Source organism: Rheinheimera riviphila (assembly GCF_004005945.1).
GTDB lineage: Bacteria > Pseudomonadota > Gammaproteobacteria > Enterobacterales > Alteromonadaceae > Pararheinheimera > Pararheinheimera riviphila.
The window spans coordinates 230,686-288,356 of sequence record NZ_SACS01000003.1; the positions used below are offsets into that span (position 1 = coordinate 230,686).

At 49.7% G+C, this 57,671-nt stretch carries 53 protein-coding genes (2 of these 53 only partly in view); 13 read left to right on the forward strand and 40 right to left on the reverse strand.

Translation table 11 applies throughout. From position 1 onward, the window contains the following. From EOE67_RS04775 to yceD, 25 genes are all read right to left on the reverse strand, one after another. Nucleotides 1-1,373, reverse strand: the 5' portion of a protein-coding gene (locus EOE67_RS04775; RefSeq protein WP_206099432.1) for a TonB-dependent receptor. It extends 958 nt beyond the left edge of the window; the window shows 1,373 of its 2,331 coding nt (coding positions 1-1,373); its start codon is at nt 1,371-1,373; its stop codon lies beyond the left edge, outside the window. 311 nt (nt 1,374-1,684) lie between these two features. Beyond that, nucleotides 1,685-4,810: an efflux RND transporter permease subunit gene (locus EOE67_RS04780; RefSeq protein ID WP_127697900.1), complete on the reverse strand. Its 3,126-nt coding sequence runs from the start codon at nt 4,808-4,810 to the stop codon at nt 1,685-1,687. A 3-nt stretch (nt 4,811-4,813) separates the two neighbouring features. After that, nucleotides 4,814-5,971, reverse strand: coding sequence for an efflux RND transporter periplasmic adaptor subunit (locus EOE67_RS04785; protein WP_127697901.1), 1,158 nt, complete (start codon nt 5,969-5,971; stop codon nt 4,814-4,816). A 164-nt stretch (nt 5,972-6,135) separates the two neighbouring features. Continuing rightward, complete coding sequence (locus EOE67_RS04790; RefSeq protein ID WP_127697902.1) at nt 6,136-7,335, reverse strand: glycerophosphodiester phosphodiesterase family protein; 1,200 nt, start codon at nt 7,333-7,335, stop codon at nt 6,136-6,138. An 85-nt stretch (nt 7,336-7,420) separates the two neighbouring features. Then, the gene (locus EOE67_RS04795; RefSeq protein WP_127697903.1) at nt 7,421-7,921 is read right to left on the reverse strand and encodes a GNAT family N-acetyltransferase; all 501 of its coding nucleotides are present in this window, start codon (nt 7,919-7,921) and stop codon (nt 7,421-7,423) included. A 41-nt stretch (nt 7,922-7,962) separates the two neighbouring features. Beyond that, complete coding sequence (locus tag EOE67_RS04800; protein WP_127697904.1) at nt 7,963-8,349, reverse strand: hypothetical protein; 387 nt, start codon at nt 8,347-8,349, stop codon at nt 7,963-7,965. Nucleotides 8,350-8,438: 89 nt separating this feature from the next. Further along, a complete protein-coding gene (prpF, locus tag EOE67_RS04805) occupies nt 8,439-9,629 on the reverse strand; it encodes a 2-methylaconitate cis-trans isomerase PrpF (RefSeq protein ID WP_127697905.1) in 1,191 nt (396 codons plus the stop codon). A gap of 57 nt (nt 9,630-9,686) precedes the next feature. Continuing rightward, nucleotides 9,687-12,287, reverse strand: coding sequence for a Fe/S-dependent 2-methylisocitrate dehydratase AcnD (gene acnD, locus EOE67_RS04810; RefSeq protein ID WP_127697906.1), 2,601 nt, complete (start codon nt 12,285-12,287; stop codon nt 9,687-9,689). 80 nt (nt 12,288-12,367) lie between these two features. After that, the gene (prpC, locus tag EOE67_RS04815; protein ID WP_127697907.1) at nt 12,368-13,498 is read right to left on the reverse strand and encodes a bifunctional 2-methylcitrate synthase/citrate synthase; all 1,131 of its coding nucleotides are present in this window, start codon (nt 13,496-13,498) and stop codon (nt 12,368-12,370) included. A 101-nt stretch (nt 13,499-13,599) separates the two neighbouring features. Next, nucleotides 13,600-14,487 carry a methylisocitrate lyase gene (prpB, locus tag EOE67_RS04820; protein ID WP_127697908.1) on the reverse strand — a complete coding sequence of 296 codons (888 nt, stop codon included), beginning with the start codon at nt 14,485-14,487 and terminating at the stop codon, nt 13,600-13,602. Between the two features lie 13 nt (nt 14,488-14,500). After that, entirely contained in the window at nt 14,501-15,229 is a 729-nt protein-coding gene (locus EOE67_RS04825; protein ID WP_420849757.1) for a GntR family transcriptional regulator, read from the reverse strand. Between the two features lie 606 nt (nt 15,230-15,835). Beyond that, nucleotides 15,836-16,615, reverse strand: coding sequence for a TatD family hydrolase (locus EOE67_RS04830; RefSeq protein ID WP_127697909.1), 780 nt, complete (start codon nt 16,613-16,615; stop codon nt 15,836-15,838). Nucleotides 16,616-16,731: 116 nt separating this feature from the next. Next, the gene (locus tag EOE67_RS04835) at nt 16,732-17,058 is read right to left on the reverse strand and encodes a PilZ domain-containing protein (protein WP_068063350.1); all 327 of its coding nucleotides are present in this window, start codon (nt 17,056-17,058) and stop codon (nt 16,732-16,734) included. A gap of 11 nt (nt 17,059-17,069) precedes the next feature. Continuing rightward, on the reverse strand, nt 17,070-17,936 hold the full coding sequence (gene holB / locus EOE67_RS04840) for a DNA polymerase III subunit delta' (protein WP_127697910.1): 867 nt from the start codon (nt 17,934-17,936) through the stop codon (nt 17,070-17,072). A gap of 65 nt (nt 17,937-18,001) precedes the next feature. Next, entirely contained in the window at nt 18,002-18,622 is a 621-nt protein-coding gene (gene tmk, locus EOE67_RS04845) for a dTMP kinase (RefSeq protein WP_127697911.1), read from the reverse strand. Then, nucleotides 18,619-19,629: an endolytic transglycosylase MltG gene (mltG, locus tag EOE67_RS04850; RefSeq protein ID WP_127697912.1), complete on the reverse strand. Its 1,011-nt coding sequence runs from the start codon at nt 19,627-19,629 to the stop codon at nt 18,619-18,621. The genes tmk and mltG overlap by 4 nt, the downstream gene beginning before the upstream one ends. After that, the gene (gene pabC, locus EOE67_RS04855) at nt 19,623-20,399 is read right to left on the reverse strand and encodes an aminodeoxychorismate lyase (protein ID WP_164852221.1); all 777 of its coding nucleotides are present in this window, start codon (nt 20,397-20,399) and stop codon (nt 19,623-19,625) included. The genes mltG and pabC overlap by 7 nt, the downstream gene beginning before the upstream one ends. Before the next feature lie 144 nt (nt 20,400-20,543). Further along, nucleotides 20,544-21,782 (reverse strand): beta-ketoacyl-ACP synthase II, encoded by a 1,239-nt coding sequence (gene fabF / locus EOE67_RS04860; RefSeq protein ID WP_127697914.1) that lies wholly within the window; start codon nt 21,780-21,782, stop codon nt 20,544-20,546. Between the two features lie 124 nt (nt 21,783-21,906). Then, entirely contained in the window at nt 21,907-22,143 is a 237-nt protein-coding gene (gene acpP / locus EOE67_RS04865; RefSeq protein ID WP_127697915.1) for an acyl carrier protein, read from the reverse strand. 128 nt (nt 22,144-22,271) lie between these two features. After that, nucleotides 22,272-23,015 (reverse strand): 3-oxoacyl-ACP reductase FabG, encoded by a 744-nt coding sequence (fabG, locus tag EOE67_RS04870; RefSeq protein ID WP_127697916.1) that lies wholly within the window; start codon nt 23,013-23,015, stop codon nt 22,272-22,274. A 19-nt stretch (nt 23,016-23,034) separates the two neighbouring features. Then, nucleotides 23,035-23,970 carry an ACP S-malonyltransferase gene (fabD, locus tag EOE67_RS04875; RefSeq protein WP_127697917.1) on the reverse strand — a complete coding sequence of 312 codons (936 nt, stop codon included), beginning with the start codon at nt 23,968-23,970 and terminating at the stop codon, nt 23,035-23,037. A gap of 96 nt (nt 23,971-24,066) precedes the next feature. After that, nucleotides 24,067-25,026, reverse strand: coding sequence for a beta-ketoacyl-ACP synthase III (locus EOE67_RS04880; protein ID WP_127697918.1), 960 nt, complete (start codon nt 25,024-25,026; stop codon nt 24,067-24,069). 6 nt (nt 25,027-25,032) lie between these two features. Next, a complete protein-coding gene (gene plsX, locus EOE67_RS04885; RefSeq protein WP_206099433.1) occupies nt 25,033-26,073 on the reverse strand; it encodes a phosphate acyltransferase PlsX in 1,041 nt (346 codons plus the stop codon). Between the two features lie 6 nt (nt 26,074-26,079). Then, on the reverse strand, nt 26,080-26,244 hold the full coding sequence (rpmF, locus tag EOE67_RS04890) for a 50S ribosomal protein L32 (protein WP_031564938.1): 165 nt from the start codon (nt 26,242-26,244) through the stop codon (nt 26,080-26,082). Nucleotides 26,245-26,260: 16 nt separating this feature from the next. Then, the gene (gene yceD / locus EOE67_RS04895; RefSeq protein WP_127697920.1) at nt 26,261-26,785 is read right to left on the reverse strand and encodes a 23S rRNA accumulation protein YceD; all 525 of its coding nucleotides are present in this window, start codon (nt 26,783-26,785) and stop codon (nt 26,261-26,263) included. Nucleotides 26,786-26,934: 149 nt separating this feature from the next. On the opposite strand from yceD, the gene EOE67_RS04900 reads away from it, so the two are divergent. Next, nucleotides 26,935-27,525 (forward strand): Maf family protein, encoded by a 591-nt coding sequence (locus EOE67_RS04900; protein ID WP_127697921.1) that lies wholly within the window; start codon nt 26,935-26,937, stop codon nt 27,523-27,525. A 40-nt stretch (nt 27,526-27,565) separates the two neighbouring features. Here the strand turns inward: EOE67_RS04900 and EOE67_RS04905 are convergent, their stop codons facing one another. Next, entirely contained in the window at nt 27,566-28,210 is a 645-nt protein-coding gene (locus EOE67_RS04905; protein WP_127697922.1) for an HAD-IA family hydrolase, read from the reverse strand. 87 nt (nt 28,211-28,297) lie between these two features. Continuing rightward, entirely contained in the window at nt 28,298-29,251 is a 954-nt protein-coding gene (rluC, locus tag EOE67_RS04910; RefSeq protein ID WP_127697923.1) for a 23S rRNA pseudouridine(955/2504/2580) synthase RluC, read from the reverse strand. Nucleotides 29,252-29,789: 538 nt separating this feature from the next. Between rluC and rne the strand changes: the two genes are divergently transcribed. Then, the gene (gene rne, locus EOE67_RS04915; protein ID WP_206099434.1) at nt 29,790-32,960 is read left to right on the forward strand and encodes a ribonuclease E; all 3,171 of its coding nucleotides are present in this window, start codon (nt 29,790-29,792) and stop codon (nt 32,958-32,960) included. Between the two features lie 125 nt (nt 32,961-33,085). Here the strand turns inward: rne and EOE67_RS04920 are convergent, their stop codons facing one another. The 4 genes from EOE67_RS04920 to EOE67_RS04935 all read right to left on the reverse strand — a co-directional run bounded on the left by EOE67_RS04920 (nt 33,086) and on the right by EOE67_RS04935 (nt 36,074). Further along, the gene (locus EOE67_RS04920; RefSeq protein WP_127697925.1) at nt 33,086-34,174 is read right to left on the reverse strand and encodes an alpha/beta fold hydrolase; all 1,089 of its coding nucleotides are present in this window, start codon (nt 34,172-34,174) and stop codon (nt 33,086-33,088) included. Between the two features lie 12 nt (nt 34,175-34,186). Next, nucleotides 34,187-34,735, reverse strand: coding sequence for an NADPH-dependent FMN reductase (locus EOE67_RS04925; RefSeq protein WP_127697926.1), 549 nt, complete (start codon nt 34,733-34,735; stop codon nt 34,187-34,189). A 106-nt stretch (nt 34,736-34,841) separates the two neighbouring features. Continuing rightward, nucleotides 34,842-35,282 carry a hypothetical protein gene (locus tag EOE67_RS04930; protein WP_127697927.1) on the reverse strand — a complete coding sequence of 147 codons (441 nt, stop codon included), beginning with the start codon at nt 35,280-35,282 and terminating at the stop codon, nt 34,842-34,844. Between the two features lie 102 nt (nt 35,283-35,384). Beyond that, nucleotides 35,385-36,074 carry a class I SAM-dependent methyltransferase gene (locus EOE67_RS04935; protein WP_127697964.1) on the reverse strand — a complete coding sequence of 230 codons (690 nt, stop codon included), beginning with the start codon at nt 36,072-36,074 and terminating at the stop codon, nt 35,385-35,387. Nucleotides 36,075-36,267: 193 nt separating this feature from the next. Here EOE67_RS04935 and EOE67_RS04940 point away from each other — a divergent pair, with 193 nt between their 5' ends. After that, a complete protein-coding gene (locus EOE67_RS04940) occupies nt 36,268-37,377 on the forward strand; it encodes a phosphoribosylaminoimidazolesuccinocarboxamide synthase (RefSeq protein WP_127697928.1) in 1,110 nt (369 codons plus the stop codon). A gap of 60 nt (nt 37,378-37,437) precedes the next feature. Beyond that, nucleotides 37,438-38,079, forward strand: coding sequence for a LysE family translocator (locus tag EOE67_RS04945; protein ID WP_127697929.1), 642 nt, complete (start codon nt 37,438-37,440; stop codon nt 38,077-38,079). 127 nt (nt 38,080-38,206) lie between these two features. On the opposite strand, the gene EOE67_RS04950 is transcribed toward EOE67_RS04945, so the two are convergent. The 7 genes from EOE67_RS04950 to EOE67_RS04980 form a co-directional block, all read right to left on the reverse strand. After that, nucleotides 38,207-38,968 (reverse strand): SDR family oxidoreductase, encoded by a 762-nt coding sequence (locus EOE67_RS04950; protein WP_127697930.1) that lies wholly within the window; start codon nt 38,966-38,968, stop codon nt 38,207-38,209. Nucleotides 38,969-38,991: 23 nt separating this feature from the next. Beyond that, nucleotides 38,992-39,879, reverse strand: a complete 888-nt coding sequence (gene mmsB, locus EOE67_RS04955) for a 3-hydroxyisobutyrate dehydrogenase (protein ID WP_127697931.1) — start codon at nt 39,877-39,879, stop codon at nt 38,992-38,994. A gap of 60 nt (nt 39,880-39,939) precedes the next feature. Then, nucleotides 39,940-41,094, reverse strand: coding sequence for an enoyl-CoA hydratase/isomerase family protein (locus EOE67_RS04960; protein ID WP_127697932.1), 1,155 nt, complete (start codon nt 41,092-41,094; stop codon nt 39,940-39,942). Then, a complete protein-coding gene (locus EOE67_RS04965; protein WP_127697933.1) occupies nt 41,094-41,867 on the reverse strand; it encodes an enoyl-CoA hydratase in 774 nt (257 codons plus the stop codon). Before EOE67_RS04965 ends, EOE67_RS04960 begins: the two co-directional genes overlap by 1 nt. Before the next feature lie 111 nt (nt 41,868-41,978). Beyond that, nucleotides 41,979-43,136 carry an acyl-CoA dehydrogenase family protein gene (locus EOE67_RS04970; RefSeq protein WP_127697934.1) on the reverse strand — a complete coding sequence of 386 codons (1,158 nt, stop codon included), beginning with the start codon at nt 43,134-43,136 and terminating at the stop codon, nt 41,979-41,981. 166 nt (nt 43,137-43,302) lie between these two features. Further along, the gene (locus EOE67_RS04975) at nt 43,303-44,799 is read right to left on the reverse strand and encodes a CoA-acylating methylmalonate-semialdehyde dehydrogenase (protein ID WP_127697935.1); all 1,497 of its coding nucleotides are present in this window, start codon (nt 44,797-44,799) and stop codon (nt 43,303-43,305) included. Nucleotides 44,800-45,065: 266 nt separating this feature from the next. Then, on the reverse strand, nt 45,066-46,250 hold the full coding sequence (locus EOE67_RS04980) for an acetyl-CoA C-acyltransferase (protein ID WP_127697936.1): 1,185 nt from the start codon (nt 46,248-46,250) through the stop codon (nt 45,066-45,068). 466 nt (nt 46,251-46,716) lie between these two features. Here EOE67_RS04980 and EOE67_RS04985 point away from each other — a divergent pair, with 466 nt between their 5' ends. The 8 genes from EOE67_RS04985 (at nt 46,717) to EOE67_RS05020 (ending at nt 55,470) form a co-directional block, all read left to right on the forward strand. Beyond that, entirely contained in the window at nt 46,717-47,166 is a 450-nt protein-coding gene (locus EOE67_RS04985) for a MerR family transcriptional regulator (protein ID WP_276317433.1), read from the forward strand. Further along, a complete protein-coding gene (locus tag EOE67_RS04990; protein ID WP_127697937.1) occupies nt 47,163-48,332 on the forward strand; it encodes an isovaleryl-CoA dehydrogenase in 1,170 nt (389 codons plus the stop codon). The genes EOE67_RS04985 and EOE67_RS04990 overlap by 4 nt, the downstream gene beginning before the upstream one ends. A gap of 276 nt (nt 48,333-48,608) precedes the next feature. Then, nucleotides 48,609-50,216: a carboxyl transferase domain-containing protein gene (locus EOE67_RS04995; RefSeq protein ID WP_127697938.1), complete on the forward strand. Its 1,608-nt coding sequence runs from the start codon at nt 48,609-48,611 to the stop codon at nt 50,214-50,216. 10 nt (nt 50,217-50,226) lie between these two features. Next, nucleotides 50,227-51,126 carry an enoyl-CoA hydratase-related protein gene (locus EOE67_RS05000; protein WP_240652718.1) on the forward strand — a complete coding sequence of 300 codons (900 nt, stop codon included), beginning with the start codon at nt 50,227-50,229 and terminating at the stop codon, nt 51,124-51,126. Nucleotide 51,127: 1 nt separating this feature from the next. Continuing rightward, a complete protein-coding gene (locus EOE67_RS05005) occupies nt 51,128-53,110 on the forward strand; it encodes an acetyl/propionyl/methylcrotonyl-CoA carboxylase subunit alpha (protein ID WP_127697939.1) in 1,983 nt (660 codons plus the stop codon). Nucleotide 53,111: 1 nt separating this feature from the next. Then, entirely contained in the window at nt 53,112-54,044 is a 933-nt protein-coding gene (locus EOE67_RS05010; protein WP_127697940.1) for a hydroxymethylglutaryl-CoA lyase, read from the forward strand. 56 nt (nt 54,045-54,100) lie between these two features. Next, entirely contained in the window at nt 54,101-54,811 is a 711-nt protein-coding gene (locus tag EOE67_RS05015) for a CoA transferase subunit A (protein ID WP_127697941.1), read from the forward strand. A 2-nt stretch (nt 54,812-54,813) separates the two neighbouring features. Further along, nucleotides 54,814-55,470, forward strand: a complete 657-nt coding sequence (locus tag EOE67_RS05020) for a CoA transferase subunit B (protein WP_068063401.1) — start codon at nt 54,814-54,816, stop codon at nt 55,468-55,470. A gap of 69 nt (nt 55,471-55,539) precedes the next feature. On the opposite strand, the gene EOE67_RS05025 is transcribed toward EOE67_RS05020, so the two are convergent. Next, nucleotides 55,540-56,037, reverse strand: coding sequence for a hypothetical protein (locus tag EOE67_RS05025; RefSeq protein WP_127697942.1), 498 nt, complete (start codon nt 56,035-56,037; stop codon nt 55,540-55,542). 201 nt (nt 56,038-56,238) lie between these two features. Further along, nucleotides 56,239-57,123, reverse strand: a complete 885-nt coding sequence (locus tag EOE67_RS05030; protein WP_127697943.1) for an NAD(P)-dependent oxidoreductase — start codon at nt 57,121-57,123, stop codon at nt 56,239-56,241. A gap of 108 nt (nt 57,124-57,231) precedes the next feature. Here EOE67_RS05030 and EOE67_RS05035 point away from each other — a divergent pair, with 108 nt between their 5' ends. Continuing rightward, nucleotides 57,232-57,671, forward strand: partial view of a glutathione peroxidase gene (locus tag EOE67_RS05035; protein ID WP_127697944.1) — the 5' portion only. 67 nt of this gene lie beyond the right edge of the window; only the first 440 of its 507 coding nucleotides appear in the window; the start codon lies at nt 57,232-57,234; its stop codon lies beyond the right edge, outside the window.

Here is a 57,671-nt window from a genome sequence, read left to right on the forward strand (position 1 = left end):
TCCTGCAAATAAAACTTCATCACATTGTTACTATAATCATCATCTAGCTGTACCCAATATGGTTTTTCATCGTAATAATGATAAACCTTGGAATCAGCCACCGCATGCCAGTCACGTAACTGGTTCCGATCTTGTTGTTCCAGCCACAAACCACTGCGGATTTGATGGCTATCCAGCTCCCATTGCAAATCGGCCATGGTGCCGTAACGGGTTTTGTCATAATGGGTGTGACGATAGGACGAGACGCGTTTAGCACCGGTTAAATCTGCTTTTGGATCCAGAATTGGTCGGCCTTGTTGATCTACATATTTATATGCGATTGATTTTAAATTGCCTTTTGTCACTCTATTGCCATTAGCGTCTGCAACGTAGTGCTGATAAGGCGGCAACCAGTCGCCACGACCACTTTGCAAATGAATATATGGTGTCACTGTCAGTGACAGATTGTCCTGTAACGTAAATTCAGCTTTGACATAACCTAAGGTGTTTTCACGTAATGTAGACCAGGCTTCCGCAAAGTTCTGGTCAATGTCCGGATCACCGGTCCAGACATTGGTCAAGCCGTCCCAACGAGGCGTTTTATCGAAATGTGCCAGCGACACCGGCTGATAGTTATCTTCATCGGTATCATCATAAGATAAACGCGCGGTGATTTTAGTATGTTCCAGTTCGGTAACAGATTTGGCTTCGAAATGCAGACGGTCGCTGTAGCCATTGCTACCGGTACCAATCCAACGATTGTTGAAAGTATCGGACATACTGGCATAAGCGGTGGTGTTACCAAAAACCTGACCAGAATCAAAGCGGATGAAATCACGACGGGCATTAAAACTGCCGCGGGTGAAACCATACTGGACGCCGCGCTCAGCCTCCGGATTGGCGCTGATAAAATTAAGGGTACCGCCCAGCGCATCAAGGGATGCAGAAGCGATGTCGGCAGCGCCCTGACCTACTTCAACCAGCGCGGTGTTCTCTGTGTCCAGATAACGGTTGGCTTTACTGCCGCCGGCATAAGCTGAACCACCATTTGGGATCCCGTCAATGGTAATACCAAGTTGTTGGTCGGCACGGTCGATGACAAATCCGCGCATGCTGACGATAGTGGTGTAATCATCTGCGCCAAAAGCATCACCTTGGCTAACGCTCACGCCAGGCAGATTGTTGATTAAATCCATTACATTACCAACTGGCGACTTGGCCAGTTTGGCGGTTTCATCTGTGACATTGTTAGCATAAGCCACTTTTTTACCAGTGACCGTCATCACTTCAATGGCGGCTTCGGCGGCAGCAACACTTTCTTCGGCAACAGCCAATTGCGGTTGCATGGCAAGGACCACGGCGAGCGTGATTGGACTTAAGCGAGTAATGAACACGAGGAGATCTCCCAAAATTACAGCGTTATGATGATTTTTATCATGGTCGGAGCAGTTTAATGAGCAGCTCCGACGGCGCCTTATAATCGGGGAAATAGATGACTTTTTTGTGGACAAACCATTACATTTTTAATAAACCATCAGCAGTTACTTATTTATATTGCAACATTTTTGTCATTATTGCTGGATGAAAAAATGTTAAAAACAACAATGCCAGAGCGAGCTCTGGCATTGTTTTATGCATACAACGTTCTGATCATAGCTTTATCGTCACAGCTTCATGGCGGACTAGCCTTCGGCTGAGTCGCGCCCTACAGTGTCGTCAACGGTTTAGTGTGAACTGCCGCACCAAACCGACGGCGCCAGCGGGCTTTGATCCGGCGTTTCATCGATTCCAGACTGTCATAGAAAGTGGGTACCACTAACAAGGTCAACACGGTCGATGTGATAGTACCGCCAATCACCGCGATGCCCAGTGGCCGGTAGAAACCAGAACCTTCACCAATGCCAACGGCCACTGGCAACATACCGGCGACCAGTGCAAAAGTGGTCATCAGAATTGGACGTAACCGCTCGCGGCCTGCCGCAATCAACGATTCCTCCAGATTCATGCCTTCTTCTGCTTCTTTTTTGCGGGCGCAGTCAATCAGCAGAATGGCATTTTTCACCACGATACCCATTAACATCACCACACCAATTAAGCTCATCAGGTTCAGCGTTGAATCAAAAATTAACAACGCCAACACCACGCCAATCAACGACAACGGCAGCGACATCATAATCGACACTGGTGCCAGGAAGCTGTGGAACTGTAGTACCAAAATCAAATACATCAGCACCACCGCCAGGCCTAAAGCACCGAAGATACTGCCGAACACTTCGTTTTGGTCACGGCCTTCACCACCCACCACCAAATCGTAACCCGGCGGGAAGTTAATTTGTTTGGCCAATGTCATCGCATCTTTAAACACTTCGCCAAAACTACGACCTTCGATATTGGCGCTGACCGCCATCATGGTTTCACGATCTAAATGTTCAATCAGCGCCGGGCCTTTGCCTAAAGTCACAGTCGCCACTTGCTCCAGCGGTACCATGGCGCCGGTTTTACTGGATAACAGCGGCAGTTGTTCTAAATCCTGCACTGTGGCACGTTCTTCCGGCCTGATCCGCACAAACACATTGCGTGTCTCACCGGTTGGATCGACCCAGTCGCCAATTTCGGCACCGGCAAACGCCAACCGTAAAGCACTCGCGGCATCACTCATCGACAAGCCAAGGCTCGAGGCTAAACCACGGTCAAATTCGACCTGCAATTCTGGTTTTGGATCCTGCGCTGACAAACCAACATCAACCGCACCCGGTACCTGCTTTAATTTCGCCAGGTAATCCATGACGATGCCTTCCAGCACACGGGTTTCTGGGCCACGGAACTGGATTTGCAGTTTTTTACCATCACCACCACCGCCGCCACTTAAATCAGCCGTTACCATAAACTCGGCGCCAATTAAGCTCTTAATTTGCGCCCGCACGTCAGTTGCAACTTCTTCAGCTGATCGACTACGTTCTTTTTCCGGCACCAACCGCACAAAAATTTGTGCTCTGGTGATGTTGCCGGAGGTGCCGACTGTGGTTTGGGTGTAACGATGTTCAGGAATTTTTTGTGTTATTTCAGCCACCTGCGCGGCCTTCAACTTGGTATATTCCAGACTGGATTCTGAAGGCGCGCGAATATTGACAATAAAACCACCATTGTCGGTTTCCGGCATAAAACCAGAACCACCGTAATTACTTTGCAAGGCGATAGCGCCGAAAAAGCTGCCAAAAGCCAAAATCCACATTGATTTACGGTGTTTTAATGCCCAACCAATCAATCGCGAATAACGCTCAGCCTGATGATCAAACCAAATATTAAAACGTTGAAACAACTTGCCTAAACCACGACGTTGTTTGGTTTTATCATGATCAGGGTCGTGCCAGTACGCCGACATCATCGGGTCAATGGTAAAGGAGATAAACAACGACACCAGTACCGAGCAGGCGACCGTCAGACCAAAAGGTTTAAACCACTGACCGGTCATACCGTCTAAAAAGGCAATCGGAATAAACACCGCCATAATCGACATCGTCGTTGCAGTCACCGCCATCCCGATCTCTTTGGTACCATCGCGGGCGGCGGTCATATTGTCTTTACCCATTTCCATATGTCGCACGATGTTTTCACGTACCACAATGGCATCATCAATCAACACGCCAATCGCCAATGATAATCCCAGCAACGACATAAAATTCAGCGTAAAACCACAGGCCCAGACCGCAATAAAAGAAGCCAGCACTGACGTCGGTAACGCCAATGAGGTGATCAGCGTCGAGCGCCAGGAATTAAGGAAAATAAATACCACGACGATGGTCAGCAAGGCGCCTAAACCCAGCGCTTCAGTGACGTTACGCATACTGGCCGCGACGTCTTCGCCTTGATCCCGCACCACCACCAGCTCAACGCCTTTTGGCAGATGCGGCGTCAGTTCGTCCAGTTTGGCTTTAATCTCGTCGGTAACACTGATGGTCGAGGATTCACGCGTTTTGGTGATATCAATACCGAGTGCTTTTTTACCGTTGAAGAACGACAACCGGCGCTGCTCAGCGCCGCCATCGACGATATCGGCAATCTGTCCCAGACGAATGGCCTGGTCGCCATTTTGCTTCACCACCATTTGTTCAAATTCGCTGACATCTTTCAGTCGGCCCTGCAACCGGATACTTTGTTCCTGCAAGCCACTCATCACCCGACCCACAGGTGAAGCAAGGTTTTGCGTGCGCAGCGCACTGGTAACATCGGTTGCCGATACCTTGGCTTCACGCATGGCGTTGCTGTTGAGGAAAATGGTCATTTCCCGCTCTAACTCACCTTCCAGCGTCACTAAAGCAACACCCGGAATAGCACGCAATTGCCGGCCGATATCAATTTCCGCTAACCGCGATAATTCCAGCGGACTCAGCTCATCTGAAGATAACGCCAGCGACATCACCGGTTGGGCATTGGGGTCGGCTCTATTGATAAACGGCTCTTTCATTTCCGCCGGCAGTTTGTCACGCACCGTCGAAATACTGTCGCGTAACTCCTGCGCTGCGGCAGTTAAATCTTTATCAAATTCAAACACCACCACAATAGTGGCGCTGGAGTCACGGGCGTAAGAGCGGATATCCCGAATACCCTGAATGGTCGACATCGAATCTTCAACGCGGTTGAGAATTTCCCGCTCCACCGTTTCTGGTGAAGCACCCGGATAAGGCACATTCACCACCAGCACCGGCGGTTGTACATCCGGGAACTGGTTGGTTTTTAATTTGGTCAGGGCAAAATAGCCAAATAACATCAGCGCGATGGTGACCACCACCACCACTAACGGGCGTTTAATACTAAAATCGGACAGGATCATGGCTTAGTTCCCCGCCACAGCAACAGCAGCTGTTTCTTTAACCGGTGATTTTTCAGCAGGTTTATCCGACAGCACCTGATCCAGCGTGACCGCGGCGCCATCAACCAAGGCGCCATGTGGATGGCGTAAAACCTGATCGCCGATATTGATACCGGATAACAATTCCACTGTGCCCCAACGTGGGTCGCGCCCGCCGGTGGTCACTTTGACTTTTTTCAGTTTTTTGTCGACCAATTGCCAAACAAAACTATTGTCACCTTCCTGCACCAGCACCGATGGCGGAACCATCAGACTTTGCTGATTCGCCACCGCAATAAAACCTTCGGCGTATAAACCGGCGACTAAATCTTTTTTGTTATCAATTGCCACAAACAATTGCACCTGACGGGTATTTTCATTGGCAGCCGGATTAATCCGCTCCACCACACCGTCAAAACGTTGGTCCTGATAACCATTAATTTTGAAATTAACTGCTTGGCCAACTTTGACCTGCCCAACCTGATCCGCGGCAATAAAACCTTCAAACCGCATACTGGCCGGGTCAATCACCACCATCAAGGCTTTACCAATTTGTGCGGTATCACCGGCTGAGGTTTTACGGACCGACACCACACCAGCAAAAGGTGCGCGTACTGCCGTTCTGTCAAGCTGCTGACGTGCTTCAACCAGCCGGGCTTTGGCTGAAGCCAACTCCGATTGCGACTGATTGGCTTTAATTTCGGCCGATTCTAATAATTCGGCGGTGACTAAACCTTGTTTATTCAGCGACTGCATCCGACGCAGCTGCTTTGCCGCCTGATCGGAAGTTACAGCTGCTGAACGTTCCGCTTCTTGCGCTGACATCAATTTATCGCGGTAGGTGGTTTGATCCAGTTGCACCAACAACTCACCAGCTTTCACCAGATCGCCGTTGTCTTTCAGCACTTGCGTGACAATGCCGGACACTTCCGCATTGAGTTCGGCTTTAATCACCGGCTGCAATGAACCGGAAATCATCGGCCCGCGGGATAAGTCGCCTTGTTGCAGCGAGAGCAGATCCGCAGCGACCAGCGACAAGGTCACTGGTTTTTCGTCTTTGGTTTCGGTTGATGGAGCAGATTCGCCGCAACCTTGTAGCAGGGCAAAAACCATCAGCGCTATAATTTTTGTTTGGTGTTTCATTAGAATATCCACTGGCAATGACTTATAGGAGTTATATCTTATTCTGCCGAGTCTACGCTAATAATGAAACCAGTGATTCTGAAAAACGTAACAAGTTATGACAATGCTAATTATTCAATATATTCAGCAATTTAATTATTATCTATTAACATTCCAAGCCATAACTACCGTGCCGTGGCTGAACAAGTTTTCGCCCGAGCCTGCACTGCAACATCGGGGAAATCACTAAACACGCCGGAGATCCCCTGGCTGAATAACCACTGTAGATCTTGCGACAACGGAACTAAGGTTCCGTCGGCATTTTTGGTCAGATAATTGTCCTCGATGCGAAAGGTGTATGGATGGACTAACAATCCGGCCTGGCGGGCGTTGTTTACAACGCTGTGAAGGACCGGATTTTTTTCATCGATACCGCGGTATAAATTGCTGCGCCAGGGGCCAATACCATCGGCGTAACTGGCAAGTGCCTGCCAGCCTTGTGGCGTGAATAAATCGCCATAATGAAAGCCGGGTTGGCTCAGCGTGGGCAGCATTTTAGCGACTTCAGCATGGGCGGGATGTGGCGATTGCTGTCCTCGCCAGTACACCACATCATAAGGCTCAGAAAAATTACCTTTTGGCAGCATGTAAGCCTGTTCGGTATCGCCGAGCAATTGGATCAACTGTATTTTTGTGTTGCTTGCGACGAGCTCACTGTCTGGCAGCAGCTGATGTTTTAACTGCCACAAATTCAACATTTCAAACGACTGAATATAAATTTCGGCTGGCAGCATATCTTTATATTGCTGCAGCTGTGCCACTAACAAGGTGCTGAGATCGGTATGGATTGGCGAACCATCCAGTCGGCTGCCAGCATGGGCAAAGTAGGTCGGATGTTTAGTTTCCAGATACAAACCCACTTGTCGACCGGTGGCGATCCGATGGCGCTGTAACAACTGCAGGATTTCCGGTAATGTCACAAGATCAAACTGACCATCAAAAGCTGCACTTTGCGGGCGCAGTTGTGGCATCGATTCACGTGCTTTGATCCGTCGCAGTTCGGCCAGAGTAAAATCTTCACTAAACCAGCCTTCCTGCGCGATACCATCAATAATTTTTTGGGTCTTGCGGCTAGCGAATTCGGGGCGGCTGGCAATATCGGTACTGGTGCTGAGTTCGTTTTCGTGGCGACTAATCAACACGCCATCTTTGGTCGGGACTAAATCTGCTTCAATGATATCGGCGCCCTGCTCCAGCGCCCGCTGGTAAGCCGCCAGGCTATGCTCCGGCAAATAACCACTGGCGCCACGATGGGCAATGACTAATGGCCACTGTGGGCAAGCCGCAGCGACATTAAAACTTAGCAGTAACAACAACCAACGCATTTATACCTCCGGCTTTTAGCAACCAGAGCATAGGGTTGAAACATGACAAGGTTGTGACATTGAAGCCGCTGGCAGATAAGCGGGTCTACAAAGTTTTTTGCAGATATTGCGCTTGCTGACCGGTATAACTGGCTAGCAGTAATTGCTGCTCCGCTGTGGTGGTAGCAAGGGGCGCGAAGCCTTGTTGTTGCCAGTAAGAAGTTGAGTTTTGCACTGCAACGAGCGCTAAACAACAGAACTGCTTTGACAGCGCGTATTGTTCTGCTTGTTGCAACAAAGCTCTGGCTACACCCTGACCACGCGCATCACTGCTCACCGCCATATCATGTAAATACAGACAATCTGCAGCCGCAACCGGTTGAAAATCTTCAGCTAAAGCGCCGATTTTGCCAGCAGTGCTTGGATAGGTAAAAAGGTAACCCCAGAGTTTGTCCTGATACAGCGCGACCCAGCAGGTTTCGGCACAGTTTTTAAAACGAGTGACCACCACATCGGCAGGTTCAAATAACTCAGCGGCATAACAGCGGTCTTGCAGTTTGATCACCGCTGGTAAATCGGTGCTTTGCATCAGGCGAATCAACAACATCAGTGATAAGCCCACTAAAAAGTGGGCAGGTCCTTTTTTGCTTAATCGAGGTTTTTCAGTAAGGTTTTGTCCAGTCCGTCAGCGGTTAACAGTTTAACCACGGCCTGGCAGTGATCCACAGTAAAATCACCTTCATTGATTTGCGCATTTAACGCGTTACGACGCTTTTTCACCACGTCGCTAATGACACTGGCATCAATGCTGTTTTTGGTTTTGGCATCCAGTTTATCCAGCCATGGATACAAAGATTTTTCTGCATCATAAGCCGCGTGACGCACCGACGGATGAAAATCCTGGCAGGCATTCAGATTCAGCAAATAAAAGTTCAGATACCCGGCCACAGTCACCAGTTTATAGTCTTGATCAGCTGCCTGAACACTTGATCCCATGCTGGCAGCCAGCAAGCCAGCAATAAACAACTTTTTCATCTTATGCATCCCGCTGTGTTGAAAACTCTTTGTATCAATCTAAACAGAAAAATCTTAATTTGCAATCGACTGCGTTAAAAACCCCAACTTCAGGGTGAGCAAGCTGGCACTCGCACCCAACCTTCCATTAAAACGCGGGCACTTCGGCTCATGATGGCCTTTTTCACCTGCCACTGGCCATCGACCATGGCCGCTTCGGCGCCAACCCGCAAGGTGCCTGATGGATGGCCAAACCTTACCGCAGTGCGCTCACCACCGCCAGCCGCCAGATTCACCAACGTGCCCGGAATCGCCGCCGCAGTCCCAATCGCCACTGCCGCTGTGCCCATCATCGCATGATGCAGTTTACCCATCGATAACGCCCGTACTGATAAATCGGTATCTGTCGCTGCAATCGCCTTACCGCTTGAAGACACATAAGCGGCCGGTGGCGCCACAAAGGCAATTTTAGGCGTATGTTGCCGACTTTTTGCTTGCTCCAAATCGGTGATCAAGCCCATTTTTAATGCGCCATAAGCGCGGATGGTTTCAAATCTAGCCAGCGCGTTGACATCACCATTGATGGCATCTTGCAGCTCAGTGCCGCTGTAACCGATATCTGCCGCATTAACAAAAATGGTTGGGATACCGGCGTTGATCATCGTTGCGGCAAAAGTGCCAATGCCCGGCACTTCCAGCTGATCCACGACATTGCCGGTTGGAAACATTGAACCGCCGGCGCCTTCTTCATCAGCGGCTGGGTCTAAAAACTCTATCACCACTTCTGCAGCCGGGAACGTCACGCCATCTAATTCAAAATCACCAGTTTCCTGAACTTCACCGTTGGTCACAGGTACATGGGCAATAATGGTTTTTTGAATGTTGGCTTGCCAAATTCTGACCGTGCAAATACCATTTTGTGGAATACGTGTGGCATCGACTAAACCATTGCTGATGGCAAAAGATCCAACAGCAGCAGTTAAATTGCCGCAGTTGCCGCTCCAATCAATAAAGGCTTTGTCGATGGCGACCTGGCCAAACAAATAGTCGACATCATGATCGGCTTTACTGCTTTTGCTTAAAATCACCGTTTTACTGGTGCTTGATGTCGCGCCGCCCATGCCATCGGTATGTTTGCCGTAAGGATCCGGGCTGCCGATCACCCGCAGTAATAACTGATCACGCGCTTCACCCGGCAGTTGCGCCGCTTGCGGTAAATCGGTGAGATTAAAAAACACACCTTTACTGGTGCCACCGCGCATATAAGTGGCGGCAATTTTGAGTTGTGGGGCAAAAGTCATGATTGTTCCTGATTTAGCTGGTTAAAAGAAGCCGGTGTCATCACCGGCTTCAACCCATCATTCATTGCTCTGACCAAGGAAGTCTTTGGCAAACCGTTGCAACACACCGCCAGCATCGTAAATCGACACTTCTTCGGCGGTATCTAAGCGGCAAGTCACCGGCACTTGCAGCGTTTCACCATCGCGGCGATGAATAACCAGAGTCAGATCCGCTCTTGGAATACGCTCGCCGAGCACATCATATGATTCAGTACCATCAAGGCTCAAAGTCTGGCGATTGACACCGGCTTTAAACTCCAGCGGTAACACGCCCATCCCGACTAAATTCGTGCGGTGAATACGCTCAAAGCCTTCGGCAACAATGGCTTCAACTCCGGCTAAGCGCACGCCTTTGGCCGCCCAGTCCCGCGATGAACCCTGACCATAATCAGCACCGGCGATGATAATCAGCGGCTGTTTACGCTCCATATATTGCTCAATCGCTTCCCACATCCGCGTCACCACGCCTTGCGGCTCGACCCGGGTTAACGAGCCTTGTTTGATTTTGCCATCAACCACCGCCATTTCATTGATCAGTTTCGGATTAGCAAACGTAGCGCGCTGTGCGGTTAAGTGATCGCCACGGTGAGTGGCGTAGGAATTGAAGTCTTCTTCCGGCAAGCCCATTTTGTGCAGATATTCACCAGCAGCGCTGTCGAGCATAATGGCGTTCGACGGTGACAAATGGTCGGTAGTGATGTTATCGCCAAGCACCGCCAGCGGCAGCATGCCTTTCAGTGAACGCGCGCCTGCAAGTGCACCTTCCCAATAAGGTGGCCGGCGAATATAGGTACTTTGACCGCGCCAGTCATATAAAGGGCTGATTTTCTCGCCAAAATCGACCGATACCGCAAACATCGGCTCATAGACTTTACGATATTGTTCAGGTTTGACGCTGCTCGCCACCACCGCATCAATTTCAGCGTCGGTTGGCCAAATATCTTTTAAGCGAATTTCGCGACCATCAGCAGCAATACCCAGCACATCTTTTTCGATATCAAAGCGGATAGTTCCGGCAATGGCATAAGCCACCACCAAGGCAGGAGAAGCTAAAAACGCTTGCTTGGCATAAGGGTGAATACGACCGTCAAAGTTGCGGTTACCGGACAGCACGGCAGTGGCGTATAAATCGCGGTCGATCACTTCTTGCTGAATAACCGGATCTAAAGCGCCACTCATGCCATTACAAGTAGTACAGGCAAAACCAACGATGCCAAAGCCTAAGGCTTCTAAATCGGTCAGTAAACTGGCTTCTTTTAAATAGAGTTCCACCGCTTTTGAGCCAGGCGCTAACGAGCTTTTCACCCATGGCTTGCGGTTTAACCCCAGTTTATGTGCATTGCGTGCCAATAAACCGGCCGCAATGACGTTGCGTGGGTTACTGGTATTGGTACAGCTGGTAATAGCAGCAATAATCACTGCTCCATCCGGCATCAGACCTGGCTCGTTTTCGACCACACCACTGATGCCTTTGGCGGCAAGTTCAGTGGTGGCGACCCGGGCATGCGGGTTAGACGGCCCGGCGATATTACGCACCACACTGGATAAATCAAACCTCAGCACCCGCGGATACTCGGCCGTTGTTAAGCTGTCCGCCCACAGACCTGCAGTTTTAGCGTAGGTTTCAACCAGTTTCACCTGCGCCGCTTCCCGACCGGTCAGGGTTAAATAATCCAAAGTTTGCTGGTCGATATAAAACATCGCCGCCGTAGCGCCATATTCCGGCGTCATATTGGAAATGGTGGCGCGGTCGCCGAGACTTAAACTGTTGGCGCCTTCACCAAAAAACTCTAAGTAGCTCGACACTACTTTTTGCTTGCGTAAAAACTCGGTCAGCGCCAGCACGAGATCAGTTGCCTGAATGCCAGGCTGCACTTTACCGGTCAGCTCCACACCAATAATATCCGGCAACCGCATCCACGAAGCACGGCCGAGCATCACACTCTCCGCTTCCAAACCGCCGACGCCAATGGCAATCACGCCTAAAGCATCCACATGCGGTGTGTGACTGTCAGTGCCAACCAAGGTATCCGGGAACGCCACGCCATCGATGGCATGGATCACCGGCGACATCCGTTCCAGGTTGATCTGGTGCATGATGCCGTTGCCTGGCGGGATCACATCCACATTTTTAAAGGCTTTTTTGGTCCAGTTGATAAAGTGAAACCGGTCGTCATTGCGACGGTCTTCAATAGCGCGGTTTTTCTCAAAAGCGTCTGGCTCGAAACCGCCGTGCTCCACCGCTAATGAGTGATCGACAATCAGCTGCGTTGGCACGACCGGGTTCACTTTGGCCGGATCACCGCCCATTAAGGCGATGGCATCACGCAGGCCAGCTAAATCGACCAATGCCGTTTGACCCAGAATGTCATGGCAAACCACGCGGGCCGGAAACCAGGGGAAATCTAATTCTTGTTTACGCTCAATCAGCTGGCCTAAATAGGCGTTCAACTGCGCCGGATCAGCACGGCGTACCAGGTTTTCGGCGTGGACGCGACTGGTATAAGGCAGCGTTTCCCAGGCGCCTGGCTTGATGCTATTGACCGCTTCGCGCGCATCAAAATAGTCATAGGAGGTGCCGGCAAGCGGCTTACGGAAATTGGTGTTTAAATTGGTCATGGGTATGCACTCTGCAAAAGCATTCAAGGGATGCGGTTGCATCCCTTATTCAAACTATTTTACTCCGACTAAGCCGCGACTTAACCGCGGCTGTCGATTGGTGCGACTTCACGTGGCTCAACACCGGTGTATTCGGCGCTTGGCCGGATAATCCGATTGTCAGCGCGTTGCTCCATCACGTGGGCGGCCCAACCGGTTAAACGGGAGCAGACAAAAATCGGCGTAAACAATTTGGTTGGAATACCCATGTAGTTGTAGGCCGAAGCGTGGAAAAAGTCTGCGTTACAGAACAGTTTTTTCTCGCGCCACATCACCGCTTCGCAGCGCACAGACACATCGTACAAGCGAGTGTCGCCATTAGCGGCAGCAAGTTGCTCAGACCAGGCTTTGATCACAGCATTACGTGGATCAGATTCAGCATAAATAGCATGGCCAAAACCCATAATTTTATCTTTACGTGCCAGCATGCCCATTAAAGTTTCTTCGGCATGATCCGGGTTTTGCATGTGTTCAATCAGTTCCATCGCCGCTTCATTGGCGCCACCGTGCAGTGGACCGCGCAGTGAGCCAATAGCGCCGGTGATACAAGAATGCATATCAGACAAAGTCGAAGCGCAAACACGGGCAGTAAAGGTTGAAGCGTTAAATTCGTGCTCAGCGTACAAAATCAGCGAGGCTTGCATCACGGTGGTGTGCAGCGCTGATGGTTTTTCACCGTGTAAAGTCCACAGGAACTGTTCAGCAACTGAATCGGCGTCGGTTTCAACACTGATGCGTTTGCCGTGGTGACTAAAGTTGTACCAGTAGTTAATCAGGCCTGGGAAAATCGCCAGCATGCGATCAGTGGCATCTTGTTGGTCGTTGAAATTGTGTTCAGTTTCTAAATTCCCCAGCATCGAGCAGCCGGTACGCATCACGTCCATCGGATGGGCAGACGCCGGAATACGTTCCAGCACTTCTTTGAGTGCGCTTGGCAGGCTGCGCATGGCTTTGAGTTTAGTTTTATAAGCGGCAAGTTCGGCGGAGGTTGGTAACTCGCCTTTGAGGATTAAATATGCGACTTCTTCAAATTCGCATTTAGCCGCTAAGTCTTTGACGTCATAACCGCGGTACGTCAGGCCTGAACCTGTTTTTCCGACAGTTGATAAAGCGGTTTTACCGGCGATCTGGCCGCGTAAACCGGCGCCTGTTAATTGTTTTGCGTTTGCCATGGTGTTCTCCAACGAAAATTTAAGATGAAAAATTATTCTCGAAGGCAGGCACAGAGGTAGCTGCGAGTCCTGCGTTCGGTATCAATTGATGCAATGTGCGGTTATTTGTTTTTATTTTCCGCAAACAACGCATCCAGCTTTTGTTCATAGCTGTGATAATTCAGGAAATCATAAAGTTCCATCCGGGTCTGCATGCTGTCGATCACCGCTTTTTGGTCACCGTCATCCAGCAAATGCTGATACACGTTTAACGCCGCTTTATTCATCGCCCGGAAGGCACTCAATGGGTACAACACCATCTGCACGCCAACATCCGCAAGTTCTTTTTTGTTGAATAAAGGCGTCTGACCGAATTCGGTGATATTGGCCAGCACCGGCACTTTGATCACAGCGGTAAATGCCTGGTACTGCTCCAGCGTATAGACAGCTTCGGCGAAAATAGCATCGGCACCGGCTTCAACACAGGCTTGTGCCCGTTCAATCGCCGCTTGCAGGCCTTGTTGTTGCAGCGCATCGGTGCGCGCCATAATGAAAAAATTCTCGTCCGTTCTGGCATCAACCGAAGCTTTCACCCGGTCGACCATTTCCGCTAATGAAACAATTTCTTTGTTCGGACGGTGACCACAACGTTTTTGCATCACCTGATCTTCGATATGAAAACCGGCCGCACCAGCGCGGGTCATGTCTTTTACCGTGCGGGCAATATTAAAAGCGCCACCCCAGCCCGTATCGGCATCCACTAACAAAGGCACTGAAGTCGCGCCGGTGATGCGGCGAATGTCTTCACAAACGTCGTTTAAAGAGGTCATGCCTAAATCCGGCAAACCAAAAGAGGCATTGGCCACGCCAGCACCTGACAGATACAAGGCCTGATGCCCGACCCGCTCCGCCATCATCGCGGTGTAAGCGTTAATGGTGCCTACCAGCTGCAATGGGTTGTTTGCTGCAATAGCCTGACGTAATTTCAGACCGGCGCTATGAGTTGCCATGTGAGTTCCCCTGTTACTTAAAATGAGGTTGCTTAAAATGAGGTTGCTTAAAATGAGTTTCGATATTGCGTCTGGACGCGCCAATGTGCCGGCGCATCAGTAAATCGGCCAATTCACCATCACGATTGGCAATGGCATTGATAATAGCTTTATGTTCGTCAAATGCCCGTGATACTCGCGGGCCGTTCATGCCGAGCTGCACCCGGTACATCCGGACGATGAAATACAATTCGTCGCATAACAAATTGATCAGATAAGGATTTTTGCTGCCTAAAATGACGCGGTAATGAAAATCGACATCGCCGGCTTCCTGATAATAACTTTCGCCTTCACGCACGCGTTGGGTCGACAAATGCTGATCCAGCAATTGTTGCACCTGGGCAATTTCCGCATCCGTCATATGCTCAGCGGCCAAGCGACAGGCCAGTCCTTCCAACGTTTCACGCAACTGATACAACGACACCAAACCGGCCACCGACAACTTCACCACCCGCGCACCGGCGTTCGGAATACGTTCAATCAGATGACAACGCTCTAATCTGGCGAGTGCCTCACGCAGTGGCGCCCGGCTTAAATCATAGCGTTTCGCCAGTTCCGGCTCAGAAATTTTGCTGCCTGGTGCAATTTGCCCTTCGACAATGGCGCGCTGAATTTCCAACAACACCCGGTCGGCAGCAGTGACTGGATCTTTCCAGGTAGGACTTTGCATCTGATTGTCGACAATTGCATGGTAATGAGGCATTTTTAGACTTTTATTGGTCTAATGTCAATATAATTGTCGACATAGATTGTATTCCAGAGACGACGCGTAAACATTGATTGGCAAAAGTTGCTGTAACAAATTACTTCCAAATTCCGCAAATATTTCGCATACAAAAATATTTTAAGATTGTTTATGAATAAAAATTAATTGTTAACAACGCTTTTGCTATAACGAATTTTTGAACCCAATCGGCTGCAAGGCCGCAGCTGTCAAAGCACAGTGGATTTTTCTCTGGATAAGCTGGGGATAACTATTGGATAACTTGGGTACAAGCTGGGGCTAATTATACAAATATTTAACTTTATCAACGAACTGTCGACGTCAGACGATTTGAGCAATTTTTACGCACTTGGCTACACTGAATTCATGTCGCATTGCTGCTGTCGAGCAATGCCCCACCGGTAGCGCACGGCTCAGTTTCTGAGCCATTCCCCTAAGCCCAGAACAATGCGGATTGGTTCTGGGCTACTTTTATCTACTTGATTTTACTTTCCTTTTCAGTAAGCCACCGCTCAATGAAACGCCTTTTCAAATGAACTGCCTGATTCTGGAAAGGCAACCAACCTTACTGGTTAAGTGTCAGTTTCAGGCTCGTTTCGCCAACGGAAATAACCGGTAAAAATTTGCGGTACTGTGCTTGGCAATAGTAGCTAAATCTTCAGATCGAACCTGCGCCACGGCGGCAGCCACCGCACTGACATAAGCCGGCTGATTGGTTTTGCCGCGAAATGGTACCGGTGATAAATATGGCGAGTCGGTTTCAATCAATAACCGGTCAAGAGGCACCTGACGCACTACGTCACGCAGCGCGTCGGCATTACGAAAGGTCATAATGCCGGAGAAAGAAATATAAAAACCTAAATCTAACGCAGCTTTGGCGGTGTCCCAGTCTTCAGTGAAACAGTGCAATACGCCGCCACAACGATCAGCCTGATACTGGCGCATCAATGCCAGCGTATCGGCTTTGGCATCACGGGTATGGATGATTAGCGGTTTTTGTAACTGGTTCGCCACTTCAATATGGCTGATAAAGGCTTGTTGTTGCAGGGCTTTGGTATCAGGGCTGTAAAAGTAATCCAGGCCGGTTTCACCAACCGCCACTACTTTTGGATCGGCAGCCAGCGTTAATAATAAATCAGCATCCAGCACGTCTTGCTGGTGCAGCGGATGTTCACCGCAGGAGACTGAGACTTGCGGATACGGCGCCACCAAAGCGGCCATCGAAGGATATTCAGCCAGACTGACCGACACACAAAGCAGATGTTCAATTTGCTCATGTTTGGCGTTTGCCAGCACAGCAGGCAAATCCAGCGCCAATTTATCCAGTTCCAGCCGATCAAGGTGACAATGAGAATCTACAAACACAACCAATGCTCCGGTGTTTTATGACAGTTTATTGTGATAACTATGGATGGTCATTCAGACATTGGACTACCAGCGTAGCTCTGGCATGTCCATCAGTGACTACAAGGTACTCTTTGTTACAACGTATAGGTGGCTTCAGGTGAGTTCTGCAAACCGCTAATTAACTTTTCGATTTTATCGCGTAGCTGCGATTTGTCGTCGATAAAGGCCACACCAATACCGGCCGGGCTATTATTTTGCGCACCATGTGGCGTGATCCAGGCCACTTTGCCAGTCACGGAGACAGTTTCCAGCGCGTCAGGCAGCGTCACCGATAACGCCAGCGACTGACCAATTTTGTATTGGCGCGCCGTCCGGACAAATAAACCACCTTGTTTTAAAAAAGGCATAAAAGCGCGGTTTAACTCTTTAATATCAAGAAAATCCAACGGTATTTCTTCCAACGATGCCTCCATCAGCGCAATAAACGCTGTACATCCAATAATAAAGCAGTGAGCGCTAAAGTTCTATTCTGCCCCAAAATTTGCTGTTCGTCACGGCACCATTGCGCCAGCCGTTGAAACAGCTGCTGACAGTTGCGATTTTCATCGACTGTTGGCCATAACTGCCGGACAAACCAAAACAGGATAGCGGTGGTTTCGGTTTGTGCTTCCAGCGTTTTCACCATATCGGCCAGCGGGTATTCACCGGCAATAAAACGTGGCAACAACTGCAGCACCTGATCAATGTGCTCGCTTTGACCTGAGGCGAGTAATTCCAAGGCCCGCAGCGGCGCACCAGCACAATAAGCCAATAAATATGGGGGCACTGGTTGGTCGCTTTGCTCTGCCAGCCACAGCTGCGCCGCCTGATCATTCACCGGCGCAATCAGCCAGCGCTGACAACGGCTTAAAATAGTTGGCAGCAGTTGTTGCTCATAAGCAGTTTGCAGCAGCAGAAAACTATCGCTACCCGGCTCTTCCAGCGTTTTGAGCAAGGCATTGGCGGCGGCTTCGGTCATTTTGTGCGCTTGCGGTAATAACACCACCCGCGCGCCGCCTTGTTGTGGTGTGCCTTGCATAAACTGACTGAGCTCACGCACCGCATCAACACCAATACTGCTGTCACTTGCTAACTGCATTAAATCCGGATGATGACCGGCATTGACCAGCAAACAGCTTTTGCAATAACCACAAGCGGCATCCGGGAACGGTTGCAAGCACAGTAATTGTTTAGCCAAATGCTGCGCCACCAGCTGTTTACCGACACCATTAGGGCCGGTAAACAATAAAGCGTGATGCAGCTGGCCGCTTTGCGCCAATTGACCCAAGTGCAATTGCATCGGTGCTAGCCAGGGTAAAGTTGCCGCTTGTGATGTCGCGGGATTAATACTCCCCGTCCCTAAATTCACAGCCCGGCAGCCTCTAACGCGACAACAATTTGTTGTTGCACTTCAGCTACAGTGCGGCTGGCATCAATAATGGCGATATTAGGTTCACTGTGGGCGATTTCCAGATAACGGGCTCTGGTACGCTGGAAAAATGCCAGTTGTTCTTGTTCAATCCGATCCAGCTCACCACGCACACGTGCGCGCTCCAGACCAATCACCGGATCGATATCCAGATACAAGGTAAAGTCTGGTTTGGTCTGACCGAGCACTGCCTGACGAATGCTGTCGATCAAAGTTGCATCAATCATCCGGCCACCGCCCTGATAAGCCCGTGACGACAGATCATGCCGGTCAGCCAGGACCCAATCCCCCCGCAATAAAGCCGGGCGGATCACCTGGCTCAGCAGCTGCACCCTCGCGGCATACATCAACAACAATTCAGTTTCTGGCGCCACTTGCTCAGTTTGCACCGATTTAACCAGGGTCCGAATTTGTTCAGCCAACGGTGTACCACCGGGTTCACGGGTTTGCACCACAGGATGGCCATGGTTTTCTAACCATTGCCGTACCGTGCTGATCGCTGTTGTTTTCCCCGCGCCTTCCAGCCCTTCAATCACAATAAAACGCGCTGCTGTCATGGTTTTTTCCCGAATATATACTGTTGCACCGCGCGATTATGCTCTGGCAAGGTTGCTGAAAACTGATGACTGCCATCGCCCTTCGCCACAAAATACAGTTTATCACTGACCAGCGGTTTGGCTGCAGCTTGCAACGACGTCGCGCTGACCAGCGCAATTGGGCCTGGCGGCAAGCCAAAATGGACATAGGTATTATATGGATGTGGGTCTTTTAAATGCGCGCGGGTAATGTCGCCCTGATACCGATCACCGAGGCCATAAATCACCGTTGGATCGGTTTGCAACTTCATCCGCTGCGCCAACCGGTTGATAAACACCGATGCAATCAACGGTTTTTCTGAAATCACGCCGGTTTCCTTTTCGATAATCGATGCCAAGGTTAACAACTGATAAGGCGTATTAAAAGGCACCGTGGCATCCCGCTCAGCCCAGGCTTGCTCGAGCTGCTGCATTAACGAGCGGTGCGCCCGACGATAAATATCTGACGCTTTGCTATGGGCGGTATAAAAATACGTTTCCGGGAAAAACAATGCCTCGAGATTTGGCGGTGGAGCGCCCCATTCGGCTGGCCATTGCACCAGTTGCTGTAACGCCTGCTCATCTGGCAGATCGTTTAGCAGATAAGGCGCGTTGGCTAAAGCGACCAGGCTTTGTTTTAATGTCTCGCCTTCGCGCAGCATAAAACTGAACTGCGCGACTTTGCCGCTGCGAAACAAAGCCAGCTGGTTCATTAATAAATCTGGTTGTACCCGATAGACCCCGGCTTTTAACGAACGCAATTCAGGTTGTAACACACTGAGTAGCTTTAACTGTAAACACTGGGTTTTACTCAATAATTGCTGTTGTTGCCACTGCCCACATAAACCGGATAACGAGCTACCAGCAGGTAAATCATAATAAGGCCCCGCTAATGCCAATCGGGTCTGCCGGAATTGCTGCAATTGATTCAGTAAACCAAAAGCTACCACTGCGAGCACAAACAACAACACAAATAACTTCTTTAACATGAAATCTTTCCTGCCAGAAACGGCACTAATTGCTGGATGGGTCTGACTTCATCCACATTAAACGGACGTTGCTTAAATTGCTGCACTGGCACCACGCCCATCAGCGCATTGCTGGCGAACATCGCAGTGGCGTCATCGAGCGCCGTCACAGGATAATAACCTTGTTGTACATCCATATGTTGCAGTAACCACAGCCGCATCACGCCTGCAACACCGGCCTGATCAAGCTTTGGTGTACACCATTGACCCTTTATTTTAAAAAATAGATTGGCGGCACAAAGTTCAGTCACCCGCCCTTGCTGATCGCACACAATCAAATCATCAAAGGCGCTTTGTTCTGCTTCAGCCTTGAGCAGCACCGTTTCCAGCCTGCTGGTATGTTTGATCCCGGCTAATAACGGCTGGGTGGATAATTGCAGACTGGCGACGCCAAGGCGGATCCCCAGCTGACGCTGCTGTTGATAATCGGGTAACGGGCTGTTTGTCACATAAACCAGCGGCTCGTGAAAACCTGCCGGACTATAACCCCGTCCGCCTTGCCCGCGACTCACCAACAGTTTAACCACTTGTGATGGCGTCGTAATGGCTTGTTCCGCTTGCAGTTTCACCGCTTGCTCGTTAAGTGGCGGCATCTGCAACCGTTGTAGCGACTGCGCCAGACGCTGCCAATGCAAATCCCACAGCACCAGCTGTGAGTTATCTACCAACATGGTGGTAAAAATCCCATCGCCGTACTGAAAACTGCGGTCAGAAACAGTAGGTTGAAGCACCAGCACGCCTTGTTTAGCCCAAAAAATGCAGTATGCCTGAAATTTGCCGTACTGAAAATTATCACCGGAAAAATTGCCGAGCCAGAAATGACAACGCCGCCTTGCAAGCAAAGCGGCGTTTGAGTCAATCACGTTCGCTCGACGTTAAACTTTGCGGAACAACACTGAACCGTTGGTGCCACCAAAACCGAAAGAGTTGCAAAGCGCATACTCCATCGACACCTGGCGCGCTTCATGCGGCACATAGTCCAGATCACAACCTTCATCTGGATTATCCAGGTTGATCGTCGGTGTCACAATCTGATCCTGCAACGATAAGATGGTGATAATCGATTCAACCGACCCTGCAGCACCCAACAAATGACCGATCATTGATTTGCTGGAACTGACCATTAACTTATCAGTAGAACCGGCAAAGACTTTTTTGATCGCTTGCGTTTCAGCAATGTCACCGGCTGGTGTTGAAGTGCCGTGGGCATTGATATAGCTGACTTGATCAGCAGAAACACCGGCATCGCGCAGTGCATTCGCCATGGCATTGGCGCCACCACGACCATCTTCCGGCGGCGAGGTCATATGGAAAGCGTCACCGCTCATGCCGAAACCAACCAACTCCGCGTAAATTTTCGCACCACGGGCTTTGGCGTGTTCGTATTCTTCCAGCATCACCACACCGGCGCCGTCACCCAGCACAAAACCATCACGGTCTTTATCCCAAGGGCGACTGGCTTGTTGCGGTGCCTCGTTACGGGTCGATAACGCCCGTGCTGCGCCAAAACCGCCCATCCCTAACGTGGTCGACGCTTTTTCGGCACCACCTGCTAACATCGCATCGGCGTCACCGTACACGATCATCCGCGCCGCATGGCCAATATTATGCACACCGGTAGTACAAGCGGTGACGATGCTGATATTTGGACCTTGCAGACCCAGCATGATCGACAAATGGCCGGCAATCATATTGATAATGGTTGAAGGCACAAAAAATGGGGAGAGTCTGCGTGGACCGCTGGCAAGCAGCTTTTCGTGGTTTTCTTCAATTAAACCAAGACCACCAATGCCCGAGCCGATGGCAGCGCCAATCCGGCCGGCGTTTTCTTCTGTCACTTCAATGCCAGAATCGCGGAACGCCTGAATACCTGCGGCAACACCATACTGGATAAACAAGTCCATCTTCCGGGCTTCTTTGGCCGGGAAAAATGACTCGACATCAAAATCCTTAATTAAACCGGCAAACTTGGTACTGTAGGCTTCAGTATTAAAATGAGTGATCAGACCAATACCGCTTTTTGCTTGTTGCAAGCCCTGCCAGGTCGACGTAACGTCATTCCCTAACGGCGTTAGCATGCCCAATCCAGTTACCACGACTCGACGTTTCGTCACATTGTCCTCCGCAAGGAAAATTACTTTCTCTGCTTTACTACTTCAAACCAAGATTAGATCAAAGGTTTGACTATGCCAGAAATGAAAACGGGTAGCTTAGCTACCCGTCTGCATTGCGCATTGCTTATTCAGCGTGCGCTTTGATGTAATCGATAGCAGATTGCACCGTAGTGATTTTTTCTGCTTCTTCATCAGGAATTTCGGTATCGAATTCTTCTTCCAGCGCCATGACCAGTTCAACTGTGTCTAAAGAGTCAGCGCCTAAGTCATCAACAAAAGAAGCTTCGTGTTTTACTTCTTCTTCTTTAACGCCTAACTGTTCAATGATAATTTTCTTAACGCGTTCTTCGATGTTGCTCATCTTTTCTTCCTTTTTCTCATATAAATCGCAACAATTCGTGCAATTTTGTGTGGCGGCTAGTTTAGTGGCAAGCGCAGTTCGTTGCAAGCAATGCACAAGTCATTTCCTGCTGGTCGAACCTGATTCGCTTAAACCATATACATGCCACCGTTAACATGAATCGTTTCACCGGTGATGTAAGCCGCCTGGCGGGATGCCAGAAAGGCGACTGTTGCCGCAATTTCTTCAGGTAACCCCAGACGATTCGCCGGTACCTGACTAAAGATTGCTTGCTTTTGCTCATCTGAAAGATCTTTGGTCATATCAGTATCAATAAAACCAGGAGCAATCGCGTTGACAGTTATACCACGAGACGCCACTTCTTTCGCAAGAGATTTTGTAAAACCCAGTACACCGGCTTTTGCTGCCGCGTAGTTGGTTTGACCAGCGTTACCCATTGATCCCACTACAGAACCGATGGTGATGATGCGTCCACAGCGTTTTTTCATCATGCTGCGAAGCACCGCTTTGCTCATCCGGAATACCGACGTTAAGTTGGTTTGCATAATATCAAACCACTCTTCATCTTTCATCCGCATCAATAAATTGTCGCGAGTAATACCGGCGTTATTGACCAGAATATCAATTTCACCAAAATTAGTTTTGATGGTGTCCAGGCATTGCTCTATCGATTCGACATTCGCAACGTCCAGCACCAAACCTTGCCCGGCGCCCAGATACTCAGAAATAGCTGCCGCACCTTTTTCAGTGGTGGCAGTACCGATCACTTTGGCGCCTAATGCCGCCAGTTGCTCAGCAATAGCACGGCCGATGCCACGACTGGCGCCGGTCACTAATGCAACCTGGCCATCCAGAGAAATAAAAGCTGTCATAAAAACCCTTGCTTAAAAATTATGTGGTTGGATTTAATGCGTTATTCAAAGACGTTACATCATTGACTGAATTGGTATTGAGACTTTTATCAATCCGTTTAATCAGGCCAGCCAACACTTTACCGGCACCAATTTCAACTACGTCAGTCACGCCTTGTGCCGCCAGCCATTCGATGGATTCAGTCCAGCGTACCGGGCTGAATAATTGCCGTACCAGCGCATCTTTCATGTCGTTTTGTTCAGTCGCTATCGCCACGTCGACATTATTCAATACCGGTATGACAGTTGGATGAAAATTCAGTCCGGCCAGATCAGCTGCTAACTTCTCGGCTGCTGGTTTCATCAAGGCACAATGCGATGGCACGCTCACCGGTAATGGTAATGCCCGTTTGGCGCCATAGGCTTTACAAAGTTCACCGGCACGTTCCACTGCGGCTTTATTACCCGCGATCACCACTTGCCCAGGTGAATTGAAATTCACCGGCGACACCACTTCACCTTGCGCTGCTTCAACACAGGCTTTGGCAATGAGTTCATCATCCAGACCGATAATCGCCTGCATCGCGCCAGTACCGGCCGGCACTGCAGTTTGCATATACTGGCCACGTTTTTCGACCAGCTTTACCGCATCACTTAAGCTTAAAGCGCCGCTACAAACCAGCGCTGAATATTCGCCTAATGAATGACCAGCCATATAAGCTGGCGTCGCACCACCCTGTTGTTGCCACAGGCGCCAAATGGCGACTGAAGCGGTTAACAACGCCGGTTGGGTGCGATGAGTTTCGTTTAAATCGGCTTCAGGGCCGTTGGCAACTAAGGCCCATAAGTCATAACCCAGCGCTTTGGACGCCTCGTCGAAGGTGTCGCGCACCGTGGCGAATTCGCTGTGCAATTCGCTTAACATACCAACGGTTTGCGAGCCTTGTCCTGGAAAAACCAATGCAAGTTTTGTCATTTTGTTGTCCACTTTGTCATCAATGCTTAGTACTTTATTGATAGTACTTTATTGATAGTACTTTATTGTTAGTTCTTTATTGATAGTACTCTTTGATCAGTACTTCACCAGGGCTGATGCCCAGGCAAAGCCACCGCCAAATGCTTCTAATAATAAGGTTTGACCACGTTTGATCCGGCCATCGCGAATCGCTTCATCCAGCGCTGTTGGCACTGTTGCAGCAGATGTATTGCCATAACGGTCGAGGTTAATCACCACCTGTTCCATCGACATATCAAGCTTTCTGGCAACAGCAGAGATAATCCGCAGGTTGGCCTGATGCGGCACCAGCCAGTCGATTTGCGATTTTTGTAAATTGTTGGCGGCTAAGGTTTGTTCAACCACTTCAGATAATTTAGTGACAGCAACTTTAAATACGTCGTTGCCTTTCATCACGCCCCAGCTGTTGTGGATCGATTGTTCATCGCCACGACGCGGGTTGTTGACGTACAACAGCTCTGAATATTTGCCATCAGAATGGATATGGGTCGATAAAATGCCAGGCTCTTCCGAAGCTTCGATAATCACTGCGCCCGCTGCATCACCGAACAAAATCACCATACTGCGATCTTCCGGGCTAATCAGCTGCGACAAACAATCAGCCCCAATCACCAGCACCCGTTTTGCCATACCACCTTTGACATATTGATCGGCAATACTTAAGGCATAGCAAAAACCGGCACAGGCGGCAGAAATATCAAATGCAGGAATATTCGGGATATCCAGTTCACGCTGCACTTCGCAGGCAGAACTAGGTAAAGCGCGGGAACCACTGGTGGTGGCCAGCACAATCATGTCGATGGTGTTTTTATCAATACCGGCGGCTTCAATTGCCTGAAGCGCTGCTTGAGTGCTCATAGTCGCAACAGTTTCGTGCTCACCGATAATGCGGCGCTCTCGAATACCAGTGCGTTCAATAATCCATTCGTCGGTGGTTTCGACCATGCTCTCTAAATCGGCATTGGTGCGGACTTGCGCCGGGAAATAACTGCCGGTGCCTATAATGCGTGAATACATGGGGACCTACGCTTTATCGATTAATACGTGTTCCAACCGGTCTTTTATTTTTGCGGGCACCTGGCGTTCAACCTCGCGCACCGCCTGCCGGATGGCACTTAGAAATGCTTCTTTCGTCGCATTTCCGTGGCTTTTCACTACAATTCCGCGCAATCCTATCAGACTCGCACCGTTATAGTGGTCGGGGTTCACACCAGATCCGATACTTTTTAGTAAAGGTTTGATCATCCAGCCGAATAAATGCGCAGACATACTGTTTTTCAGTGCCTGTTCAAAGCGTTTCATAATGAGTTTGGCGACACCTTCACAGGTTTTCAGCGCCACATTACCAACAAAACCATCACAAACAATCACGTCGGCTTTACCAGAGAAGATATCGTTGCCTTCGATGTAACCGATATAGTTGATATCAGCACATTCGGATAACATCAGCGAAGTACGTTTGATTTGATCCGAACCTTTGATTTCCTCTTCGCCCATATTAAGCAAAGCAACTTTCGGCCGGTGAATGCCTTCAACCTCCTCCGCCATCACCGCGCCCATCACCGCAAACTGAAACAAGGTATCGGAATCACAGTTCACAGTGGCGCCAAGATCCAGCATAAACACCGGGCTGCCGACCGTAGTTGGTAACGCACTAATCAGCGCCGGACGTTCAACTCCGCCAAGCATTTTCAGTACAAAATGCGCCATTGCAATTAAAGCACCGGTATTACCGGCACTGACACAAGCCTGTACTTGCTGTTTATCGACCAAATCCAACGCAACACGCATCGATGAATCGCGTTTATTGCGAAGTGCAACGGACGGTCGGTCGGTCATTAAAACTTGTTGGGAGGCGTGTTTAAAACTAATTTGCGGATGGTCAGCAAGACCGGCATCAGCGAGATAAGGTTGCAGTAAATCGGTATCACCGCACAGGACTAAATCAAGAAGGGGGAATTCTTCCACTGCAGCGAGTGCTGCGGGAATAGTAGATAGGGGGCCATGGTCGCCCCCCATCATATCTAAAGCTATTTTAAGCCGTTCTGGTTGCAACGAGTGCACCGCGACTTATTTAACTTTACGACCTTTGTAGAAACCGTCGGCGGTGATGTGGTGACGACGATGGGTTTCACCGGTAGTAGCGTCGACTGACAGCGTTGGGCCAGTCAGAGCGTCGTGTGAACGACGCATGTCACGCCGGGCGCGAGATTTTTTGTTCTGTTGTACAGCCATTGCTATTCTCCTAAAGTCACTTTTTCTTCAATTCTTGCAATATTGCAAATGGGTTCGGTTTTTCTGGTTCCGGCTCTATATGCCCGAAGCTCGTCTGCAACTTTGCTGGATCGCATTGATCAACATCATGCATCGGGAACAACGGTAAAGCCAGAATTAATTCGTCCTCAACCAATTGCCTCAAGTTAACTTCGCCGTGTTCGTCTTTCTCGATCACGTCGTAGCGTTCCGGAATTTCATCGTGAGCCGAATCATCCCCTTTAACAGGGGTATATGCAAAACTGCTGTCAATCGTCAGTGACATTTCGTCACCGCACCTTTCGCAGGTCAGACTGACAGTACAGTGAGCTTCGCCAAATATAAAGACTAAGCCTTGCTCGTCAGTTCCGCAATCTATGACTGCATCAACATCACCTTCCTTGACCAGCAACGACTCGGTAAACCGCGTCAGCGTGTTCATTGGAATGATCCCTTCGAAACTGAGCCTTTTTTGCGCAGTACGGATTGGATCGATAGTGATTGGGATTTTTAGCTTTTGCATAAGGCGCGCATCATATAGATCAAGGCTTGTACTGTCAAAGGGTTGATCGCCATTTTGTTAATTTTCCGCGCGCGAAGCAACAAAAAAATCAGTATAGTGGCGCCAGATTATTTACGCATTACTATATATAGCCCACGCTGGAGTTCTTTATGCCTGCAAATTTGTGGTTGGCCTCAACCTCAGTTTACCGCAAAGCTTTGTTAGAAAAGCTGACGCCTAACTTTGAAACTGCAAAACCAGAAGTCGATGAAACTGCCCTGCCCGGCGAATCTGCGCAGCAATTGGTCGAGCGGCTGGCGATTGCTAAAGCGCAGGCTGTCGCGGCATCTGTAACCGATGGCTTGGTAATAGGCTCGGATCAGGTTGCAATGTTCGAAGGTGATATTCTTGGCAAACCGCATACTGCTGACAATGCCTTTATCCAGTTACGACGCTTTAGCGGGCACAAAGTAACATTTCTGACCGGGCTGGCCGTAGTCAACGCCAAATCCGGCGCCGTGGTGCATTGTGTCGATACATTTCATGTGCATTTCCGGCAGCTGTCTGATCTTGATATCCAGACTTATATCAGCCGGGAACAACCATTGAATTGTGCCGGTAGTTTTAAAAGCGAAGGGCTTGGCATCACCTTGTTTGAAAAACTGGAAGGTGACGACCCAAATAGTCTGATCGGTTTGCCATTGATTAAATTGCATCAGCTGTTAAAGCAGCAAGGAAGGGATCTGCTACTGCAACCTTAAGCAAGACTGCAGCCGTTCGAGCCAAACACCATGCCCACTATTAACAGTGGGCAGTCAGTTCCGGTAACGAATCAATCACCGCTTTTGGCGCGAAGGGCACAAAATCAACCGCTTTATGTACACCATGGGTAATTCCGATCCGTGGCATCTGAATGGCATGCGCCATCGCCAGATCGTGCACCGTATCGCCGACCATCAGCGCTTGCTCTGGCTTTAACTTCAGTTCAGTCAGAATTTGTTCCAGCATTTGCGGATGTGGTTTCGATTGCGCTTCATCGGCACAACGACTGGTGTGAAAAAAATGGCCAGTCTGTGTTTCGTCAAAAATCCGGTTGAGGCCACGACGCATTTTGCCGGTCGCCACTGCTAACAAATAACCTTGTTGCTGCAAATCGGTAAACAATTCGCGCGCACCGGCAAACAAAGGTGTTGCCGTTTGGTCGTGGTGCAAATAAATCTCTTTATAAGCTTCACACAACGCCAGGCGAGTTTTCGCGTCAGCCAATGGAAACAATCTGGCGAAAGCCGGATCCAGGCTTAATCCGATAATCTGTTTCGCTTCATCATAGGTCGGCACGGAAACCTGAAGCCGAGCCGCCGCTCCTTGCACGCAATTGACAATTTTACCGACCGAATCCATCACGGTACCGTCCCAGTCAAAAATGACCAGTTTTACTGCTGACATATTTTTCACCACTGTTTATAGCAACTACTTTTATCAACCACTCGATGGTGCAAAGCTGCCCCATCGATTGCGGGATGATTAGAACTATTACTTTTTAACCAACCGGGTCAGAATTTTTTCAAGCTCGGTATCCAGCGGCGCTTCGCATTTCATCACCAGTCCGGTATTCGGGTGGGTAAAAGCCAGCGTTTTGGCATGCAGGTACAAACGTTTCAGGCCAAGACTATTCATCTGTGCAGTGAATTCGTTATCACCATATTTATCATCACAAGCAATTGGATGACCAACACAAGCGGTATGGACGCGAATTTGGTGGGTGCGGCCAGTCACTGGAAAAGCTTCGACTAAAGTGCCTTCAACATAACGCTGCAGAATTTTAAATCGCGTTTCTGAAGGTTTACCTTCTTTTTCATCGACCCGCACCACCCGCTCACCCGATTGCAGAGTGTTTTTCTTCAGCGGTTCAGTCACCTTCTTATTGCGGGCATCCCACTGTCCAGCGACTAAAGCCCAGTATTTTTTCTCGACAGTTTTTAAGCGCAGTTGCTCGTGGATATGGGTCAGCACCGAGCGTTTTTTTGCGATCAGTAAACAACCCGAGGTATCACGGTCCAGCCGGTGCACCAGTTCCAGGAACTTGGCCGTTGGCCGGAGCGCGCGCAAAGCTTCAATCACACCAAACTGCAAACCACTACCGCCATGCACGGCCATGCCAGTTGGTTTATTGAGAACAATCAAATCGTTATCTTCAAATAAGATATGGCTTTCCAGATTTTTCACTAAAGACAGCTTGGTGGAGACCTGATCTTTTTCGGCGGCCACGACTAATGGTGGCACCCGCACCTGGTCACCGACCTGCAATTTATATTCAGGTTTGATCCGGCCTTTATTGACTCTGACTTCGCCTTTACGGACTACCCGATAAATCACGCTTTTTGGCACGCCTTTTAAGCGCGCCAGTAAAAAATTGTCCAGCCGCTGGCCAGCATATTCTTCATCCACATCAATATATTGGATGGGAGTTTTAATTTCATCAGTCATGCGTATTTGCTGCTCTGCCGCTTATTGAATTCACGACAATTAAGTTGCTATTGGTCGCTGATTGGTGTGATAATCAGCCCGCTAATTGCGCCGGTAGTTACTAAAACCTACGGCGATTAGGGCGCTCATCAAGACGTAAGAGAAGCTGTGAGGCACCGGTCGGGAGACAGATCATACCTAATTCGTGGTGAAAACCAACGACTTTATCTGCCCCGAACGAGAATAACGCCAGATGCTTGAGGTAATGCTGCGTAATTTGTTACCAACACCAGCACAACACCGCTTCCGGTCCATGAGCAAAAAAATTAAAAGTAGAAAGCTATAACGCAGCGCTCGTAAGCGATGTGGATCAGAGCAAATTTGTAATACGGCTGGGGTTACAATCCGGCCGGATAAACAATATTGATAATAACAATTTATAGATAATTGATTATTCAAGCATTCCAGTCGGGAGACTGCACCTGTATATGTTTGACAACATCTGACACGCAAACGAAATGTGCGCTGTCGTTGTGGCTGAATGGACGAGTCAGACACAATGAAAAGAATGCTCATAAACGCCACGCAGGAAGAAGAAATCCGCGTAGCACTGGTCGATGGCCAGAAATTGTACGACCTGGATATTGAAAGCCCAGGCCATGAACAAAAAAAGGCCAACATTTATAAAGGCCGTATTACCCGCGTAGAACCCAGCCTCGAAGCTGCATTTGTTGACTATGGTGCAGAGCGCCACGGTTTTTTACCGCTAAAAGAAATCTCCCGCGAATATTTCCCCCAAGGTTATTCCTTTGACGGCCGCCCGAATATCAAAGAAGTCGTGCGTGAAGGTCAGGAAGTGATCATTCAGATTGATAAAGAAGAGCGTGGCCAAAAAGGCGCTGCGCTGACTACTTTTATCAGTTTAGCTGGCTCATATCTGGTGCTGATGCCGAATAATCCTCGTGCCGGTGGTATTTCACGCCGCATTGAAGGTGATGAGCGCCAGGAACTGAAAGACTCGTTAGGTCAGCTGGAAATGCCTGATGGCATGGGTTTGATTGTCCGCACCGCCGGTGTTGGCAAGTCTTACGAAGAGCTGGATTACGACTTAAAAGCGCTGATGAAACACTGGTCAGCCATTACCACTGAAGCACAAAACCGCCCTGCTCCGTTCCTGATCCATCAGGAAAGCAACGTGGTATTCCGTGCGATCCGTGATTACCTGCGTCGTGATGTTGGTGAAATCCTCATTGATAATCCACGCATTTTCGAAGAAGCCAAATTATACATTCAGCAATTCCGTCCTGATTTCGCCCACCGGGTGAAAATGTATCAGGGTGAAGTACCGCTGTTTATGCATTTCCAGATTGAAACCCAGATTGAAACCGCCTTCCGCCGTGAAGTGCGTTTACCTTCAGGTGGTTCAATCGTCATCGACTCCACCGAAGCTTTAACCGCCATTGATATCAACTCATCAAAAGCGACCAAAGGCGGTGATATCGAAGAAACAGCCTTTAACACCAACTTAGAAGCCGCTGATGAGATTGCCCGTCAACTCCGTCTGCGTGACTTAGGTGGTTTAATTGTGATCGACTTCATCGATATGACGCCAGTGCGTCACCAGCGTGAAGTTGAAAACCGCTTAAAAGAAGCGGTCAAGCAAGACCGTGCCCGCGTGCAAATTGGTCGTATTTCGCGTTTTGGTTTGTTGGAAATGTCGCGTCAGCGCCTGCGTCCGTCACTTGGCGAGTCTGCAACACACGTCTGCCCACGTTGTCATGGCCGCGGGACTATTCGTAGCACCGAGTCGTCAGCATTGTCGATTTTACGTCTGATCGAAGAAGAAGCGATTAAAGACAACACCAGTCAAATCCATGCTCAGGTGCCGGTGTCGGTTGCCACTTATCTGATGAATGAAAAACGCGAATCTATCCGCCGTATCGAAAGCCGGTTAGGTATTCGGATTTACATCATTCCAAATGAGCATATGGAAACGCCACATTATGAAGTAACCCGTATTCGTATCGATGAAGAAATCGAAGAATCGAGCTACAACATGGTGAAAGTGCCAGCGGTGCAAAACACCCTGTACCACCCGGTGTCTGATGCGGTGAAAGAAAAACCGGCGATTGCTGCGATTGCGATGCAGGAAACTGCCCCGGTAGCAGCGCCTGTTGCCGCAAAACCCGTTGCCACAGCACAAGTTGAAACCAGCATTATTGCCAAAGTCAGCAGTTTCTTTAAATCACTGTTTGCCCCGGCGCCAGTTGTCGTTGAAGAAGTTGCAGAACAACCGCAGCGCCGCGTCAACAACCGTGACAATAAAAACCGTCGCAATGGTCGCAATAACAACCAGCCACGTCGTCACGAAGGTGATGACAAAGCGCAGGTTCGTGATGAAACCAAACCGGCACGCAATAGTGACCGTCCAGCCCGTGCTGAACGTCCTGAGCGTAATGACCGCAACGAACGTACTGAGCGCCCAGCCCGTACTGAACGTCCGGAAAAAGCGGAACGTCAGGAACGTACTGAACGCCCGGAGCGCACTGAACGGTTAGATCGGAACGAGAAAAAACCACAAGCAGAAAAACCAGCCAAGGTGCAGGTTGAAGCGGAAGAAGAGTTAGTCAGCTCCAGCAAAGTGGTTGAACGTCGTCAACGTCGTAATATGCGTAAATCAGTGCGGTTGGAAAAAGCGGTCGCGACGGACGTGAATGCTGACATCGCTGAAGTTGCAGCCATTGCGGTTGCAACAGATATCGATGGCAACGTGAATACCGTTGCGCCTGTGGTGTCAGCTGTTGAAGCGACAGCCACTGAACAGCAAGATCTGCAACCTATTGCCGATGCCGGTAAAGCAGCTGATGCCGACAAAGCTGCTGACGCCGATAAAGAAGAAGGCGAAAACCGCAGTCGTTCACGTCGCTCACCACGTCACTTACGTGCCGCGGGTCAAAAGCGCAAAAAAGAACAAACTGCCGGTGACGCTGACGATGCGGTAGAAGCACGTTACCCACAGGAAGAAAACACTGAAGTCACCGAACAACAGCTGGATTTACCGATTGCTGCTGCCGTCAGTGAAACTAGTGTTGAAACAAGTGTTGCAGCGATTGTAGAAGTGGTCGCCGTACCAACTGATACAGTGCCAGTTGTGGTAGAAGCGGAGCCAGTTGCTGTTGAAGCGGCGCCAGTGGTAGCCATTGCGGCAGAAACCACGGAAGCCAGTGCTAAACCACGCAGCCGCAGCCGGGCAAAAGCGACAACAACCAAAGCGCAAAGCCCTGAAGCAACAAGTGTGGACGTTGAGACCGAGCACTCCGCTGTTATTGCTGAAACGCCGACTGTTGTTGCAGCTCCTGTTGAAGTAACTGCAGAAGCTACCACTCCTGTAGCGACTGATGTTGCTGAAGCTGTAATTCCTGCGCCAGTCGCTGTTGAAGCAGTTGTTGAAGCTGCGGTTCCTGCTCCAGTTGTTGAAGCTGTTGTTGCCCAAGCACCTGTAGCCCCGGCCAAAGCAAAACCAGCTGCCCGTGGCAACCGCTACGGCAATATGGTGACGTCAGATATGACCAAGCCAGTGGCGGCAGCAAGCTCTGACGAAGCCGTTGTAGTGCCGGTCGCGATGGCTGCTGCAGACCGCCCGGTAGTTGTGTCAAGCTCACGCTCTACCAATGCCAACCGTCAGATCAGCACTGCTCCAATGACCAAACCAAAGTCTGTTGACGAGTAAGGTCAGTCGTTAAATAGGCTGCAGTTACAACTACAGCCATTAAAAAAGCCAGATAATTTATCTGGCTTTTTTTATGGGGCTATGACATCAAACAACCATGCTCACCCAAAGCTATCGCAAGGGATTTACTTACTGGCTTGAGGCAATGACAATTGCTGCTGATAGAATTCCAATACTGCCGTCATGGCCGGCAACCGGTATTGATCCGCTTCAATAAAAAATTCATGGCGGGCGCCCGCGAAGTGCAACACCTTACCACCGGCGCAATTACTGCCAATCGCCTGACAAAATTCATCCTGCGGCGCTGGTGCGACAGCCGAATCATCGCCGGCCTGTAAAATCAGCACCGGTGTTTGAATGTTCGCAGCGATTTGTGGCATTTCATCGGCAATAGCACAGGCTTGTGATAACCACTGCCAACTTGGTCCACCTAACTGAATTTTCGGTTGTTGCTGATATTGCTCACGAAAACGACGATAACGAATTTCGGACTGAGTGTAGATATTGCCGACAAAAGGCCCCGGGTTATAAGGTTGTGATACAAAACCTGCATAACAATCACTACAGCTCCAGCGCACAGCTGCTGCTAGATAACAACCGTCTTGAGCGCCAAAAATCACCTCGGCATTCGGGGCATGCATCGGTGCAGACATTGCAGCAGCAACAAACTCAGTCGGCGCCTTGGCCAGATAAGCACTGCCAATAGCACCACCCATCGAGTGCGCCATTAAAAGCTTTGGCCCTGGCATCTGTCCGGAGAACTTCGCCATAAACAGCGCCACATCCTGCACATAATGCTGAAAATCTTCCACGTGACCAAGATGGGGATCTGCATTCAACCGACCCGATAAACCCTGGCCACGGTGGTCGTAACTAAACACCGCATAACCCTGGCGTGCCAGTTCAAAATACATTTCCTGATACTTCAACACCGATTCGGTCCGACCATTCAGGATCACAATCGTTGCTTTGGCGTTGGCAGGAACGACATAGGCATAATGCAACGGCACTTCGCCAATACCTGCAAAGCTGCCTTGATTGATTTGTTTTTGCCAAAACAAATCAATTTGCACCTGCTGCGCTTCCAGCTCTGTTTCAGTAAGCACTTTATAGGGATTTACTGCAGTTGCAGCCAGCAGTGGCGCCGGCAAACCAACCGTCAGCCCTGCTGCCAACATCAAAGCTGGCAGTGTTTTTAAAGAAAAAGCTTTCACCGGAACTCCTGTTTAGCCGCGGACTTTGTCTGATAACTGTTGTAACGCCAGCAACTGCTGCACGATTAATGCCTGTAACTTCTCATCAACCAAATTGCCGTTGGCGTCAAAACTTGGACTAAAGGCATTGGCAAACACTTCTGGTTTATTGACGAAATGCAGATCTAAAAACACCCCAACCTGACGCAGATGATATTGCGCGCGAGAAGTCCCCATCCCGCCACCGGCACCCATAATGGCCGCAGCTTTTCCTGCCAGTAATTTGTTGTCAGGTTCGCGTGATGCCCAGTCGAGCGCATTTTTAAGCGCTGGCGCTAGCGAATAATTGTATTCGGGGCAGCCAAATAACAGCGCATCAGCTTTCGAACATTGCGCCAACAGTTGCTGCACGGCTACCGGCTTTTCCGCGATATCGGCGTTGTAAAATGGCACTTCGGATAAATCGGCAATCTCAATCTGGATACCTTGCGGCGCATTTGCTTGCGCGTATTTTAGTAACGTCAGATTACGGGATTGCGCACGCAAACTGCCGCAAATGGCCAGAATATGTAAATCAGACATAACAACTCCTTGCAGGTTAATCAGTGGCAACACCACAGCTTGTTGCTACGGTATTGAACATTAAGTATTGGGTTCTGTCATGGCAACTGCATGACAGGACTTCTGGTTAGGTATCAGGTGTTACCGGGACCTTAAATCGGCGATGAAGCAGCCAGCCGGTGCCAAAACCTGTGACAGGGATCAGCACGACCGCGGCAATCATCAACCAGGTTGGATGCGGTAATAAATAGAAATTGGCGATGGTCGATAACAACATTACACCGGTGATCACCGGCACAAACAAGCGGCTGACTCTTTTGATCAATACACTGGCAGCGGCAATCCCCAGAGCGGTCCCTGCCAGCCAGGCGAACAACACCATCAGATAAGCGGCAACCGGCAGGTTTTTCATAAAGGCAGTGGCTACCGAAGGGTCGTGGGAATCGGCAGTGCTGGCGCTGGTTGGAATGAACAAACTATGATTCAGCTGCTCCAGCAGCGCCACCGTCGACACACAAATGACCAGTCCAATGACTAACGCCAGAATTTTTTTTAGTACTACCGGCATTGTTGATCCCTTTTGGCAGTTTTTTGAGCCCTGAGTATGGCCTGACAATGCCTGAAAAGACAACTGCTTGTCGTCGTTTGATAAGGATCAATATGCTAACGATTACAACTCCCCGGCTATGCTCCCGACGCTATTTCCGGGGGCTTTCTGCAGCAAAATCACATCAGGTCCAATGATTTCCAGCGAGAACCCATCCCGTTGTGCCAGATAGGCAAAGGTCTCGCTGCTAAAAAAACTGACATGGGTCGGATCATTTTTGTAATGCCAGTTGGCAAAATCGGTCACCTGGTCGGTGAGTTTGGTCATCAGACCCAGCCAACCGCCCGGCTTTAACAATTGCAGCCATAACTGCCATTCGCGCGACGGTATATAAAAATGCTCAATCACTTCAGTGGCGCAAATAAAATCATAGTGTTGCGTCAGCACTTGCGGGTCATTTACAAAATACGGATCGTAAATCGCCATCTGCTGCCCGGCTTCGGCCAGCATCAAGGATAAGGTTGGCCCCGGACCACAGCCAAAATCCAGCCCCTGCAAGCCGGTTTTAGCTAAACGTTGTTGCAGCGGTGCGGCCAATTTATTTAAAAATGCCCGGTAACGCAGATCTGTTGGATCGTTCTGATGTTGCTGATAAATACTGATTTCCGCAGCGCCGTCCAACAAAGCAGACGGATCAGCAAACACCAACTGGCACTCTGGGCAACGCCAATATTGGCGACGTTTATCGGCACTATAAATAACACAATCCGCGTTGTGGCATAACGGACAACAAGGGGCGGCAGTAAGATGCATCACAAACAATTTCCTGAACGGCCTGGCAACAGGCAAACAAAACGATGAAATAAGGAAAGCGGCATCATAGCAGAGCCACTTTATCTTAACCGCCAGATTTTGTTGCGCCTAGATTTTGTTGCACTCAGATTTTGTTGTGCAAAGCTTTCTGGTAGACTGAGCCCCGCCTTTTTCAGCGACAGAAGACCTGATAATGACTCTTGCTACTCAAGTTCTGGCGGTTAATGATGATCTGCCGATCCGTACCCATTTACCTGTTCATTCCGGCAAAGTCCGCAGCGTGTATTGGCTGACTGACGCTGACAGCGCCCGTTTAATCCGCGAAAAAAATTACCCGGTTGCCACCGACACACCGTTGGCTATTATGGTGATCAGCGACCGTATTTCTGCCTTTGATTGCATCTGGCATGGCGAAAACGGCCTTAATGGCGTACCAGGCAAAGGCGCTGCACTCAACGCCATTTCTAATCACTGGTTTGCTTTGTTTAAACAACATGGTTTAGCCGACAGTCATATTCTGGATATCCCGCACCCGCTGGTGTGGATTGTACAAAAAGCCCGTCCGGTAAAAATTGAAGCTATTGCCCGCCAGTACATCACTGGCTCAATGTGGCGCGCTTACAGCAAAGGCGAACGTGAATTCTGCGGTATCACACTGCCGGAAGGTCTGCAAAAAGATCAAAAATTGCCGGAAATTCTGATCACCCCTTCGACCAAAGGCATCCTGACCGGCCTCGCTGGTGTACCTGAAGCGGACGATGTGAACATTTCCCGTAGCGATATCGAACGCCACAGCAAAGCCTTTGGCTTTGAACAGGTTTCAGATATCGACCTCTATGAAAAGCTGCTGAAACAAGGCTTCGGCGTGATTAGCGATGCCCTCGCCGCGCTGGATCAGATGTTCGTTGATACCAAATTTGAATTTGGGTATGTCAAAGGCTTGGATGGCGTCGACAAACTGATTTATATGGACGAAGTCGGCACCCCGGATAGCTCACGGATTTGGGACGGCGCCGCCTGGCGTGATGGCAACATTGTCGAACAATCGAAAGAAGGTTTCCGCCAGTGGTTACTCAGCAACTTCCCGGATCCGGATATTCTGCTGAATAAAGACCGCATGCCAGAGCGCGCAGCGTTAGCACGTGACAATGCCCTGCCAACTGATGTGATGATGGATATTTCCCGCACTTATTTAGGCATTGCCGAAAAAGTGATTGGTGGGAAAATTACACTGTCGGCAAACCCCAAGGCAGAAATTATTGAGGTGCTGCAACAGCACTACGGGTTAATTGATTTAGCCTAAAGCGAGTATCGGGGGAGCAATGCTCCCCTTTCTTTTTTAGACTTTGAGAAAGGATGTCTTATGTTTGGTACCCAGGATTTATGGTTATTTGTCGTTTCAGGTTTATTGCTGAACATTGCGCCAGGGCCTGATTCGTTGCTGATTATGGCTCGAAGTGCCAGTCAGGGGTTTAAAGCAGGTGCTGCAGCTGTCTTTGGCATTTGTACCGGTACCTGCGTGCATATTCTGGCCGCGGCGATTGGGCTGTCGGCTGTTCTTGCGACGTCGGCCGAAGCATTTTTACTGATCAAATTACTGGGTGCAGGCTATTTGCTGTATATCGGCATTCAAATGCTGCGTGCCCGTTCTGCTTCCGATAATAGTGTTGGAAGCAAGGTGCCAGTGACTGAGTCTGTTGGCAAAATCTTCAGGCAGGGTTTGTTGACTAACGTGCTCAATCCAAAAGTTGCGTTATTTTTTCTGGCTTTTTTACCGCAGTTCGTGGCGCCGGATGCACCAAGCAAAGCCGAAGCTTTTTTGTTTTTAGGCGCCATTTTTAATTTTAATGGCATGCTGTGGTGTTTGTTTCTGGCCTGGAGCTCGGCCGTTGCCAGTCAAAAAGTTCAGGCAAGTGCGCGGGTAAAACTGTGGCTGAACCGACTGATTGGCGGTCTGTTTATCACACTTGGCTTTAAATTGGCATTGAGCCGCGCTGAAATTTAAAGCCGCGCTGAAACTTAAATTTGCAGTGTGAAAATGAAAAAGCCCGCGTTACTTGCGGGCTTTTGGCACTTTAGACATGACCCGAGCTGATCGACCTTCAAAGGTAACACGCCAGGTCACTGCAACCTTACATCGAAATACCACCATCAATTTCCACCACCCGGCCGGTGAAAAAATCGTTTTCGAAAATGTACTTTGCAGTATGGGCGATTTCGTTCGCTTCACCCAATCTTCCAACCGGTTTCATTTTCTCTAACCGGTCACGGGCTTCAGGTTTCATCGCATCGGTCATCGCGGTGCGAATAACACCGGGTGCAATAGCGCCCACCCGAATGCCGTAACGGCCTAACTCACGCGCCCAGGTCACGGTCATCGCGACCACACCGGCTTTGGAGGCGGCGTAGTTGGTTTGACCCATATTGCCGCCGCGTGCCACGCTCGACATATTGATAATCACGCCTTTGCGGCCACGTTTGACCATCGAAGCGGCAGCTTCACGTCCACATAAAAACACGCCGGTTAAATTGACATCAATCACTGACTGGAATTGCTGCAGCGACATTTTACTTTGCAGCTCACCGTCTTTAAATTTCAGCAATAAACCATCACGCAAAATGCCGGCGTTGTTGATCAGGCCATCGATGCCGTCAAAATCGCTATCAATGGCAGTGAAGGTGGCTTCAACTTCAGCTTCGCTGGCGACATTGGCGATATAAGTGCGGACTGTGACGCCTGTTGCTGCGAGTTCAGTTTTCGCCGCAGCCAGCTGCGCTTCATTCATATCAATCAGCGCCAAATGCGCACCCGCTGCGGCGCACATCCGTGCCATTTCCAGACCTAAACCCTGGGCGCCACCGGTGATGACGATATTTTTGGCTTGTAAATTCATTGAATACTCACTCTTGAACGAGGTTATTTTTTCGCAAAAAACCGGAAAATACTGGAGAAATCCAGTTTGCCATGGCCCTGGCGCTGATGTGTCACATATAAATTGCGGGCCTGCGAACCCATTGGGGTGGCAGACTGACTCAGCTGCGCGCACTCGGCCGCCAGCCCTAAATCTTTGGCCATCAGATCAACCATAAAACCGCCCTGATAATCGTTGCTCGATGGCACATTTGGCAGCACATCCGGGCATGGGTTATACAATTCCAAAGTCCAGTTACGGCCAGAGCTTTTTAGCATAATGTCCGACAGCACTTTTGGATCCAAACCGTTATCAATGCCCAGTTGCAGCGCTTCGCTGGTACCGGCCATTAAAATCGATAACAGCATGTTATTACAGATTTTTGCTACCTGCCCGGCGCCAACATCACCAGCGTGAAACAGGTTTTTGCCCATGGCTTCGAGCACAGTTTTGGCGCGTTCAAAGTTGGCGGCTGAACCACCGACGATAAAGGTCAAAGTACCGGCTTTGGCACCACCAACACCGCCAGACACCGGCGCATCAATAAAGGCAATGCCCTGAGCCGCCAGACCAGCACCGACCTGACGCGCCGTAGCCGCATCAATCGTTGAGCAATCCAGCACTAATGCCGATGGCGCAATATCATCGGCCACACCTTGTTCACCTAAATATAAGGCTGCCACATGCTTGCCTGCTGGCAGCATTGAAATGACAAATTCAGCACCTTGCACCGCGGCGCGGGCCGACGTTGCCACCACCGCACCTTCAGCTTCCACTTGCGCTAAGGCGGCAGCCGATAAATCAAAAGCTTGCACCTGATGACCGGCTTTCACCAGATTGATGGCCATCGGGCCACCCATATTTCCTAAACCAATAAAGGCAACTGTGGCCATATTTTTTCTCCAATAGAGGGTTCAGCGGTTTGGCTATACAGCCAAGCCGGTGGCTGATACTTAATGTACCCGGCCTAATTCTTTGAGTGGGTGCTGATCGACAGACCAAGGCGAACGGAATAATTCATCGATCACGCTTGCTGGGACCGCCGCCACATCCGGGTATAACCACTGTGGTTTTTGGTCTTTATCAATCAATAATGCCCGCACGCCTTCGGTAAATTCACCCAATTTGCCGCACTGTACACTTAGGCCCAATTCCAACCGGAAACTGTCGGCCAGTATTTTTGACTGCCCCAGCTGTAATAACCGGTAGACAATATGCGCGGTGATCGGGCTGCCATATTGCAACGAGGCTTTGGCTTTCGTCAGCCAGCTGTCTTCATTTGGCATCTCGAGAATTGCCTGCATCGCCGAGGCTAAATCCGGATTTTCGGCAAGTTTGGCGATTGCAGTTTGATGTAAACGAATTTGACTGGCTGGCTGCTGATTGCGAGAAAGCTCTTCCAACGTCAGCAATTCATCCGACAATTTTTGATGATTCAGCGTAATGGTATTGCCCCAGCGGATGGCTTTGAGTTTTTCCAGCACCAGGGACTTTTTGTCATGCGGAATAAAGTGATCGGCTAAATCAATCAGCTTGGCATCGGCAGCGTTAATCGAGGCACCAGTGAGGCCTAAAAACAAACCACAACCAGCTGGCATCCGATTTAAGAACCAGCTGCCACCGACATCAGGGTATAAACCAATCGCCATTTCTGGCATCGCAATGCGCGAAGTGCCTGTCACTACCCGATGCGAAGCACCGGCCATTAAACCAAGTCCACCGCCCATTACAATACCGTTGCCCCAGACCAATACCGGTTTATCAAAGGTGTGGATCAGATAATCGAGGCTGTATTCTTTGGTGAAAAAATCTTCCACATAATGCTGATAAGTCGCCGGATTTTCACGCATGGTGTGGTACAAATCACGGATATCACCACCTGCACAAAAGGCTTTATCACCAGCACCTTGCAGTAGCACCATTGCTATCTGTGGATCGTCTTTCCACAGCTGCAGCTTTGGAAGCAATAATTCCACCATCGGTAGACTGAGCGCATTCAGTGATTTTTCACTGTTCAGTGTCGCGACGCCAATCAGTTTGCCGTTGTCGGCAGCGATGGTCGCAAAGAGCACCACATCGGAAACTAACTCTTGTACCTGTTCTGTCATCAGCCATTCACCCAGTTTGCTTTGCGTTTTTGCAGGAAAGCCGACACACCTTCCACCTGATCCTGAGTATCAAATAATCCAACAAATAACTCACGTTCCAGCGGTAAGGCGCTGGAAATGGTGCCGCTGCGGCCTTGTTGGATTAACTTTTTACAAGCGCTGACCGCTGGCGGGCTTTGCTCAGCAACTTTATCCGCCAGCAATAACGCCGTTTCCAGTGCCAAACCGCTAGCGACGACATCTTCGACCAAACCAATTTGCAATGCTTTGGCCGCGCCAATGCGCTCGCCACATAAAATCATCCGTTTCGCCCAGCCTTCACCGACCAGCCACGCCAGATTCTGGGTGCCACCAGCACAAGGCAACAAACCAACTTTGGCTTCAGGTAACGCCAGCTGCGCCTGCTCTTCAGCGATTCGGATATCGCAGGCCAATGCCACTTCCAAACCACCACCCATGGCATAACCATTAATCGCGGCAATCGACACGCCACGAAAGGCTGACAAGGTTTCAAATGCTTCGCCAAAAATGCGCGACATATCCGAAGCCACTGTTTTATCGCCACTGGCAAACAGGTTTAAATCGGCACCAGCTGAGAAAAATTTTTGGCCTTCACCGGTGATCACCAACGCATAAATGTTTTTATCCTGCTCCAGCGATTTCACCGCATCCCGCAGTTGGGTCAGCGTTTCACGGGTCCAGGTATTGGCCGGTGGATTGCTGATGGTGACAAGCGCAGTGTGACCACGCTTTTCAAGTTTAAGCTGAGACATCTACAAATCCTTCTTTTTTAAATCAAACAGGTTGCCACCGGCCGCTTGGAAAAATGCTGGAACAAAACCGGCAGCAACTTTGGCCTTCTAAAACGGCCTTATAAACTGGCCTTATAATATGTCGCTGGCGGCACTATCCAACAACCGACGGCCGATAATCAAGCGCATAATTTCGTTGGTGCCTTCCAAAATCTGGTGCACCCGCACATCACGGAAATGCCGCTCCAGTGGATATTCTTTAATGTAACCATAACCGCCATGAATTTGTAGCGCCTGATCGCAGACCTGAAACCCGATATCGGTAGCAAAACGTTTCGCCATGGCGCAATAAGCGGTTTTCTCTGCGTCATCACTGTCTAGTTTAAAAGCGGCTAAGCGTACCAACTGTCTAGCCGCAACAAGCTCGGTCGCCATATCAGCAAGTTTAAATTGCAATGCCTGAAACGCCGCCAACGGTTTACCAAATTGCTCACGCTCCAGCATATAGTTACGGGCGGTATTGAGCGCTTGCTGCGCCGTGCCAATCGAACAAGTGGCGATATTAATGCGACCGCCGTCTAAACCTTTCATGGCAAAAGTAAAACCTTCACCTTCGTTACCCAACAGATAATGCGCCGGAATACGGACGTTATCAAAAGTCACTAAGCGAGTCGGCTGTGCGTTCCAGCCCATTTTTTCTTCGGCTTTGCCGTAAATTACCCCAGCGGCATCGGCTGGCACAATAAAAGCCGAAATACCTTTTGGACCTGCTTCACCGGTCCGCGCCATCACCACGAGCACTTCAGTAGCGCCGGCACCGGAGATAAACATTTTCGAGCCGTTGATGACATAACTGTCGCCATCTTTTTTCGCGCTGGTGCGTAAAGACGCCGCATCCGAACCAGAGCCTGGCTCCGTTAAGCAATAAGACGCCAGTTTTTCACCGGTGACTAAGGTTGGGCACCATTCATCTTTAGCAACGGCAGTGCCCCAGGTGGCAATCATCCAGGTTGCCATATTATGAATGGTCAACATGGCAGTGGTGGCGGTACAACCCATCGCCAGTTGTTCGAAAATAATCGAAGAATCCAATCGCGACAGACCTAAACCACCGGCGTTTTCTGGCGTGTACAACGAGCAAAAACCCAGTTCACCGGCTTTTTGCAGCACGTCTTTCGGGAAATGGTGGGTGCGATCCCACTCGGCGGCAAAAGGTGCTAATTCAGTTTCAGCGAACTGACGGGCGGTATCGGCAAAAGCTTTTTGATCTTCGGTTAAATTGAAATTCATTGGGTTACCTTTTTATTCTGGGTGTTCTTGGGCCCGACACACTGGCCGCAACCTGGATTAAACACGCTCGCCCGTTCGGCGCTCCGCGCCTCACTTTCGATTGCTCGCTTAGTTCAATCCAGATTACTGCCAGTTCAGCAGATCGCTCGTACAATTAACTTATGAATTAACGCAAGTTAATCGACATATTCGGCCCGGTGGCCGCCATATCATCTTCAAACCAGCGCGCGGTAATGGTTTTGGTTTCAGTGTAGAAACGCACCGCTTGTTTACCATAGGCATGCTGATCGCCGTAGAACGAACCTTTCCAGCCAGTGAACGAGAAAAATGGCAGTGGCACCGGAATTGGAATATTGATACCGACCTGACCGACTTCCACTTCATGCTGGTATTTACGGGCGGCGTGACCGCTGGCGGTAAAAATGGCGGTGCCGTTACCAAACGGGCTTGAGTTTACCAGCGCAATGGCTTCATCCAATGAATTCACCGTCATGGTGTTCAGCACCGGGCCAAAGATTTCTTCTTTATAAATCGCCATGTCGGTGGTGACGTTCGAAAATACCGTTGGACCCACCCAGTTACCATTTGGATAACCTTCAACCACAATACCAGAACCATCCAGCAGACAAGTGGCGCCTTCTTTTTTACCCTGATCAATCAACGACAATACCCGGGCACGGGCTTGTGGGCTGATTTGCGGGCCATAGGCGGCGTTTGGATCGGTATATACACCAGGACGAACTTTACCAATGGCGGCAGCCACATCCGGGATCCACTCAGCAGCAGCGCCCACAAACACCGCCACTGAAATTGCCATGCAGCGCTGACCTGCAGCACCAACTGATGCACCAACCAGGGCATTCACCACCTGATTTTTATTGGCGTCCGGCATAATGACCATATGGTTTTTCGCGCCTGCAAAAGCCTGTACGCGTTTTAAATTGTCAGTACCGGTTTTGTAAATGTATTGACCCACATTGACCGAGCCAACAAAAGAAATGGCCTTAATTTCTTTGTGGTGCAGCAATACATCAACTTGTTCTTTATTGCCGTGTACCACCTGTAATACGCCTTTTGGCGCACCAGCCTCTGCAAACAGCTCGGCAATACGGTTGACAGTCATCGGATCTTGTTCCGACGGTTTTAATACGAAGGTGTTACCGCAAGCGATCGCCATCGGGAACATCCACAGTGGGATCATCGCCGGGAAGTTAAACGGCGTGATACCAGCACAAACGCCCAGTGGCTGAATGTAGCTGTAAGTATCGATGCTGCGCGCGACGTTTTCGACCGTCTCGCCCATCATTAACGAAGGAATATTAGCCGCCTGTTCTACCACTTCAATGCCACGCCAAACGTCGCCTTTAGCATCTTCCACCGTTTTGCCAAGTTCACGACAAATAATGTCGGCGATATCGGCCTGATGTTCTTTCAAAAGTGTGGCAAAGCGCATCATTAAACGCGCGCGTTCTGAAACCGGCGTTTCTTTCCAGCTTAAAAAGGCTTCTTTGGCGGAACTAATCGCATGTTCCATTTCGTCGATGGTGGTGCATGGCACCTGAGCGATCACTTCCTGCGTGGCAGGGTTAGTCACTGGGATGAATTTTTCACTTTTTGAGTGGACAAATTCGCCGTTGATAAACAGCTGAACCTGAGTAGTCATATCTTATTCCCCGTTTGGTACCTTCGCCTTCTGAGCTTTAGTACTGATTATTTTTGAAACCTGTTGATGAAAGTTCTTGATATTAATTCCGCAGCAACGCCACAGTCGGCTTTTGGACCGAAGCAACTGTCGAACGCAGACACGCCCATAAACTCATCCCTGAGGGGCTCGATGCGCGCCATCCCTGGCGCGCAACGGTCTGCTTATCAACAGTCACTTCAGTCCTGCTACGTATTTGTTATGACTTAAAAAACTTTAACTGACCGTTAAACCACTTCCACCGCTAATGCGACTGCTTCACCACCACCGATACATAAAGAGGCGATACCGCGTTTCAGACCACGGGCCTTTAATGCATGAATTAATGTCACCAGAAGACGGGCACCTGAAGCGCCGATTGGGTGACCCAACGCACAAGCGCCGCCGTTGACGTTGACTTTAGCTTCGTCCAGGCCCATTTCCTTTACTGCCAGCATGGTGACCATGGCAAAAGCTTCGTTGATTTCCCACAGATCAACATCGTTTTTATCCCAGCCTAATTTAGCCAATAACTTGGTCATAGCACCAACCGGAGCCACAGTAAAAAGCGCTGGCTCCATTGAATGGGTGGCGTGACCAACCACGCGGGCTAAAGGTGTGGCACCTTGGGCAACGGCATCAGCTTCGCGCATCAGCACCAGCGCAGCTGCGCCATCGGAAATTGAACTGGAGTTAGCGGCGGTAATAGTGCCGTCTTTAGCAAAGGCTGGACGCAGCGTTGGAATTTTATCGACTTTCGCATTGCCAGGCTGCTCATCAGTGGCAAATACCACATCGCCTTTACGGCTTTGAATAGTGACCGGGGCAATTTCAGCGACAAAAGCACCGCTGTTAATGGCTGCTTGAGCGCGGGTTAACGACTGCACCGCAAAACGGTCCATCGCTTCGCGACTGAAATCTTGCTCGTTGGCGGTCACCTGAGCGAAACAACCCATGGCTTTGCCATCGTAGGCATTTTCCAGACCGTCTAACATCATGTGATCTTTCACTTCACCGTGGCCCATCCGCATGCCGGAGCGGGCTTTTGGTAGTAAATAAGGTGCGTTGGACATTGACTCCATACCGCCAGCAACGACCACATCGGCACTACCCGCTTTTAATAAATCAGAAGCCAGCATCACTGCTTTTAAGCCTGAACCACAAACCTTATTGATGGTGGTGGCACCGGCTGATAATGGCAGTCCGGCTTTTAATACTGCCTGACGGGCTGGCGCCTGACCTAAACCTGCGGGTAACACACAACCCATAATCACTTCGCTGACTTTATCTGCGGCTAAACCAGACTGCGCTAAAGCAGCGCTGATCGCCGTTGCGCCTAAATCGGTAGCACTCACGTCGGCTAGTCCGCCGATAAAACCACCCATAGCGGTACGTTTGGCGGCGACGATTACGATTTGAGTTTGTTCAGCCATGTGATACTCCGGAGTTTTAGCTGCTGTAATAAGAAAAAACGATCGCTTTTGATCAGATTGGGCAAGAGCCTACACCAAATTTACGTTTACGCCAACGTCAACCGACCAGCAGGTTGGTGTTAGCTGCAAACTACAGCGGACAGGCTGTCTGCGCGCGCACACAGACTCTGGCATCTAATCTTTACAAGGTGGCAAAATCACCAGCAAATTCAGACAGGCAGCCGAGCTTGGCCTGCACCAAGTTAAGTAGTAGCTAATTGAATTAACTACATTATCTTGGCTTTAAATGTTTAAATTGAAACAATCACTTAGCGACATCACAGGATCGTCAACCCGCGAAAAATCCAGCATTTATGTACTGCACCAGAACTCACTCACCCGCCCACAGCTTTACCTTTACGTAAACTTCACTTATAGTTGCAATCGATTTTGACCTTCGCCTGACAGACATAAAAGTGGCCGCATCGTGATAGATAAAGTGACAGAAAAAGACGATAGAACTTACAGCATCAGCGAACTTGCCAAAGAGTTCGATATCACTACCCGTAGCATTCGTTTTTACGAAGATCAGGGGTTGCTGACGCCATTACGCCAGGGTCAAACCCGTATTTACAGCAAAAGAGACCGGGTCAGGCTGAAACTGATTTTACGCGGTAAACGCTTAGGGTTTAGCCTTTCAGAAACCGGTCAGCTGTTTGAACTCTATGACGCCGATAAGTCGAGCGTCACCCAACTCACCATTATGCTGAAACTGATCGAACAGAAAAAACTCGAACTGCATCAGCAAATGGACGATATCAAAGTCGTGCTGATGGAATTGGTCACCGTTGAAAAACGTTGTCGCGAGACCTTAGTCGAAGCCAAAACATCAGAATCTAAATCAATTACCTTATCCGCAAACGGGGAACTTTCATGATTAGCAGCTATAAATCGCTTAACTTTGATCTCGGCGAAACCGTCGACATGATCCGCGAACAAGTCAACAGTTTCGCCCGTGAAGAAATTGCCCCACGCGCCGCGCAAATTGACCATGACAATGAATTTCCAAACGATTTATGGCGCAAATTCGGCGACTTAGGCCTGCTGGGTGTCACCGTTGACGAGAAATATGGTGGCTCTGGTTTAGGTTATTTAGAGCATGTCGTGGCGATGGAAGAAATCAGCCGCGCTTCTGCTTCAGTTGCCCTGTCTTATGGCGCTCATTCTAACCTTTGTGTGAATCAGATTTTCCGCAACGGCAACGAAGCGCAAAAAATGAAGTACCTGCCAAAACTGTGCTCTGGTGAACATATCGGTGCGCTGGCGATGTCAGAACCGAACGCTGGCTCTGACGTGGTATCGATGAAACTGCGCGCCGATAAACAAGGCGACCGTTACATTCTGAATGGCAATAAAATGTGGATCACCAATGGTCCGGATGCGCACACTTATGTGATTTATGCCAAAACCGATATCAACGCCGGTTCCAAAGGTATCACTGCTTTTATCGTCGAACGTGGTTCTAAAGGTTTTTCGCAGGCGCAAAAACTCGACAAACTGGGTATGCGCGGTTCCAACACTTGTGAGCTGGTGTTTGAAGATTGTGAAGTCCCGGAAGAAAACGTGCTCGGCACTGTTGGCTCTGGCGCGCGGGTGTTGATGTCGGGTCTGGATTACGAGCGTCTGGTGTTGGCCGGTGGCCCACTCGGCATTATGCAGGCTTGTATGGATATTGTTGTGCCTTACGTGCACGACCGTAAACAGTTTGGTCAGGCGATTGGTGAGTTCCAATTGGTCCAGGGCAAACTGGCCGATATGTACACCCAAATGAATGCAGCCAAGGCTTATACCTATACCGTGGCTAAGGCTTGTGATCGCAAAGAGACTACGCGCAAAGATGCGGCGGCGGTGATTTTGTACACGGCGGAACTGGCGACCAAAATGGCGCTGGATGCGATTCAGCTGCTGGGTGGCAATGGTTATATCAATGAATACCCAACCGGACGGTTATTACGCGATGCCAAGTTGTATGAAATTGGTGCCGGCACTTCCGAGATCCGCCGCATGTTAATCGGCCGGGAACTGTTTAACGAGTCGAATTAATTTTACCTTTGCTGGCGACTTTGTCTTAGGCGGGTTGCCACTTACAGAACGCCGACACGCCCTACAAGCCATCCCTGGTTGGGCTCGGTTCGCAGCATCCATGCTGCTCAACGGTCGGCTTTTCTATAAGTGACACCCCCCCCCTGCACGCCACCAGCAATTGAACGAACCAAGCTAAATTCGACTCTGGGGCTGCGCCCCTGCTTTCGTCGCGGTAAGAGCAAAAGCGCAGTTACAGAAAAGCGCGACTTCCAATTATTTCTATAGGTGACTTCAGTGACCAAATTAAGCAGCAAAATAAATCCCAGAAGTGCTGAATTTTTGCAAAACGCAGCAGCGATGCAGGCGGTGGTGGATGATCTGAATGCCAAGGTGCAGCAGATTAAACTCGGTGGCGGTGAAGCGCTGATTGCCCGGCATACGTCGCGTGGCAAACTTTTTGTGCGCGATCGTATTCAGAAGTTACTTGATCCTGGCTCACCTTTTTTAGAGATTGCGCAATTTGCTGCCTGGCAATGTTATGACGATTATGTGCCAGCGGCTGGCGTCGTGGCCGGGATTGGTCGGGTCAGTGGTGTTGAGTGCATGATTGTTGGTAATGATGCGACCGTCAAAGGTGGCACTTATTATCCGCTGACGGTGAAAAAGCATTTACGGGCGCAGGAAATTGCCGAGCGTTGCCAGCTGCCTTGTATTTATCTGGTCGATTCTGGCGGTGCGAATTTACCGCGCCAGGATGATGTATTCCCGGACAAACTGCATTTTGGGCGGATTTTCTTTAATCAGGCCAATATGTCGGCCAAAGGTATTCCGCAAATTGCGGTGGTGATGGGCCTTTGTACCGCCGGTGGTGCTTATGTGCCGGCGATGGCGGATGAGTCGATTATCGTCAAAGAGCAAGGCACTATTTTCCTGGCGGGTCCACCGCTGGTGAAAGCTGCCACCGGTGAAGAAGTGTCAGCCGAAGATTTAGGTGGTGCTGATGTGCATTGCCGTATTTCCGGGGTGGCCGATCACTACGCCCAAAACGATGAACATGCGCTGCAACTGGCGCGCAACAGTATTTCCCGCTTGAATCGCGTGGCGCCTGTGCTGCGTGATGTTAAACCTTCGCAAGAGCCGTTATTTGATGCAAAAGAGCTGTACGGCATTGTTGGCACTGATCTGAAAAAGCCATTTGATGTGCGTGAAGTGATAGCACGGATTGTCGATGGCTCAGATTTTGATGAATTTAAACAGCTGTATGGTGCGACTTTAGTTTGCGGTTTTGCGCGCATATTCGGCAATCCGGTCGGCATCGTTGCCAATAACGGAATTTTATTCTCAGAATCTGCACAAAAAGGCGCCCATTTTATTGAGCTTTGTTGCCAGCGCAAAATTCCATTGTTGTTCCTGCAAAATATCACCGGTTTTATGGTTGGCCAAAAATATGAAGCCGAAGGCATCGCCAAACACGGTGCAAAAATGGTGACTGCGGTGTCTTGCGCCAAGGTGCCAAAATTCACTGTGCTGATTGGTGGTTCTTATGGTGCTGGTAACTACGGTATGTGTGGTCGCGCTTATGATCCAACGATGATGTGGATGTGGCCAAACGCCCGCATCTCGGTGATGGGTGGCGAGCAAGCCGCTGGCGTAATGGCACAGGTCACTAAAGATGGTTTGGCGCGTAAAGGCGAAACTTTATCGGCGGACGCGGAAGCTGCGCTGAAAAAACCAATTATCGAGCAGTACGAGCAACAAGGACATCCATATTATGCCTCGGGCCGGTTATGGGACGATGGCATTATCGATCCGGCGCAAACCCGGATGGTCGTTGGTCTGGCATTAGCGGCATCGCTGAATGCACCGATTGAAGAGACACGCTTTGGCGTGTTCCGGATGTAATGGAGCAGCTATGAAAATCGCAATGAAGACTTACCAATACATCACCACATCTATCGACCAGCGCGGTGTCGCACAGCTGGTGCTCAATCGCCCTGACGTGCACAACGCCTTTGATGACATCATGATTGGCGAGTTGATTCAGGCGCTGGATAGCTTTGCTGCTCATCCGCAGCTGCGGGTTTTGCTGCTGCGATCGAACGGCAAAAACTTTAGCGCAGGAGCCGATTTAGGCTGGATGCGCTCGATGGCCGACAAAAACTACGATGAGAATCTACTGGACGCCGGAGAGCTGGCAAAGCTGATGCAAAAGCTCGACAACTTCCCTGCCCCGACCGTTGCGTTAGTGCAAGGCGCAGCTTTTGGCGGCGCCGTTGGCTTAGTGGCTTGTTGCGACATTGCGATTGCTTCTGATAAAGCTAGCTTCTGCTTAAGCGAAGTGAAAATTGGTTTGATGCCAGCAGTGATTAGCCCTTATGTGGTGCGGGCCATTGGCGAACGCGCCAGCCGCCGTTATTTCCTCACCGCTGAGCGTTTTTTTGCTACTGAAGCTTTGCATTTAGGTTTGCTGCATCAAGTCGTCAGCGACGATGAATTGCATGGTGTATCAGATGCGATGGTGCAAACCTTACTCGCCAATAGCCCTGCCGCAGTCAAAGCAGCGAAAGATCTGATTTTCACTGTCGCCAATCAACCAACTACGCAGGCGCTAATCGACGAAACCAGCCGTCGGATTGCGGCAATTCGGGTATCAAGCGAAGGTCAGGAAGGCTTATCTGCCTTTTTGCAAAAACGCCCACCGGCCTGGCAGCTTCAAGATACTGCTGGTTCAAATACTGATGCTTCTAAAACTGATGCTTCTAAAACTGATAAATCAGACTCTGCAGCAACCGCATCTAAAGGACAGGCTTAATATGTTTCATAAAATTCTGATCGCAAACCGCGGCGAAATTGCCTGTCGCGTAATTAAAACCGCCCATCAACTGGGTATTCGCTGTGTAGCCGTTTATTCAGAAGCAGACGCCAATGCACGGCATGTGCAAATGGCGGATGAAGCCTATTTATTAGGCCCGGCGCCAAGCAAAGAGTCATATTTACGCGCCGATAAAATTCTGGAAATCGCTAAAAAATCCGGCGCTCAGGCAGTACATCCGGGGTATGGCTTTTTATCCGAGAATGAAGTGTTCGCCCAAGCTTGTGCTGATGCCGGTGTGGTGTTTATTGGCCCACCAGTACCCGCCATTGCTGCTATGGGTAGCAAAAGCGCTGCCAAAGAAATCATGAGTAAAGCCGGTGTGCCTTTGGTGCCGGGTTACCATGGCGACAACCAGGATGAAGCCTTTTTAGCCGAGGAAGCTGACATAGTTGGTTACCCACTGCTGCTCAAAGCCGCCTACGGTGGCGGTGGCAAAGGCATGAAAGTGGTTTGGCAAAAATCCGAATTTCTGGAGCAGCTGCAAAGCGCTAAACGTGAAGCATTAAACGGTTTTGGTAACGATAAAATCCTGATGGAACGTTATCTGACCAAACCACGCCACGTCGAAATTCAGGTCTTTGCCGATAATTTTGGTAACGCTGTTTATTTGCATGAACGGGATTGTTCCATTCAGCGCCGCCACCAAAAAGTGATTGAAGAAGCGCCTGCGCCAAATTTCTCGCCCATACAACGTAAAGCCATGGGTGACGCCGCAGTGAAAGCTGCACAAGCCATCGGTTATGCCGGTGCCGGTACGGTGGAATTCCTGTTTGACGAAGATGGTTCGTTCTATTTTATGGAAATGAACACCCGGCTGCAGGTCGAACATCCGGTGACGGAAATGATCACCGGCCAGGATTTAGTGAAATGGCAGTTATTGGTCGCGAGCGGCCAGCCGCTGCCACTGACGCAAGACGAAATCCCGTTGGATGGCCACGCCATTGAAGTGCGGGTGTATGCTGAAGATCCGGATAATAACTTCTTGCCTGCTACCGGTAAGCTGACTTATTTACGCCAGCCGGACGCCAATCGCCATGTGCGGATTGATACCGGTGTGGTGGAAAATGACGAAGTATCGCCATTTTATGATCCGATGATCGCCAAACTAATTGTCTGGGACGAAAGCCGCGACCGCGCTATTGCCCGCATGCGCCGCGCGCTGGACGATTACCGCATTGCCGGGGTGAAAACCAACCTCAATTTCCTGACCCGCTTAGTCGAACATCCGGCCTTTGGCCGCGCTGAACTTGATACGCACTTTATCGAACATCATCAGGCGGAACTCTTTGCGCCAGAGCAAAACGAGCCAACACAGGCGCTGATTTTGGCGGCTTTGTATCTGCTGTCGAAACAACAACCTTCCGCAACCGCCAGCTCGCCATGGCAGTCAGCCATTGGTTGGCGGATGAACGAAAATGCCAGTGTCAGCTTTCACTTAACTCAGGGCGAACAGAGCCAACATGTCCGCATCACCCAACAGGCCGACGCCTTTTTGGTGGCCGTTAACGACTTAAGCTTAACTATCAAAGCGCAGTTAAACCACGATGAGCTGACCGCCAATATCAGCGGCCACCAGTGCAAAGTACGAGTCAGCCAGTTTGGCGACACGGTTTCAGTCTTTATCAAACAACAACGGTTTGATTTTGATTACAAAACCATTGTTGAAGTAGCGGTAAGCGACGAAAGTGCCGGAAGCTTAAAAGCACCGATGAATGGCACTGTAGTGGCGGTTTTAGTTAGCGCCGGACAACAAGTCGAAGCAGGTCAAACTTTGCTGGTGATGGAAGCGATGAAGATGGAATATGCCATCAAAGCGCCTGCCGCTGGTGTGGTGAATACGCTGTTTTATGCCACCGGTGATTTGGTCAAAGACGGTGCTGAACTGGTCGATTTTGCTGCCACAGCTAAAGCCGAGGCTTAACATGAATCCTTCAAACTCAATTGCGCCAACGTTTCCAACGGCAGTCCGCATCGTTGAAGTGGGCCCGCGCGATGGCCTGCAAAATGAAGTGGCGGTGTCCTTAGAAGCCAAAATCGCGCTGGTCAATACCCTGGCCGCTGCCGGTTTAACCACCATTGAAACCGGCTCTTTTGTCAGCCCCAAATGGGTGCCGCAAATGGCCGATTCTGCCGCCGTTTTTGCTGGTGTCAGCCGTAAAGCTGGTGTGACTTACACAGCGCTGACGCCAAATTTACAAGGTTATCAGGCTGCAAAAACAGCTGGCGCCGATGAAGTTGCCATATTTGGCGCGGCCTCAGAAGCCTTTAGCCAGAAAAATATCAACTGCTCGATTGCCGAAAGTCTGGCGCGGTTTGAACCAGTGGTGGCAGCGGCCAAAGCCGATGGCCTGCGCGTACGCGGATATGTCTCTTGTGTGGTCGGTTGCCCTTATCAGGGTGATGTGGCGCCGAGCGAAGTGGCGCGGGTCGCTAAAGCTCTGTTAGAAATGGGCTGTTATGAGATTTCCTTGGGCGATACCATCGGCGTAGGTACTCCAGCCAAAGTACTGGCTATGCTCGATGCCGTGCTCGAAGTGGTACCTGTTAACAAAATTGCAGTACATTTTCACGACACTTATGGTCAGGCGTTAACAAATATTTACGCCGCGCTAAGCCGCGGTGTGGCTGTCATCGATAGCGCTGTGGCCGGTTTGGGTGGCTGTCCTTACGCCGCCGGAGCGTCAGGCAATGTTGCCACTGAAGATGTGGTGTATTTACTGGATGGTCTTGGCATTAAGCACGGCGTTGCGTTAAATACGCTCGCCCGCGCTGGCTGGGCCATAGCGGAAGCACTCGGTAAGGCACCTAGTTCTAAAGTAGGATTGGCGCTGAAGGCCAAATGTCAGCAGAATTAACCAGCATTTTCGATCAGTACCCGCACATAAAAATAGATCAACAATGAGGACTTCACATGGCAGGGTTTAACAAGGTCGTACAGAGTTACGACGAAGCGATGGCGGGCCTGCAAGATGGCATGACCGTGATCGCAGGTGGTTTTGGCCTTTGCGGTATTCCGGAAGGTTTGATTGCCCAAATCAAAAAAATGGGCACCCGCGATTTAACCGTCGTCTCCAATAACTGCGGTGTCGATGGTTTTGGCCTCGGCGTGTTACTTGAAGACCGCCAAATCAAAAAGATGGTGGCGTCTTATGTTGGCGAAAACGCCTTATTTGAAAAACAACTGCTCAGCGGTGAACTGGAAGTTGAACTGACGCCACAAGGCACGCTGGCTGAAAAAATCCGCGCTGGTGGTGCTGGCATTCCGGCATTTTTCACCGCCACCGGTTACGGTACACCAGTTGCTGACGGTAAAGAAACCCGCGAAATCAATGGCCGCAATTATGTGCTGGAACCGTCCATCACCGGTGATTTTGCCATTGTCCGCGCCTGGAAAGCCGACCGTTACGGCAACTTAGTTTTCCGGCATACCGCGATGAACTTCAATCCAATGGTCGCCACCGCCGGTAAAATTACCGTGGTTGAAGTAGAGGAAATTGTTGAACCTGGTGAGCTGGAACCATCGCAAATTCATACCCCGGGTATTTATGTGCAACGCGTGATTCAAGCCAGTTTTGAAAAACGCATTGAACGTCGTATGGTTCGCCAAGGTGAAGGAGCGTAAAAATGGCATTGTCCCGTGAACAAGTCGCAATGCGTGTGGCGCAAGAACTGAAAGACGGTTATTACGTCAATTTAGGTATTGGCATTCCAACCTTAGTCGCCAACTACGTGCCAGCAGGCATTGAAGTGATGCTGCAATCAGAAAACGGTTTACTCGGTATGGGCCCGTACCCAACTGACGCCGAAGTTGACGCTGATATGATCAACGCCGGTAAAGAAACCGTCACCGCTATCAAAGGCGCTGCGATTTTCAGCTCAGCGGAAAGTTTTGCCATGATCCGCGGTGGTCATGTTGATTTAACCGTATTAGGCGCTTTTGAAGTCGATCAAAACGGCAATATCGCCAGCTGGATGATCCCGGGCAAACTGGTCAAAGGCATGGGCGGCGCGATGGATTTAGTCGCTGGTGCACAAAACATTGTTGTGACCATGACCCACGCTGACAAATACGGTAGCTCTAAGCTGCTGGAAAGCTGTGCCCTGCCGCTGACCGGCGTTGGTTGTGTGAAGAAAATTGTCACCGACTTAGCTGTTTTGGAAGTCAAAGATGGCGCCTTCCACCTACTGGAACGGGCACCTGGCATTAGCGTTGAAGAAATTCAGCAAAAGACTGCCGGTAAACTGATTGTCGCTGGCGACATTCCGGAAATGCGTTTTTAGATTTCACCGCTTGACAACAAGCGACTTTTAGCAAGATCAAATCAGCCCCTGTGACGGGCTGATTTGATCTTAACGCAATACCATCAGACTATCCCGCTGAATATCACCGCTGACAATGGCTATCATGGTTGGGGTTTTAACGACTGTGACTTCATGATACTCGCCAATCAACATCACAAACGCCAGTTCGTTATTTTGTAGCCGATACCAGCCAACCCGGTAATTGGGTAAATGGATGCCGTTAATGGCAACTGTTGGCGTGAATGGGCCCAGTTCGGGTTGGGTAAAGACATTGATACTGGTTTCAGGTAAGGATAAACCGGTGATAGTGGTGTGATAAAAGCCGGCATGAATATGCAGGTTGTTTTCGACAAACTGCACTTTATTATCACTCACCCACCAGGCGGTCAGCAAAAACGCTCCGGTACAGCTTAATACTGACCATAATACCGGTTTTAACCATTGGCGGTTGAGGATCAATAATACCAACGCCAACAGCACCGGTACAAAGACCATCAGGCCAAATAAAGTGAGATAAAGTTGCCAACCAATGCCAAGCGCAGTCATAACTTCACAAGAAAAATACACAAAGTTATAAAATTGTATCACAAACAGATACTGCTGCATGACAATAAACTGATTTAATTCATATAAAAAATTAACTGATTATTAAACATACAGTTATGCTAATAAATATGCAAAAACAATGACAAACTATTGGCATGAATGGCATCGCTGAGATCAGTAATGAGTTGGCAACTTTGAACTCTATGGCTGAAAACGTTTGATCAGACTGGAAGTATCTAGCCGCCCACCGCCTTGTGCCTGCAATTCGGCATAAAACTGATCTACCAAAGCTGTCAGCGGTAATTGCGCGCCATTACGACGGGCTTCGTCCAGGGTGATGCCTAAATCTTTACGCATCCAGTCCACCGCAAAACCAAAGTTAAACTGGCCATCAACCATGGTATTGCCGCGATTTTCCATTTGCCAGGATTGTGCCGCACCTTTAGAAATCACTGCCAGCACTGCTTTGGCATCTAAACCCGCCTGAGTGGCAAAATGCAATGCTTCGGCCAGGCCCTGCACCACACCGGCGATACAAATCTGATTAACCATTTTGGCGAGCTGTCCGGAACCGGCAGCACCAAGCAATTGATAACTACGGGCATAGCGCTGCAGTACCACTTCAGCTTTTTCAAAATCCACTTGCGCACCGCCAACCATAATAGTTAACAAGCCGTTTTGCGCACCAAGCTGCCCACCAGAAACCGGCGCGTCTAAAAATCCCAGTTGCTTTGATGTGCAAGCTGCCGCCAACTCGCGGGCTAAATCCGCAGAAGCCGTGGTGTGATCAACCAGTACCGCGCCCACTTTCATGGTGCTTAATACGCCATCTTCGCCATAAACAACCGAGCGCACGTCTTGATCATTGCCTACACACAACATCACCAGATCAGCATCTGCCGCGGCTGCCGCTGGTGTTACCGCCGACTGACCACCATATTGTTGCACCCACGCCATTGCTTTAGCACTGCTGCGGTTATAAACACAGACCTGCAGGCCCTTTTGTTGCAGATGCCCGGCCATTGGGTAGCCCATCACACCGAGGCCAATAAATGCCACTTTTAAATACGCTTGATCCGTTGCCATATAATTGTCTTAATTCTGTGAAACACTGATCGTTAGATTACAAACTTATGATACAAATAGCAAAATAGCGCAGAGCGCCAGTCATTGGCGGTAATAACCGGAGTAAGTATGGCGAACGTGCATCATTTTAAAGTGAAAACGACGACTGGTAACACCGTCGATTTAAGCCAGTATCAAGGCAAAGTGCTGTTGATTGTCAATACCGCCAGTCAATGTGGATTTACCCCACAGTATCAGGAACTGGAACAACTGCATCAGCAATATCATGCCCAAGGCCTGGAAATTCTGGCGTTCCCTTGCAATCAATTTGGTGGTCAGGAACCTGGGTCCGATCAAGATATCGCCCAATTTTGTCAGCTGAACTTTGGCCTGACTTTTGGCGTGATGGCAAAAATTCAGGTGAATGGCCCGGAAGCCGAACCGCTGTTTGAATATTTAAAAGATCAGGCACGTGGCGTGTTAAAAACCCGCGCGATTAAATGGAATTTCACCAAGTTTCTGGTGAATAAAGACGGTGTGGTGGTGAAACGTTACGCCCCGCGGACCAA

Bases quoted from the DNA above. Each gene is read 5' to 3' on its own strand.
- EOE67_RS04780 (WP_127697900.1), bottom strand. From the start codon at position 4,810: ATGATCCTGTCCGATTTTAGTATTAAACGCCCGTTAGTGGTGGTGGTG.
- EOE67_RS04785 (WP_127697901.1), bottom strand. From the start codon at position 5,971: ATGAAACACCAAACAAAAATTATAGCGCTGATGGTTTTTGCCCTGCTA.
- EOE67_RS04790 (WP_127697902.1), bottom strand. From the start codon at position 7,335: ATGCGTTGGTTGTTGTTACTGCTAAGTTTTAATGTCGCTGCGGCTTGC.
- EOE67_RS04795 (WP_127697903.1), bottom strand. From the start codon at position 7,921: ATGTTGTTGATTCGCCTGATGCAAAGCACCGATTTACCAGCGGTGATC.
- EOE67_RS04800 (WP_127697904.1), bottom strand. From the start codon at position 8,349: ATGAAAAAGTTGTTTATTGCTGGCTTGCTGGCTGCCAGCATGGGATCA.
- prpF (WP_127697905.1), bottom strand. From the start codon at position 9,629: ATGACTTTTGCCCCACAACTCAAAATTGCCGCCACTTATATGCGCGGT.
- acnD (WP_127697906.1), bottom strand. From the start codon at position 12,287: ATGACCAATTTAAACACCAATTTCCGTAAGCCGCTTGCCGGCACCTCC.
- prpC (WP_127697907.1), bottom strand. From the start codon at position 13,498: ATGGCAAACGCAAAACAATTAACAGGCGCCGGTTTACGCGGCCAGATC.
- prpB (WP_127697908.1), bottom strand. From the start codon at position 14,487: ATGGCAACTCATAGCGCCGGTCTGAAATTACGTCAGGCTATTGCAGCA.
- EOE67_RS04825 (WP_420849757.1), bottom strand. From the start codon at position 15,229: ATGCCTCATTACCATGCAATTGTCGACAATCAGATGCAAAGTCCTACC.
- holB (WP_127697910.1), bottom strand. From the start codon at position 17,936: ATGCAATTGCACTTGGGTCAATTGGCGCAAAGCGGCCAGCTGCATCAC.
- tmk (WP_127697911.1), bottom strand. From the start codon at position 18,622: ATGACAGCAGCGCGTTTTATTGTGATTGAAGGGCTGGAAGGCGCGGGG.
- mltG (WP_127697912.1), bottom strand. From the start codon at position 19,629: ATGTTAAAGAAGTTATTTGTGTTGTTGTTTGTGCTCGCAGTGGTAGCT.
- acpP (WP_127697915.1), bottom strand. From the start codon at position 22,143: ATGAGCAACATCGAAGAACGCGTTAAGAAAATTATCATTGAACAGTTA.
- fabG (WP_127697916.1), bottom strand. From the start codon at position 23,015: ATGACAGCTTTTATTTCTCTGGATGGCCAGGTTGCATTAGTGACCGGC.
- fabD (WP_127697917.1), bottom strand. From the start codon at position 23,970: ATGACAAAACTTGCATTGGTTTTTCCAGGACAAGGCTCGCAAACCGTT.
- EOE67_RS04880 (WP_127697918.1), bottom strand. From the start codon at position 25,026: ATGTATTCACGCATTATAGGCACCGGCAGTTATTTCCCGGCGCAAGTC.
- rpmF (WP_031564938.1), bottom strand. From the start codon at position 26,244: ATGGCTGTACAACAGAACAAAAAATCTCGCGCCCGGCGTGACATGCGT.
- yceD (WP_127697920.1), bottom strand. From the start codon at position 26,785: ATGCAAAAGCTAAAAATCCCAATCACTATCGATCCAATCCGTACTGCG.
- EOE67_RS04900 (WP_127697921.1), top strand. From the start codon at position 26,935: ATGCCTGCAAATTTGTGGTTGGCCTCAACCTCAGTTTACCGCAAAGCT.
- EOE67_RS04905 (WP_127697922.1), bottom strand. From the start codon at position 28,210: ATGTCAGCAGTAAAACTGGTCATTTTTGACTGGGACGGTACCGTGATG.
- rluC (WP_127697923.1), bottom strand. From the start codon at position 29,251: ATGACTGATGAAATTAAAACTCCCATCCAATATATTGATGTGGATGAA.
- rne (WP_206099434.1), top strand. From the start codon at position 29,790: ATGAAAAGAATGCTCATAAACGCCACGCAGGAAGAAGAAATCCGCGTA.
- EOE67_RS04925 (WP_127697926.1), bottom strand. From the start codon at position 34,735: ATGTCTGATTTACATATTCTGGCCATTTGCGGCAGTTTGCGTGCGCAA.
- EOE67_RS04930 (WP_127697927.1), bottom strand. From the start codon at position 35,282: ATGCCGGTAGTACTAAAAAAAATTCTGGCGTTAGTCATTGGACTGGTC.
- EOE67_RS04935 (WP_127697964.1), bottom strand. From the start codon at position 36,074: ATGCATCTTACTGCCGCCCCTTGTTGTCCGTTATGCCACAACGCGGAT.
- EOE67_RS04940 (WP_127697928.1), top strand. From the start codon at position 36,268: ATGACTCTTGCTACTCAAGTTCTGGCGGTTAATGATGATCTGCCGATC.
- EOE67_RS04945 (WP_127697929.1), top strand. From the start codon at position 37,438: ATGTTTGGTACCCAGGATTTATGGTTATTTGTCGTTTCAGGTTTATTG.
- EOE67_RS04950 (WP_127697930.1), bottom strand. From the start codon at position 38,968: ATGAATTTACAAGCCAAAAATATCGTCATCACCGGTGGCGCCCAGGGT.
- mmsB (WP_127697931.1), bottom strand. From the start codon at position 39,879: ATGGCCACAGTTGCCTTTATTGGTTTAGGAAATATGGGTGGCCCGATG.
- EOE67_RS04960 (WP_127697932.1), bottom strand. From the start codon at position 41,094: ATGACAGAACAGGTACAAGAGTTAGTTTCCGATGTGGTGCTCTTTGCG.
- EOE67_RS04965 (WP_127697933.1), bottom strand. From the start codon at position 41,867: ATGTCTCAGCTTAAACTTGAAAAGCGTGGTCACACTGCGCTTGTCACC.
- EOE67_RS04970 (WP_127697934.1), bottom strand. From the start codon at position 43,136: ATGAATTTCAATTTAACCGAAGATCAAAAAGCTTTTGCCGATACCGCC.
- EOE67_RS04975 (WP_127697935.1), bottom strand. From the start codon at position 44,799: ATGACTACTCAGGTTCAGCTGTTTATCAACGGCGAATTTGTCCACTCA.
- EOE67_RS04980 (WP_127697936.1), bottom strand. From the start codon at position 46,250: ATGGCTGAACAAACTCAAATCGTAATCGTCGCCGCCAAACGTACCGCT.
- EOE67_RS04990 (WP_127697937.1), top strand. From the start codon at position 47,163: ATGATTAGCAGCTATAAATCGCTTAACTTTGATCTCGGCGAAACCGTC.
- EOE67_RS05000 (WP_240652718.1), top strand. From the start codon at position 50,227: ATGAAAATCGCAATGAAGACTTACCAATACATCACCACATCTATCGAC.
- EOE67_RS05005 (WP_127697939.1), top strand. From the start codon at position 51,128: ATGTTTCATAAAATTCTGATCGCAAACCGCGGCGAAATTGCCTGTCGC.
- EOE67_RS05010 (WP_127697940.1), top strand. From the start codon at position 53,112: ATGAATCCTTCAAACTCAATTGCGCCAACGTTTCCAACGGCAGTCCGC.
- EOE67_RS05015 (WP_127697941.1), top strand. From the start codon at position 54,101: ATGGCAGGGTTTAACAAGGTCGTACAGAGTTACGACGAAGCGATGGCG.
- EOE67_RS05020 (WP_068063401.1), top strand. From the start codon at position 54,814: ATGGCATTGTCCCGTGAACAAGTCGCAATGCGTGTGGCGCAAGAACTG.
- EOE67_RS05025 (WP_127697942.1), bottom strand. From the start codon at position 56,037: ATGACTGCGCTTGGCATTGGTTGGCAACTTTATCTCACTTTATTTGGC.
- EOE67_RS05030 (WP_127697943.1), bottom strand. From the start codon at position 57,123: ATGGCAACGGATCAAGCGTATTTAAAAGTGGCATTTATTGGCCTCGGT.